Raw genomic sequence first — 57491 nt, forward strand, 5'->3', positions numbered from 1 at the left:
CGCGCTGCGGCTGATCGAGGAGCACGGCGCCGAAGCCCTGTCCGTGCGCCGCCTGGGCCGCGCCCTGGGTGCCGACCCCAGCTCCCTGTACCGCTACTTCCGGCACACCGACGACCTGATGCTCGCCATCGCCGACGAGCTGATCGGACGCACCCTTCGGACCTGGCGGCCGACCGGCGACTGGCGTGCCGACCTGCGTGACCTGGGCCTGCGGATGCACGCGGGGGCGCTCGCCCACCCCCGGGCCGCCGTGCTCAGCTCCTACCGGGTGACCGGACGGGCGCACGAGATCCAGGCCGTGGAGACCATCCTCGGCGTGCTGCGGGAAGCCGGTTTCCCCGACCCCGAGGCGGTGCGCGTCTACCACGCCTTCGTCGACCAGGCCCTCGCCTTCGGCGCCCTGGACTCGGCCGGCACGGCCCTGCCGAAGGCGGCACGGGACGCCGAGAGCGCCGTATGGGAGGCGACGTACGCCCGGCTTCCCGCCGACACCCACCCGCACATCGCGGCGACCGCCCGCCATCTCGTCGCCGACATGCGGCGCAGTTCCTATCCGGCCGCGCTGGACCTGCTGCTCGGCGCGGCGGCGGCCCGGCTCGCGGAAATCCAGCGACGTACGTGATCATCCGCTGCCACACTGGCCCGCACCGACCGACGTACCGCCAGGAGGCAGTCCCCCGATGACCCCACCGCCCGCACGTCCCGCGAAGCAGCGCAAGCTCGACACCCTGCACCGCCTGGAGCACGACGAGGACCTGTGGGTCGCCACCGCCGGGGCCGACGGGGGAGCGCCCTACCTCGTGCCGCTGTCCTTTCTCTGGGACGGTGAGACGCTGCTCCTCGCGACCCCCGCCGCCAGCCCCACCGGGAGGAACCTCAAGGCCACCGGCACGGTGCGGCTGGGCGTCGGGCCGACCCGTGACGTCGTGATGATCGAGGGCACCGTCGAGACGCTGACGGTGGCCGAACTGCGCGCTGGGGAGGGCGACCGGTTCGCCGCCAGGACCGGCTTCGACCCGCGCGAACTCACCACCGAGTACCTGTACTTCCGGGTGCGGCCGCGGCGCGTCCAGGCCTGGCGCGAGGCCGACGAGCTCGACGGGCGGGAGCTGATGCGTGACGGAGCGTGGCTGGTCGCGGACTGATTTTCGCGGGCCGGGATATCCGAACGGTGGAGGGCGGCGGGGCAGTTCGGCCCCGCCGCCCGGAACCGTACGGAGGAGACATGGCACTGGTGAAAGCGGGCGTCGTGGTGCTCGACTGTGTCGAGCCCGAGATGCTCGCCGTGTTCTACAAGGAGTTGCTGGAGGCCGAGCAGACCGACGCGACCGCCAACCGCGTGGAGATCAGGGGCGCCGACGGCATCCGGCTGGCGTTCCGTCGCGACGTCAACGCCACCCCGCCGAGCTGGCCGCGCCCGGAGAACTCCCTCCAGGTCCATCTGGACTTCGTGGTGGAGGACCTGGACGAGGCCGAGCGCAGGGTGGTCGGCCTGGGCGGGCGCCCGCTGGACACCAAGGACGCCGCGGGCCCGTTCGAGGAACGCGGCTACGCCGACCCGGCCGGCCACTCCTTCACCCTGCGCCGCACCTCGTCGACGGCACCGAAGCAGGGATAGGTCAGGAGGCCGCTTCGTCCTTCTTCCCACTGGACGGCCACACGCCCGTCTTCCGCTCCACCGCCTTCGCGCCCGTGCGGTTCACGGCGCTGCGGACCACCGCGAAGATGGCGCCCTGGAGCGCGGCGGCCAGCAGGATCTCGCCCCAGCCGCGCTCCCGGTCCAGTGGATCGGGGGCGTCGTCCTCGTGCCGGATCGCCTTCCACGTCGCCTGGAAGGCGAGGCCCGCGAGCGTGCCGCCCGCCCAGCCGATCACGAACCCGAGCGGTTTGTAGGCCAGGGGGAGTTTGAGCTTCTGCTGCTTCTTCTTGGCCACGTCTGCCTCCTAAGCGGTCAGGGCCGGAACCTCCTCGGCCGCGGGCACAGGACCGGGCGGGGTGCCGGTGCCGAAGGGCCGGCCGCCCAGCCTCTCGCGATCATGCGGGCCGCGCCAACCGGACAGGTCCGGTCCGAGGGGCACGATGCCGGTCGGATTGATGCCGGTGTGCACCTGGTGGTAGTGCCGTTTGATGTGGTCGAAGTCGACGGTGTCACCGAACCCGGGCGTCTGGAACAGATCGCGGGCGTACGCCCACAGCACCGGATTCTCCGCCAGCTTCCACAAGTTGCACTTGAAGTGACCGTGATAGACGGCGTCGAAACGCACCAACGTGGTGAACAGCCGGATGTCCGCCTCGGTGATCGTGTCCCCGACCAGATACCGCTGCCCCTCCAGCCGGCGGGCGAGCAGCTCCAGCCGCCGGAACACCCCCGCGCAGGCCGCCTCGTACTCCTCCTGGTCCACGGCGAACCCGGCCGCGTACACCCCGTTGTTGACGTCCTCGTAGACCTCCGCCATGACCGTGTCGATCTCGCCGCGCGCCTTGCGCGGATACAGGTCCGGCGCCCCGTCCCGATGCAGGGCCGTCCACTCGGTGGCGAGGTCCAGGGGGATGCGCTGGAAGTCGTTGGTGACCAGCCGGCCGCTCGGCACGTCCACGATCGCGGGCACGCTCACCCCGCCCGGGGCGTCCTTCTCACGCGCGTCGTAGGCCTCGGCGAGGAAGCGGATTCCGAGGACCGGGTCGCGGCCGTCCGCGTCGAGGGTGAAACGCCAGCTGCGGTCGTCCTGGATCGGGTCGGCGACGGCCATCGACAGGGCGCCCTCCAGGCCCAGGAGCCGCCGGGAGATCACCGCCCGGCTCGCCCACGGACAGGCACGGCTGACCACCAGCCGGTAGCGCCCCGGCTCCACCGGCCAGCCGTCCCGGCCGTCGGCGGTGATCCGGTCGGTGAAATGGCTCGGGGACCGCTTGAACGACTTGTGGCCGTACGCGGCGTTGCCGTCGTCGGGCATCACGCCCCTCCTTCCTGGCGGACACCCCCCGGGTCCCCCGATTTCGCCGGCCGGCACGGTGTGATCCGCCCCTTCCCGGGCATTCGGCGAAGGTGAGCGGCGAGGCGACAAGGGCGGACCGCAGGACGCGGGTCACCGTGGTGGTGGCGCTCGCGGCCAACCTGGTCATCGCCGTGGCCAAGACCGTCGGCGGTCTGATCGCCCAGTCACCCGCGCTGCTCTCGGAGGCCGCGCACTCGGTCGCCGACAGCGTCAACGAGCTCTTCCTGCTGGCCGCGCTGCGCCGCAGCCGCCGCCCCGCAGACCGCCGGCACCCCTTCGGCTACGGCAAGGAGCGCTTCTTCTGGTCGCTGCTCGCCGCCGTCGGGATCTTCGTCATGGGCGGCTGCTTCTCCTTCTTCCAGGGCTTCGAGGCCCTCAGGAACGGCGCCGAGCACAAGCTGGAGGGCTACGTGGCCGGCATGATCGTGCTCGGCGTCGCCCTCCTCGCCGAGGGCACCTCGCTGGCCCGGGCCCTGCACCAGGCGCACCGCCAGGGCGGCGTCGCCGAGGGCGGCCTGCGCGACCCGGCCCTGCGCACCGTTGTCGCCGAGGACGGCACGGCGGTGCTCGGCGTGAGCCTCGCCCTCGGGGGCATGGCCCTGCACATGGTCACCGGCCAGGTGGTCTACGAGGCGGCCGCCTCCCTCGCCATCGGCGCCCTGCTCGTCTACGTCGCCTACCGTCTGGGCCGCGACGCCCGCGACCGGCTGATCGGCGAGGCCGCCGACCCCGAGGCGGCGGACCGGATCCGGTCGCTGCTGCGCGAACAGCCCGAGATCGACAGCGTGGAGGCGCTGTTCACCATGAAGACGGGCCTGGAGACGGCCCTGATCGCCGCCCGCGTCGACCTCGTACCGGGTCTGGACAGCGAAGAGGTCGAGGAGGTCGCGGTACGGATCAAGCGGGCCGTCGCCGACGCCGTGCCCGAGGCGGAACAGATCTTCCTGGACATCACCGACCGCGCCGCCCAGGAGGCACGGCAAAGCCCCGCCGCGACGGGGGAACGCGGCGGGGCCTGACGCACGTGTGCCCGGCGAACGGGGGTTCATGCGTCCCGGAAACAAGAATTTTCCGCGAGGGCCGTCAGTCGCCCTCGACCGGCTCCAGCACGAACACCGGAATCTCGCGCTCGGTCTTCTCCTGGTAGTCGGCGTACGGCGGATACGCCGCCACGGCACGCTCCCACCACTCGGACTTCTCGGCGCCGGTGACCTCACGGGCCCTCATCTCCCGCTTGTCCGGGCCGTCCTGGAGCTCCACCAGGGGATCGGCCTTGACGTTGTGGTACCAAACCGGGTGCTTGGGCGCCCCGCCCAGGGAGGCGACCGCGGCGTACCGTCCCGCGTGCTCCACCCGCATCAACGGCGTCTTGCGGATCTTGCCGCTCCTGGCGCCCCGGGTGGTCAGCAGGATCACCGGCAGCCCGGTGTCCCGCAAGGTCGTGCCCTTGGTGCCGCCGGAGCTCTCGTACAACTCCACCTGCTCGCGCACCCACTGGGTCGGGCTGGGTTCGTACTCGCCCTCAAGAGGCATGGCATCCGTCCCATCGTCGTGTTCCGCGCCTGACGCCCACCTACAACGCACATGCGTGCGCGTTTCATCCACCATGGTGTGCCAACCGGCCCTGCAAACCCGGCGGCAAGAGCCACGGGCGGTCGAAGCCATCAGCGTGTCGGCGCCGGCCGGCTGAGCCCCGCCGGATCGAGGACGGTCACCTCGGCACGGCGCAGCCATCGCGGCGGCCTGACCTCAGCGGGACTCCACCAGCCGCCGGGCCGCCTCCCGGGCCTCCGCGGCCGGTCGGGCGCTCCCGGTGATGCCCGCCGTGACCATGGCGCCCTCGGCCAGCAGGAACAGCGGCCCGGTCAGGTCGGCGGGCAGCCCCGCGCCCGCCACCAGGGTGCGGAGGTAGTCGCGGAACGCCCGTTTGTGCGCCCGGACTTGCTCCGCCACCCGGTCCGAGGTGGCGCCGAGTTCGCCGTAGGAGTTGATCCAGGCGCAGCCGCGGAAGCCGTCCTCGGCGAACCACTCCTCCAGCCAGTCGAAGACGGCCGGGATCCGCCGGGCGGGGTCCGGTTCGCGGTCCACATGAGCGGCGAGGCGGCCGCGCCAGCGTTCATCGCGGCGCTCCAGATAGGCCTCTACCAGCTGTTCCTTGGCGGGGAACAGCTGGTAGAGCCGCTTGAGGGAAACCCCGGAGGCGCCGCGGAGCTCGTCCATGCCGACCGACTGGATGCCCCGGCCGTAGAACAGCTCCTCCGCGGCGTCCAGGGCCCGTTCCCGGGCGGTTGCGCTGTCCATGTCCGGCCACTCCCTGTTCCGACGGCTCCTTGACGCGAGAACGTGCGTTCTCATACCGTACGGATCGTAGCGGAGAACGAACGTTCTCCCGTAGTCAGGAGGCCGCCATGACCGACCGCCCGCCCCTGCCCCCCTTCACCCGCGAGTCCGCCGCGCGGAAGGTGCGGGCCGCCGAGGACGCCTGGAACACCCGCGACCCGCACAAGGTCGCGCTCGCCTACTCCGAGGACTCCGTCTGGCGCAACCGCGACACCTTCCTCGCCGGCCGCGCCGAGATCGTCGAGTTCCTCACCGCCAAGTGGGCCCGCGAGCGCGAGTACGCCCTGCGCAAGGACCTGTGGGCCTTCGACGGCAACCGCATCGCGGTCCGCTTCCAGTACGAGTCCCGCGACGCCGACGGCCAGTGGTGGCGGTCGTACGGCAATGAACTGTGGGAGTTCGACGAGTACGGGCTGATGACCCGGCGGGAGGCCAGCATCAACGACGTCCCGATCGAGGCGCACGAGCGCCGCATCCTCGGCCCGCGCAAGGAGGAGCCGCTGCCCGTTCAGTAGGGTGCGTGGATGAGCGAACAGGCCGGAAAACCCTTCCTCTACGTCGTCGTCTGCGCCGCCGGAATCGCCGCCGGCGTGGGCAAGCTCATCGGTGCCGCGCAGGAGCGGGGCTGGGAGGTCGGTGTCATCGCGACGCCCGTCGCGATGAACGGCTTCTTCGACACGGCCGCCGTCGAGGCGCTCACCGGCCGCCCGATCCGCTCCGCCTGGCGCACCCCCGGCGATCCGCGGCCCTTCCCGCCGCCGGACGCGGTCGTCGTCGCGCCCGCCACCTTCAACACCGTCAACAAGTGGGCGCAGGGCCTGGCCGACACCCTCGCCGTGGCCACCCTGTGCGAGGCCCCTGGCCTGGGTGTCCCGATCGCCGCCCTGCCCTGTGTGGCCGACGCGCTCGCCGCCCATCCCGCGTACCAGGAGAGCCTGGCCCGGCTGCGCGGGATGGGCGTCCGCTTCGGCGAGCCGTACTCCGGCGATCCCCAACCGGACGGCGGTCGGCCGGAGTTCGGCTGGGAACGGGCGCTGGACCTGTTGGACATGCGCTAGGGGTCACAACTGGCTGATTTGTGCCCCTTGGTAGGGGCATGCCGACGTCTGCCGTCCGATTGCAAGAACCGTCAGAAAGTTTCTTCAACTTCTTGCAGTCGAAGTCGATCACTGTTTAACTCAGGCGCTGTTGATCGCAGTTGACGGCCAGCCGGTGTGCTCACCGGCCGATCCAAGGAGTGTCGTGACGGCGCAGACTCCTGTTGCCGAGCCCGGAGTCCGAGGCGACGACGGAGGTTTCACCCTCCACGCCCCGGAGGGGACCGCGTATCGCGTGGACCTGACGAACGATGTGCTCTCCCCGTACAACCCGCTGCTCGCGCGGTACTGCGAGGGTCGTCGTGTCGTCGCCTTCGTCGGCCCGACCGTGGAGCGGCTCTACGGCCGGAGCCTGCGCGCCTATCTGGCCGCCCGGCTCGCACCGGACAGCTGGAGCGTCGTCGTGCTGGCCGGCGGTGAGGACGCCAAGACCATGGACACGGTCGAGGAGATCTGCGCCCGGGCCAAGTCGGCCGGTCTCGACCGGCGCGGTGTGATGCTGGCCGTCGGCGGCGGCGTCACCTGTGACCTCGTGGGCTTCGCGGCGGCGATCTACGCCCGGGGCGTGCGCTACATCAAGGTCAACACCACGCTGGTCGGCCAGGTCGACGTGGGTGTCGGGGTGAAGACCGGGGTCAACGCCCTCGGCACGAAGAACATGCTCGGCGCCTATCACCCCGCGCACGCGTCGATCAACGACCCAGGTTTTCTGAGGACGTTGACGCCGCGTCACATACGGTGCGGGCTCGGCGAGACAGCCAAGATGGCGATCATCAAGGACGCCCTTCTCTTCCGGGTCCTGGAGGAGTGCCCGACCGTCTTCCAGGAGCCCTGTCCGACGCCGGACTGGCTCCTCGACGCGGGACTCGGAGGGCGGGGCGTCGAGGACTACGTACTGCGCACCTCCATGGCGTCGATGATGGAGGAGCTGTGCCCCAACCTCCGCGAGCACGACCTGGCCAGGCTGGTCGACTTCGGGCACACCTTCGGGCCGGTCATCGAGACGGCCAGCGACTACCGCGTCGCGCACGGCGAGTCGGTCGCCATCGACATGGCCCTGTCCACTCAACTCGCCCGCGTCCTCGGTATCGTCGACGCCGACGACTGCGAGCGCGTCATGCGGCTGATCGCCGGGCTCGGCCTGCCCCTGCACGACCCGGGGACCTGCACCCCCGAGCTGATGGACCGCGCCCTGAAGGCGTCCTGGGAACGACGGGGCCGCCGTCTGCACCTCGTGGTGCCCGACGGCATCGGCTCGGCGGTCTTCGTCGACGACCTCGACGACATCCCGCCCGCGGCGCTGGAGGAGGCGCTCCGGGCCCTCTCCGTCCGCGCGTCCGCGCTGCCCGAACCGCTGGTCGACTCGTACTGAGCCGCTCCGGGTTCCGGCCCGATCCACTTCGAGTCCCGGCCCGAGTCACTCCCCGATCCGGGCCGATCCGCCGGTGAGCCGCGCCCAAGTCCTCCGCGTCCCGAGCCGCCGACGCCTCTTCTTCCCCTGCCCTTTGGAGCCGCGCCGACATGACCTCTGCCCAGCCGTCCGAGCCCACGCGGACCCGCATCAGCAACCTCCACGACGGGCTTCTGCGCGAGGTGACCGGCGATCACGGCGGCAATGGCACGATCCTGGCCCACCGGGCCTATCGGCGGGAGGGCGCCCGCGCCACCGTCGCCTTCATCGACCTGGTCGTCCTGCCTCCGCACACCTCCATCGGACTGCACCGCCACGCCGACGACGAGGAGACCTACGTCATCCTCTCCGGCCGGGGCCGCATGACCCTGGACGGCGAGGAGTTCACCGTCCGGACCGGGGACGTCGTACCCAACCGCCCTTACGGAGAACACGGGTTGGCCAACGACTCGGAGGACGACCTCGCCCTGCTCGTCTTCGAGATCGGCCCGCTGGAGGGCGCCCGATGACCGGCCCGCTCCAGGAGGAGCTGCTGCACCGTGAGGCGCAGCGGCTCGCGCCCGGCGCCTCCGAGGAGTCCGCCCTCGGCCGTCGTGTCTTCGGTGAGGGCCGCGGCGCGGTCCTCACCGACCTGGACGGCAACCAGTACATCGACCTCGCCGCCGGCACCCTCACCCAGTCCCTCGGCCACTGTCATCCGGAGGTCGTCGCCGCGCTGACCGAGCAGGCGGCACGGCTGTGGAACGTCCACGACTTCGCCACCGCCGACCGCGCCGCCCTGTGCGACCTGCTCGCCGAGCTGCTGCCGGAGCACCTCGACACCTACGGCTTCTTCTCCACCGGCGCCGAGGTCGTCGAGGCCGCCCTGCGCACCGTCCAGGCCGTCGCCGAGCCGGGCCGCAACCGGATCGGGGCGCTCAGGTACGGCTTCCACGGCAAGACCCAGGGGGCGCGGATGCTCGTGCACTGGGACATCGGCAACCAGGCGTTCGCGGGCAACAGCGTCCTCGGCTACTCCCCGTACTGCTACCGCGGCCACGTCCCGTTTCCGGGTTGCAGCCAGAACCCGCCAACCGGCGCCAGACTAGACGGCCAAGATGGGTCGCTGCCTGTCTTCGCACCGGCTAGTGACGGGAGCCGGGGGAGCCCGGCGTATTCGTGTCCCGCCGCATGAAGATTCCATCGACCTGAAACATCTCTCCAGATCGAGGGCTCTCCGTCACACACTCGACGCTCGCGACTCGGAAGCCGAGGTGGGTCACGTACTTGATCATGTCGAAAAACACCGGCGATCCTTCCCAGAGGGGCACCAGGGAGAGCTCAAGCTCGATCGCAAGCGCGCGACTGAGGGCGCGCGGCGCCCCTTCAAGTACCTCGCGTTCGTACCCCTCGACATCGAGCTTGAGATATAGCCGAGTGTCAGGAGCGAGTCCGGCGATCTCCTGATCGAGGGTCTCCACAGTGACTTCCTGCGTTCCGACTTGCTCCAGCACGGTGGGGGTCGTGATTGGGCGCGATGACGGTTGGAGCAGCGAGCTGGCGCGACTATCGCCGAGCACGTGGATCTCCGCAATGTGGCGACGACTTCCAAGCGCGATGTTTCGGCAATGCCATCGGGGATCGCGCGCCGCATTCCGCGCTAGCTCTTGGAAGCTCGCAAGGACCGGCTCGAAGGAAATGATGTCTCCCTGAAACCCAGCCTGGCGCAGCCCGATGGCGTATTGCCCGACGTTGGCTCCGACATCGACCACCGCATCGATGTCCATGTAAGCCAGCATTGCCGCTCGTCTGAGTGTCGGGGACAACGGATTCACTACGACCGAGAAGTCACCGATGGTTCTTGGCACTGTTGCGCTCCTTGGGCGGGCCCTTGTGGCTGAGTAGTTGCCGCTAACCGGCGGGCGCCGTGGGCGGTAGCTGCTGGATCTCAAGCACGGCGGCAGTGCAGATAAATCCTGCACCTTCGCCCAGCATCAGGACCCGGTGACCGGGGCGTATGCGGCTAGTCCGCGTGAGGTAGTCGAGCCCCGCAAGGACATCAGCACCCCCGGTGTGTCCAACCTCTCGGCCGAACTCCCAGGCAGTCTGAGAGACGTCCGCACCGAGACGCTTAAGGTGCGCGTTGTGCAGCAGGCGCGCACCGTAGAAGGGGAGGACGACGTGTTCGATGTCGGACACGCGGATACCCGCTTCGGCCGTTGCCTGTTCTACGACAGCCCGCAATTGTCGATCTTGACGCTGCCGCACATCGACCCGCGGCATTGTGCGGAGAAATTCGCGCGCACGTCGTCCTAGGAGAATGGGGCGGCGCGCACTCTCGCCGAAGACTCGGAACGGGTCATCGCCACGGTGGAGTCCTTCCAATTCTGAGTCGGTCGCGGTTGACGTGGCGAGGACCCGAGCAAAGCCCAGTCGCCGCGAGAGGACCAGTGCGGCGCCTGCGTCGCCATAGACCAAGCCGGGTTCTGATCGCCAGCGGTCGAAACCCGGCGCAGGCCAGCAGTCGGCCGCCGCAACGAGAGCGGCTGGCGCGGTAGTGCGCGCTTCCAGGTACGAACATGCCAGTTCGAGGCCAACCAAGCCGCTATTACAGCCACTCCTTATCTCCGCGACGAGGCAGTTGCCGTGAGGAATACCTAGCAGGCGCGTTACGTACGCCGCCGAGTTCCACACATCAAATCCCGTGTGCAGGATGAGCCCGTGTAGTAGCAATCCGATTTCCTCGGGCGTATGCCCGGAGCGTCCGAGTGCCTGTTTTGCAGCGGCGATCGCGAGATGAGGCGACATTGTGTCGTGCTCAGCGATTGCCACGGCGCGCTGCTTAGTCTTGGCGGCCTCAGCCGCCGGATAGCGGCCGTCCGCAACGGCAGCGGCGACTGGAACGCTTGGAGGCAGAGCGCAGCCGGTACCGGCTAGGTACACGCTGTCCCAACGCATGTTGATGCACCCCTCTACCGGAGTTAGGTGATATTGCGGAAAATGCCATTGAGCATGAGCATCTGTCCTGTGGAATGGTCGTCGCCCTGGATTCCTTCGAGAGCTACGGTTGCGAAGCCGCGATCCTCCACAAACCGTAGGATTTCGCCGATGAGCGGAGCGCCGACGTATGTCGGCACGAGGGAGAGTTCGAGTTCGAGAAAGGCGATCTGATCCAGGACCGCGCCCGCGCCTTCGAGGACTGCGAGTTCCGACCCCTCGGCATCTACCTTGAGGTAGATAGGCGCGGTGCAATGCAGGTCATTCCAGAGTGAGCCAAGCCGCCGCATTGCGACCCGCTCACGGGCGATCGTGGCGGCGTCCGGGTAGTTTCGAAGCGTGATGCCGGTGGGGGCAAATGCGGATGTGGAGCACGAATCGCGGGACACCCGTAGATCGAGGTCTGAATCGTCGGCGCCAAGGGCCAAGTTGTGGCATTGCCACATCGGGTCACCAGCGGCGGCTTTCGCGAGCCATCCGAAGGCTTCCGACGTGGGCTCGAACGACACGATCCGTTCGCTGTATCCGAGCGTCCGAATCCATTGGGCGTACTGTCCTCTGTTGGCCCCGACGTCCAGCAACACATTCACGCCGCGCAGCAGAATTGACCGCCGAGCGGCGGGCGTCATGGGAATCTCACTGCACGGCGGGAAGTCAGGCGACGTGTTCGGTACAGGTAGCGACATTTCGACCTCTCGTCAGTCGCGGGCGGATGTGGTGTGCTCGGGATAGACCCGAAGGGGTTTGACGAGTTCCTTGGAGTGGCCGCTACCGGTTTCCAGAATGAAGCCGAGCTGATCCCGCGCGTCGAGAAAATAGAAGTCGAGCGCGTCAGCGAGTCGGCCAGCGGTCAGGGTTTCCGCGCCAAGTCCGTTCAGCCGCGCGACGAGTCCGGCCGCGCCTTCACGTGTCGGCATCATGCAAGCGACGTGATGCAGGCCCTCCCCGTGAGTGTCCAACCACTCCTGATACGGGCTTTCACCAGAGAGAGGCTGAAGGAGTTCGAACGCGATAGGACCGACCTGTGTTTCCGCGCCGAGGACCGCGTAATCGGCGGGGCTTCCGTGGAACGTCAGATCTTGGTAGGCCGGGGGCTTGTGTTCGTACACCTTCCACGGTCCCCACCCAAGAACCGTATGCAGCCTTTCCATGGTCGCCTGAAGGTCGCGGACGACCAACGCGATCTGAGTGATTTTCGGGATGTCGGTCACGACGTCCCCCTTTGCGTGAGCGGTCGGCTTAGAGGTCGCTTACGGGAATGGACGGAGCAGGGCGCACAGGCTCATAGGGCGCCGTCATCACTGTTTTCATGTTCTCGGCCAACTTGTGGAAGGCGCGGACGTAATCCGCGATCACTTCCCGACGCTGGACGTGGAGCGGGTACGGGTCCGCGCCGAGCGTGATGGAGGAAGCCAACAGGCGCGAGGCCACCGGATAGCGGCCGGGATTCCAGACCTCCAACGGGGACGCGTCCATAGAGGGCGCCCAAGGGCGGCGGTCGCGACGCCGGATGACCGGATGCGCGGGAAGCGGATGCAATTGCCAGGTGTCGGCGGCAACGCCTTCCTTTTGCAGCCCGTACAGAACGCGGTCGCGGAATTCCGTCAACGAGCCTTCCCAGCCGTACGCGGCCGGGTCGAGGCGAAGGCGCCAGCGGTAATGGCTGCTTTCGCATTCCTCCGGGACGTACGGAGGATCGAAGCCGGGGATATCGGCGAGTCCCGCCGCAAGGTCGGCGGCATTCTGTCGGGCCGTCGCTAGGTACGAGTCCAGGCGCCGGAGTTGAGACCGGGCCAATGTAGCCGTGATTTCAGTCAGGCGGTATTGCTCGCCGACGTAGCCCGCCCATGAGGCCCGAGTTTCCCCCGGCTTAAGGTGGCGCGGCCTGTCCTCCCCCAGCGCGGCGAATCGGGAGACCGCCGTGAACACTTCGGGGTCATCGGTTGTGATTAGGCCGCCCTCTGCGGACTGGAATGGTTTCTGCCCGTTGAGTGAGAACGCCGTGCACGTCCCGAAGCCGCCAGCGCGGCGGCCATTCTCGGTCGCCCCAGCGGCCTGCGCTGCGTCAGGAATGACGGCAAGGTTGCGCCGGGCCGCGAGTTCGGTAATGGCGCTCGTGTCGGTGACGAGCCCGTGAAGGTAGACGGGCATTAGTGCGCGAGTGCGCGACGTAATCACCGATTCCACCGCGCCGATATCGAGGTTGTACGTACGCGGGTCGTTGTCGCAGAAGACCGGAACGCCGCGCGCGAGCATTACGGCCTGCGCGCTCGCGATGTATCCGAACGCGGGAAGGATTACCTCGTCTCCCTCTTGTATTCCGGCGGCCACCACGGCGCAGCGGAGAGCCGCAGTGCCGGTATTGACGGCGTGGCAGTGGGCTACGCCGCAGTATTCGGCCCACTCATCCTCTAATGCCGTCGCCTCGCGTCCGTGGATTGCCCAGATATCCCCGCGATCGAGCACGGCATTCACAGCGCGCCTATCCGCGTCGGTGATTTCGGGCCAGGGTGATAGGGCGGCCGGCCGCACCGTCATTTTTCCGCCCTGCATTGCGAGGGCGGATGCATTCGTGGCGGTCATGAGGCCGCCTTTCGAGCCATCTCGGATTCGGCCCATTGCTCCCGTCGGTCGAGTGCGTACCGCGCGACGTTTTGAGCGCCTGTCAGGGAGTGGTGCTCCGCCCAGCCGCATTGAACGTCGGTCGCCAATGGCACCGAATTCGCGAAGAGGATGGACGAGAGTCCGTCTTCAACGCGCTGGGCATTCGCGGCGAAATCCGGGTCGGTCGTCATGACGTAGAGGCCGGTACGACAGCCCATAGGGGCGACGAGGCGAATCGGCCCGGAGTTGGCGCGGAGTTTGTCGTTCAGGAAGTGCTCAAGCGAGTGAGTTACCGGAGACGAAAGCGAGGCAACATTGGGCGGCGCGAGTCGCAGATCCCATATTCCGAGGTACCCCGTGACTTGCATTGCGTGTACTTCCCGGAGGAAAGGCGGAGCCATCTTGCGGTGGTCTAGGTCCGGCATTGCCGGGCTCCTTCCGTAAGTCGGGCTGTGGGGACTAGCCGATTGCGCGGCCCCCGAGGCTGTGTTGGCGCCGTGCGGCCCGCGCGACCTCAGACGCGGTTATGTCGCTCGCGAACGCGACTTTCCCGCCTTGCGGTAGCGGGGCAAGTTGTCGGCCGCCGCGATGACGCGTGGTGTCGCGGAGGCCGCGCGCCAGGAGGCGTGAGTTCGCGAGCAGCGAGTCCCAAAGCGGCAATCCCAGGGAATCCGTGGTCTCCGCGATGAGTTCGTACTCGGCCTTGTCGATGTGGCCCCGGTCGAGCGCGATTCCGGCGGAAAGCATCATGTCGAGCGCGACAGCTTCGCCATGAAGCAGGGAAGGGCGACGCCGCCAGGGCAGCCACCAACGCTGTGAGCGGCACAGCGCCTCCATTTCAACGGCCGGTGACCACGTGTGGCCGAGATAGACGGAGCGGGCCATTTCGTCTTCCCGCAGATTCGGCGCGAGTTCGCCGAGCATTCCGCGAATGGACGAGTCAAGGATTTCGCGGGCGGCGCGGTCGCCGGAATCCGTGCGGCCTTGGAACGACTCGTGAAGAACTTTCCGACCGTCGGCCCGGAGTACTTCAAAGAGCGACGCATCAACGGCTATTCCGACCTTGAGAATTTCCGCTAGCCCGTCGCTCAAGCGCCGGGCGTCGAGGGTCGCTAGGAACCGGCGATCGATGGTCGCCCATTGTGCCGGGGCATACGTTCCAAGACGGTTCTTAAATGGGCCGAAATCGACGCCGGTCTTTACTCCGAGGCCCGCGTCAATCTGGCCGACAAGCGTGGTCGGGAATATGAGCCTTGGAATGCCACGCCGATAGATGCTCGCCGCAAGCCCGACGACATCGAGCACGACGCCGCCGCCAAAGACGATGATGGGTTCGCCGCGCCGATTGATCCCGAACGAGTCGAATTCGCGGCACAGACGCCGGACGGTTTTCCAGCGCTTCGAGGATTCGCCCCCCGGAATAGCGACTAGCCGGAATTCGATCCCGTGCCGCGTTAGAAATTCCTGAATGGGATCGCCGTAAAGCCGGGCGACTTCGCGGTCTGCGACGACGAGGCGCCGCATTGAGCCGCCGGGGACCCGCCCTAGGGGGTCGCGGTCGCTGCCGGGTTCAGGAAAAGGGAGCGTCTGTTGGAGCACGCCGTCAGTGACGGTCACGCCGTACTTGACGGGGTGGGTCGCCTCTACGACGTAATCGCCATCGGGCGAGCGTCTGAGTATCCCCGGCGCCGTCATCGCCACGCCTCCCGGTGGGCGGCGCGTCGGCTGCTATGCCGGGGGCATGGCGAGCGTCGTAAGGGGTGGCCTAATCGCGCGGGCATCGTCGCCTCCCTGGTGGCGCGCGGGGTGGGCGTCCGCTGGCGACGGGGGATGACGGCGCCGGGGCGCTCCGCCAGCGGACAGCCCGAACCTACGTGGCATATGCGGAAGGCGCTAGCCCCAGTTCCGCATCAGTTCCGCATATATCTACGGCGGTTATCGGAACATGGGCCACATACGCAACGCGGGCACCGGTGGCCGATAGACGGCTCGGTGCCCGCGTTAGTCGCAGACGAAACGGGGGGCTCCTGATTCCTCTTGACTTTGGCGGAGCCTCAGAAATCGAAGCGCGTGTCTTCCTTCACGCTGGTGACGAAATCGCCCCAGGCTTGACGCGGGAACGTGAGGATCGGCCCCTTCTTGTCCTTGCTATCCCGGACCCATTGCTCGTCGGGGAAGTCGGCGACTTCGACGCATTCGTTTCCGCCCGCGCTGCGGCTGCTCTTGCGCCATATGGGCTTACGGGTCGTGCTAGTCACTTCAGTCCTTTCCAAGAAGCGCGCAGGTATTCGGCGGATTCGTCCGCTGACATGGCCAGAGCGGCCGTGCGGTCCCACGCGATTTCATAGCGGCTGACGCCTTCTTCCTTTTCTACGTAGACGTCACCCATCAGTCCCTCGGCGTAGACGAGGCTGGGATATGTGGGGTCGTTGAATCCCAACCGCACGAATGATCCTTCGCTGATGCAGTCGTGGAATCCGGCATCGAACGGGACGATCCTGATTGCGACGTTGGGCCTGTCGGCGGCGTCGAGAAGGGCGCTGATCTGAGCCCGTGCGACAGAGGCGTCAGCCGCCATGCACCGACGAATGACCGCTTCGTCCAAAAGGGCGGACAGGTCCGTCAGCTCACCGCCGTCGAGAATCGTTTGACGCGCCATGCGCGCCTCAACGCGGCGGCGTACCTCTTCGTCGGAAGCGTCCGCGCGGAACTTGCGGATGACGGCATCCGCGTACGGCGGCGCCTGCAAGACGCCGGGCACTAGCCCGGCGTGATAGGTCCGCATCCACGACGCGACGGCCTCAAACGAAACGTAGCTTCCCGTGAATACGTCTGAAAAGTCGGTCCACCAGTCTTGCTGTTCGGCGTTCCGCGCGAGGTTGACGAGTCGGTCTTTTTCGTCGGCGGGTGCTTCGTAGAAGTCGCAGAGCGCCGCGACCTCTGCCCACGCGATCGGGGTCTTTCCGGCCTCCGCGCGATACACCCAGGATTCAGAGCGCCCCATGTGGATCGCTACGGCCTTCTTCGTCAGCCCGCCGCGCAGCCTTTTGCCGCGTTCGTCGCGCAGCCTCCGAAGCTCCGCGCCGAGCATGCGCCCCCGGGCGCTGGGAATGTGCGCCATGTGATCGTGTCCTCCGCATCCGCGCTGTTCAGCGCGGCCAGTCTGGTCGGGCGTGTCCCCCGATGCAACCGGCGTCGGCCGAGTGTGAGCGGGTCACGGTGACCTGCGAGGGCAGGTCACCGTGACCAGTCTCGTCCGGTCCGTGCTCGGGTGCAACCACCGCCGTTCGAAGTTGAACGGGTCACCGTGACCTGTTGCAGGATGACCCGTCCGGGGTCCATCATGGTCGCGGGAGTCATCTGACACAAGCTCAGCGCTCTTGGGCGCGTGCTCCATTGCTACCGAAGGTGGTGACCCTATGGCCGTTCCCCCCCAAGGTCATAGGTCGGTCGAGGGCCCGATGCACCGAATCAGGTTGCTGGACGGCGACGGCGACCCCCCTATGGCCGTTCTGACGATCCGGACCTACCCCGCAACCGATTCTCAGATCCCGCTGTGCCGCCACGCCGCACGGGAGACCGTAGCCGGTCACCGGACGTTTGATCCGGACACCGTGGGACTTCTGCTCACCGAGCTTGCGACCAACGCGGTGAAGCACAGCAGTTCGCCCGCATTCACGGTGGCCGTGGCTCTGACCGAGCGCGCCCGCCTGTTGGTGGCAGTTGTCGACGGCGGGCACGGCGAACCCAAGCCGCACATCCGCGACGCCGGTTTGAGTGCCACCGGGGGGCGGGGGTTGGTGCTCGTGGAGGCGTTAGCGCATCGATGGGGCGTGGATCAGGAGGGCGGCGGCATGCTGGTTTGGTTCGAGCTGGCACCAGAGGCGGAGCGAGCGAAGGAGTGCGCGAGCGTGGCGGGGGTGAGTGGGCAGTGACGACGACGGCGGAGAGGTCCGAGCGCGCGACGCGCCCCGTGATATCGCCCCGACAGATCGAGCAGCTTGGAAACGCGCTCGCGTACTTCCGCCGTCACTATCGAGGCTGGGCCGTGTGGCGGGATGCGTCCGGCGAGTGGACCGCAACGCGGGTGGTGGGGCTCGGGGAGGCACGCCACGTTGCGGCGAGCCCGGTTGCCCTTGAGTGGGCGTTGCTCAACGCATCGCCGAAGGTCACTCCTCGCCCGCCTGAGCTATGCACTCCGGTGCCGGAAGCGGCCATCGCCGTGGGCGAGGAGGCGGCCAGGGCGCCCGCCCCGGCAGGGCCGACGCCCGCAGAAGTCGGCCCGGCGAACCCGCCGAGCCGGGCGAGTGAGCCGAAGCCCCCAGCGGAGGCGGGCGGGCCTGGATCGGCGCGTGATCCAGGAACCTGAATCGAGCGAAGCAGACGCGGCACGAGTGGTTTGGGCGTGCCCCGTACCAAGAGACGCACGGCGGCGCGGACCTTCAGTTCCCGGCCGCCATCCGATCCCCCACGGGGGGCGGGTGGTCCCCGCGCCGCCGTGCTCCCAAACCCCTATGGCGACACTTCGGGTTAGGGTCGCAACGGCCGGGAGCCCCGTCTTTGATGGGTCGGACTGAGAGCAGGGAGGCATGGTGGATGGGGTGGAGCGCCGCACGGTGGCGTGGTCGGCGGGAACGTGGAAGGTCTGGCGAGCGGATGGGACCGAGCTTCTGGCCGAGCCGCCGAGCGCGGAGGAGGCCAGAGACGAGGCGCGGCGTCGGACGGAAGCGGGTGAGCGGGTCTTGTTGGAGAACCCGGAAGGCTTTGACTTCCTGTGGGACGTTGGGGAGCGAGCCTGGCGAAGCGCTGACGGACGGTGCGAGCTTCCGGCATTGCTTGCCGGGACAGAGCGAAAGCCCGAGGGGGAGTGATCCTAGTGGTGGCGTTGGTGAAGGAAGCGGAGGACCCAGCGCGCGTCTGTCCCGAGGTTGAGAAGGAGCACCCCGCATGGCGGGTATCGTGGGTCGGGGGGGAGTCGGGCGGCGAGTACAGGGCGCGGCGGGTCGATGGCCGGTACGACTGGGTCCGGTTGAATGCAAGCGACCCGGACGGGCTACGGCGAAGGATCGCCGATGCGGTGAGGTGGATGAGCTTCCCGCAACCGGCGTACTCCGTTTGGGCGACTCCGCGACCCCGGCGAGCCGCCGCGTCGCAGCAGGCCGCGAGCGGCCTACCCTGGGGGGCGCTGCCCCCCAGACCCCCCGAACGCTGAGACCGTCCGTGGTCGCGGTGGGGCCTACGGCTCATGGGGTCCGGCCGGGATTGGCGGGTGCGCGTGGGGCGGCGCAGCAGTAGGCCGCGAGCGGCCTACTCTGGGGGGCGCTGCCCCCCAGACCCCCCGAACGCCGAGACCGGCCGGGGTGGCGGTGGGCCTCCGGCTCGTGTGGTTTGGGTGGATGCCTAGGGTGCACGTGGGGCGGCGCGGGCCACCGAAAAAAGTTCGCGGCCGCTACCGCTGCCCGCTCGAACTCCACTACCCCTCCTGCGGGGTGCGCTGTGCCACGCTGGTGCGCCGCCACATCGCCGAGAAGTCCAATGTGTCCGCGCTGGTCTTCGAGCCGGTGCTGGGCGCGGCCGGGGTCATCGTGCCGCCGCCCGGCTACTGGGAGCAGATCGCCGACAGTTGCCGTGAGCACGGTGTGCTGCTCGTCGCCGACGAGGTGCTCACCGGCGGCGGCCGTACCGGCACCTTCCTGGCCAGCGAACAATTCGGCGTCGAACCGGACCTGGTGACCCTCTCCAAGGGCATGGCCTCGGGCTTTCCCTTCGCGGTGCTCGCCGGGCGCTGCGACGTGCTGCGCCATGAGCAGGCCGGCCGGGCCGGTTCCACCGCGTCCACCTACGCCGGCAACCCCCTCGGCATCGCCGCGGCCAAGGCCACCCTGGAGGTCGTACACCGGGACACCCTGATCGAGCAGGTGGACGTCCTCGGCGCCGTGGTGGACGAAGGCCTCGCCGAACTGCACGCCAAGTACGAGGTGTTGGGCGATGTACGCGGCATCGGCCTGCTGCACGGCCTGGAGTTCGTGCGGGACCGCGCCGGCCGGGAGCCAGCGCCCGAGATCGCCCGCGCGGTCTACCGGGCGGCGCTCGATCTGGGCCTGCGGACCTCGATCGGCGGTCACATCATCCGGCTCGCCCCGCCGTTCACCATCGACCGCGCCCTGCTGGAGGAAGGCCTCGCCCTGCTGGGCCGGGCGCTGGAACTGGCCACGGGGGAGCAGCGGTGATCGTCGCGGAGAACCTGGTCAAGGAGTTCCGGGTGCCGGAGCGAAAGCCCGGACTGCTCGGCAGCCTGAGCACCCTCTTCAGCCGCGAGTACCGGCTGGTGCGCGCGGTCAGCGGGGTGTCCTTCGAGATACCGGCCGGGGTGAAGGCCGCCTACATCGGCGCCAACGGCGCGGGGAAGTCCACCACCGTCAAGATGCTCACCGGCATCATGAGCCCCACCTCGGGCCGCGCCCTGGTCGCGGGCCTGGAGCCGTACCGGGAGCGGCGGCGCAACGCCGCCAACATCGGGGTGGTGTTCGGGCAGCGCAGCCAGCTGTGGTGGGACCTGCCCGTACCGGACTCCTTCCGGATCCTGCGCCGCATCCACGACATCCCCGACGCCGTCTACCGGCGCAACATGGCCCTCTTCCGGGACCTGCTGGACCTCGACGCCCTGGGCAACACCCCGGTACGCCAGTTGAGCCTCGGCCAGCGGATGCGCGCCGAGGTCGCGGCGAGCCTCGTACACGACCCGAAGGTCGTCTTCCTCGACGAGCCCACCGTCGGCCTGGACCTGATGCTCAAGGAGGCCGTGCGCCGGCTCGTCAACCACGTCAACGCCGAACTCGGCACCACGGTCCTGCTCACCAGCCACGACATGGGCGACATCACCGCGATCTGCGACCGCGTCCTGGTCGTCAACCACGGCGAGGTCGTGCACCGGGGCACCATGCACGAACTGCTGCGCACCGCCGACACCAGAGCGGTCGTCTTCGAGCAGCAGGGGGAGCGGGACCACGCGATCGACCTGATCGAGAAGGGACTTGACGGGGCGTCAGCACAGCCGCTGGACGGGGGCCGGATCAAGGTCGAGTATCCGGTCGCCCGATGGACCGCCCGCCAGGTGATGAGCTTCCTCCTCGACCACTTCGAGGTCACCGACTGCGTCGCCCCCGAACCCGACCTGGAGATGGTGCTGCGCCGCATCTACGCCGGCCAGGTGGTGACGTGAAGCGGTACACCCCGTTCGCGGCGGCCGGGCTCCAGGGCCTGCTCCAGTACCGGTCGACCTTCCTGATCAGCGCCGTCACCGCGACCACCGCGGTCGGTGTGCAGGTCTTCCTGTGGCGCGCGGTGTACGCGGGCCGCGACTCCGGCCTGCTCGGCGGCTACGACCTGCCCACGCTGACGACGTACGTCCTGCTCGCCCAGATCCTCGGCCTGGTGCAGGCCAACCGCGTCGACGAGGAGGTCTCCGGCGAGGTCCAGCGCGGGGACATCGCCGTGTCCCTGCTGCGTCCGGTGAGTTATCCGGCGGCCCGGTTCGCCGCGGGCCTGCCGGTCTCGCTGGCCAACGCCACGCTGGTCGCCGTACCCGTGCTGGCGCTGTACGCCTTCCTGCTGCCGCTCACCGCGCCCACCTGGACGGGCGTGCTGCTGTTCGCCTGCTCGGCGGCGCTGTCCCTGGTCATCGGCTTCGGGGTGAACCTGCTGGTCGGCCTCGCCGGGTTCGTCACCACCAACATCTGGGGTGTGCGCGTCGTCAAGGACAGCGTCGTCGCCTTCTTCGCCGGGCAGGTCGTCCCCCTGGCGCTGATGCCCGGGCCGCTGGCCGCCGTCGCCCACGCGCTGCCCTTCCAGGGCATGATCGACGGCCCGCTGCGGCTGCTGCTGGGCCGCTACGACGGCCTCCTCGGCGCCGCCGGGATCCTCGCCGCCCAACTCGGCTGGGCCCTGGCGCTGACCGCGCTGGCCGCCGTCGCCTGGCGGGCGGCCGTACGTCGCGTGGAGGTGCTCGGCGGATGACACCCCTCGCCACCGCGGCCCGCTACGCCCGGCTCACCTGGCATCTCAGCGCCGTCAGCGTGCACCGGCTGACCGAGTACCGGATGGATTTCCTGCTCGGCGCCGGCGGGCTGCTGCTGCGGGTGATCTGCCAGATCGCCGTGATCGACATGGTCTTCCGGCAGGTCCCGCGGATCGCGGGCTGGCACTACCACGAGGTGCTCTTCCTGCTCGGCTTCTCGCTGCTGCCGCGCGGCCTGGACCGCATGTTCACCGACCAACTGTGGATCCTGGCCCGCAAGCTGGTGCAGAACGGCGAGTTCTTCCGCTACCTCATCCGGCCGGTCCACCCGCTGTTCTCCCTGCTGTCCGAGCGGTTCCTCTACCCGGACGGCGTCGGGGAGCTCCTCACCGGCGCCGCCCTCACCTGGTACGCCGCCGAGCACCTGGATCTCTCCCTCAGCGCGGCGCAGTGGCTGCTCGCCCCGCTGCTGGTGCTGTGCGGCACGCTGATCCTCGCCGCGCTGAAGACGCTGTTCGCCTCCCTGGCGTTCTGGACCACCAGCAGCTTCCCCGCCCTGTACGCGGCCAACCAGCTCGGCGACTTCTCCGGCTACCCCCTCGACCTCTACCACCCCTCCCTGCGGTGGCTGCTGACCTGGCTGCTGCCCTACGCCTTCACCGCCTACGTCCCCGCCTCCTACCTGCTCCACGGGCACACGGCCATGCTGCCCTGGCTGTTCGTGGTGACCGCGGGCCTGGTGATGCTCGCCCTGGTCGTCTGGCACCGGGGCGTCGACCGCTACGAGATGACCGGGAGCTGACACCTTGGACACCCTGCTGCTCGGCAGCCCGCCCGACGCCACGGTCGACATGCTGCGCGCCGCCCCCTGGATGGACGACGGCGCCCGCCGCACCGGGCGGGTCGAACTCCTCGACGAAGCCCGGCTCGACGAGCTGCGGCTGCTGATCGTCGGCGCGGGCGGGGCCCGCTGGTTCGTCCCCGTCCACGCCGAGGACCCCGGCCGCGGCGCCGAGGGCACCCCCGCCTTCGACCGGCTCGTCGTGACCGCCCTGCGCGAGGGACTGCGGCTGACCACCCGGGCCGGCAACCTGATCGAGTTCCGCGGTCAACCGGACGCCTACCGGGGCCCGTTGCCCTTCGACCCCGGCTGGTGCTCCAACGCGCTCTCGCTGCTCGACCTCGGCGGCACCGCCCACGCCCACAAGACCTACCGGCGCATCGGCACCGGCACCCGCGAGCCCGAACTGCTCCGCCTGATGGCGGACAGCGGCCGCACCCAGCGCCCCGTCGGCGCGTACAGCCACGTCGACACCGGCACCGGCCGGCGCGAACCCCTCGGCGTGCTCTACCGCTACGCCGAGGGCGAGGGCCTGAACGTGCCGCTGCGCGGCGGCATCCGGGCCCTGTGGCCGCTGCTCGCCGCGGGCGCCGACGTACCGGCCGCCGTGGCCGAGTCCCAGCGCGCCCTGACCGCGCCCCTGCGCGCCACCGGCACCTTCCTGCGCGGCTTCCACCAGGAGCTCGCCGAACGCCTCGACCGGCACCCCGAGTTCCCGGTGGAGAGCTTTCTGACCGAGGCCGCCGAGAAGCTGGCCGCGCTCACCCCGCACATCCGCGCCGACCGCCGTGTCCCCGCCGAGGTGGGCGAGGCCGCCGCCGCGGGTCTGGCCCGGGAACTGGCCCGGATCGCCGAACTGCCGCCCCGGCCCTGGCCGACCGGGCCCTGCCACGGCGACCTGCACCTCTCCCACGTTCTGCGCCGCGAACTGCCGGACGGCACCTGGCAGTTGTGCGTCATAGACCTGTCCACCCCGGTCTCCGACCCGGCGGACCCGGCCACCGCCCAGTCGCCCTGGCAGGACCTCGCCGCCCTCCGGCGCGGCCTGGAGATCTTCACCGCCGACGAGTTCTCCGACCACGCCGCGGACACCCTCGGCATGGACCCCGAGGACACCGCCCGCACCGCCCTCCTCCAGGCCACCGGAGTCCGCCCCGACACCCCGGGCTGGACCCCCGCGAAACTCGCCGAACTGGACCGGCTGCGCGCCGCCGCCGGCCTCTGGGCGGCCCGTGCCGGAGACCTCCTCGCCGCCGCCCCGGAGCTGTCGGCGGACCACCCGGCCTGGCGGCTGTTCCGGCTGCGCCGCCTCATCCACGAGCTCGACTACGCCTACGCCCACGACCGCGCCTACCACGCGGCGATCAACCTGCGGCACGCCGTGGAGGCCGGGCGCCTCCCGGCCGCCGGGTGAGGACCGACACCCGTGCACATCATAGAGACCTACTTCGAGTGCGGAGGCTTCGACCACCGCTTCCTCCAGGGCGGTATCTCCGTCTACCTGTGGAATCTCTCCAAGGCCCTCGCCGACGAGGGCCACCGGGTGTCCGTCGTCACCCCCGCCCACGGCCGCCTCGACGAGCTGCGGGCCTCCTACGACGTCGAGCACCTCGACCATGAGGACACCTACGAACTGCCGATCGTCCTCGACCCGGACACCTGGGGCGAGCGCTTCCCGGCCGAGGTGCGCATCCCCCTCACCACCACCGCGCACCGGGTACGACTCGACGGCGTGGACCTGTACTTCCTCTCCAACGACCTGCTCGACCAGCTGCCCGACCGCTTCTACCCGCCCTACCACAGCAAGGGCAGCGACCTGGTCTTCTTCAAGCCCCTGGCCTACCAGGTGGACACGATCCGCTTCGTGCGCGCCCGGTTCGGCGGCGAGAAGGCCCTCGTCCACGCCCACGAGCCCTACTACCACTACCTGTTGCCCGCGGCCTTCCGCGACGACCCGGACAAGTTCGTGGTCGGGACCGTGCAGAGCAACATGCCCATCACCAAGAAGGTCCACCGGCCCAAGGTCGAACGGCTGCTGGAGTTCCTGGACGCCCCGCTCGCGCTGCCGGACGAGGACCCGCGCGAGGCGCACGTATCGGTGCTGAGCGCCTACCAGCAACGCACCCATCTGCACTACGACTACGGCCCCGGCCACCTCCGCGTCTACGACCTGGTCGCCGACCACGCGGACCTGGTCGACTTCCTCTCGCCCGGTCATCTGGAGTTCTACACGGACTTCGCCGACACGCCCTTCGAGCGGCTCTTCCAGGAGCTGCCGGTGCGGGACACCGTGCGGCGCAACGCGCACAAGAGCTTCGTCGGCGGCTGCGCCATCGGCGACCGCTGGCGCGCCGAGGACAGGCCCGCGGTCGACCGGGCGGCCGTCCTGAACGGCATCGGCCTCGACCCCGCACTGCCGACGTTCTTCCACAACGCCCGCTACGCCGTGCACCACAAGGGGCAGATCGAACTCTTCCGAGCCGTCGACCGGGTGCTCGACGAGGGCCTCGAAGCCAACTTCGTGCTGCGCTGCCTCAGCGACGGCGGCATCGACGACCCGTATGTGCGCGAGGTCGTCGAACGCCACAAGGACCGCGTGTATGTGGAGTGCGAGCGCGTCGACGAGCGGCGGGTCATGGCATACGCCGCCGCCAGCGACTACTGCCTGTTCCCGTCCAAGTTCGAGATGGACACCTTCCTGATCGCCCAGGGCGAGGCGATGGCCGTCGGCGCCGTCCCGATCGCCACCGCCCAACTCGGCATGGCCCACTTCGGACATGCCGCCGACCCGCTGAACACCCCGGACGCCACCGGCTTCGCCGTCAACCGCTCCTTCGCCGAGGACGACACCCTGCTCGTCGACGCCCTCGCCGACCGCATCCGCACAGCAGCCGCGCTGCCGCGCGAACGCCCCGAGGTCTACGAGCGGCTGCGCGCCAACGCCATCGCCAAGGCACGCGAGTTCACCTGGCAGCAGGTCGCCGCACAGCACCTGGAAGCCTTCACCGCACTCTGGAACGGACAGCGCCCCGCCCCGAGCGTCGAACTCCTCCTGAAGTACGGCTGGTTCGACCTCCTGCCCGACGAGGCCTACGACACCCACCGCGACGCCGTCGCCGAAGCCGCCGCCCGCCTCGGCGACGCCGACACCTATCGGCGCTGCCGCCCGCTGGACACCGGCCGTGACCTGTTCGAGGCCGCCTGGAAGCGTGCCGACTGGGCCCGTTGCGAGCGCACCGCCGACCCCGGGCAGCGGGCCCGCCTCGACGGCCGCTGGACCGTCACCGACGGCCGCCTCGACTACCGCCTGCCGCACGCCGACCGGGTCGAAGCCGTCGGCCTCGCCGCGCCCGACCCCGCCCGCCCCTCGCGCCGGGACGTCACGGTCCGCCCCCTGGAGCGCACCGGACCCGGCGAGTTCACCGCTCTCCTCGACGAACTCCCTGACTCAGGAGGGGAATTGCATCTGCTCCTCACGCTGTCCTCCGGCCGCTCCGCCTGGGACGTGGTGCGCCATGGCTGACGGAGTGCGCGCCGCGCTGCTCGCGGGCGGAGAGGGCCGCCGGATGGGCCGGCTCGGCCACGGCCGGCTCAAACCGCTGGTGCCGTTCGGCGGCTCCTGCCGCCTGATCGACTTCTCCCTCGCCAACGCCGAGGTCTCCGGTCTGGGGGAGGTCCTGCTGCTCTCCCAGTACGAGGAGCGGCAGTTGATGGACGACCTGCACCGCACCTGGTGGCGGCCCGGCTTCCGGGTTCACTTCGGGCCCTACGACCGGGCCTACCGCGAAGGCGCCGGGTACCGTCCGCCGGAGCAGGCTGGGCCGCCGGAGCGGGGGACCGCCGACGCCCTGATCCGCAAGGCGCCCTACCTCTTCGGGACCGGCACCTCCGAGGTGCTGGTGCTGCACGCCGACCACGTCTACCGATTCGACTACGGCCCCCTGATCGCGGCGCACCGCCGCTCCGGCGCCGCGCTGACCCTGGCGTACCAGCGGATCGAGCGGCGATACGTGCACCTCTTCGGCATGGTCGAGTTCGACCGTGACGGCCGGCTCACCGCCTTCGTGGAGAAGCCCGCGGAGCCCACCAGCGACCTGGTGTTCGCCGCGTTCTGCGTCTTCGACGCCGCCCGGCTGCACCACTACCTGGAGCTGCTGGACGGCACCGACTGGCAGCACGACATCAGCCGGGATGTCATCCCCGCCATGCTCGCCGGCGGCGAGCGCATCCTCGGCCACGAGGTTCCGGGGCACTGGGAGGACATCGGCACCGCCGACCGCTACCACCGGGCGCATCTGGCGCTGCTGGCCGAGGACGCGGCACTGACGCCCGGTCGACTCCCTTGCACGATCAGGCCCGAGGTGCGGCGTGCGGTCCTCACCGCACCGGGCATCGAGCGCAGCCTGGTCCCCGCCGACCTGGTGAACGACGGCCGCGTCGAGCACAGCGTCGCCTTCCCCGGAGTGCGGATCGGCGCCGATGCGCGGGTGCGGCGCAGTGTGCTGCTCCCCGGTGCGTGCGTGCCCGCCGGGGCCGACATCGACTCGGCGATCGTGCTGGAGGACGGCAGCGTGCAGCACATGGCCGCCGGGGTGACGGGAGGAATCCGTGTCTGAACCCGCCTTCACCGTCGTGGACCTGGGCGGCACGACCCTGCGGATCGCGCGGTACGACATCGGCACGGCCACCGTGGACGACGTACGCCGGGTGCCCACCGAAGGCCTGGCCCGTCACCCCGGCGCCCCCGTGCCCCTGCTCCAGTCCAAGGTGGCCGAGCAGTTGGCCCGGCTCGCCGAGCGGGCCGTCGCACGCCACGGCAGCCGCGCCCTCGCCGTCGCCTTCGCCGGGCCCGTCACCGCCGACGGCCACGCGCTGACCGCCCCCACCGTGTGGGGCGAGCGCGGCGCGCCACTGCCGCTGCGGCCGCTGCTGGAGGAGCGCCTCGGCGTGCCCGTGGTCGTCGTCAACGACCTGACGGCCGCCGTGTGGCGGTATGTCGATGGACCCGACCAGCCACCGTTCTGCCTGATCACGGTCAGCTCCGGGATCGGCAGCAAGGTGTACCGGGCGGGGGAGGTGCTGCTCGACGCCGAGGGACACGGCGGCGAGCTGGGCCACTGGCGTTGCGACCTCGCCCCGGACGCTCCGCCGTGCGACTGCGGCGGACGCGGTCACCTCGGCGGGATCGCCTCGGGGCGGGGTGTGCTGGCCGCCGCCCGCCGCGCCGGCCTCGCCGACCCCGGCGGCTACGCCCGCTCGGCCCTCGCCCGGGCGGCCCCCGATCCAAGGCTGCTGGACAACCCGGCGCTGGTCGCCGCCGTGCGCGCCGAGGACGCCTTCGCCACCGCCGTCCTGCGCGGCACGCTCACCCACCTCGCCTCCGCCATCACCTCGGTGTTCACCTCGATCGGGGTGCGCCGCTACGTCCTCATGGGCGGCTTCGCGCTGGCCGTCGGAGCGCGGTATGTCCAGCTGCTCACCGAGGAGTTGGAGCGCCTCGGCTGCTTCGGCCTGGACTCCTCGGAGATCCGGCGGATGGTCGAACTCGGGGCGCCCGACGACGACCACGGCCTGCTCGGCGCGGGCCGTCTGCTGGCGGCGCGGGGAGCGGTGCATCCGGCGGTGACGGCACCATGACGGTCACCCTCATCGTCGGCGGCGGATTCGTCGGACGGGCCGTGGCCGCGCATCTGGCCGCCACGGGCGGCAACCCCGTCCTCGCCTCCCGCCGTATGCCCACCGGATCCGACGCCCCCTGGGCGCGCCTGGACGCCGCCGACCCGGACGCCTGCGCCCGCGTCGTCGACGCGGTGCGGCCCGACCGACTGGTCCTGGTGCACGGCCCGTCCGACGTGACCTGGTGCGAGGCCGACCCCGAGCGCGCCAAGGCCCTGCACAGCGCGGCGGCGGCCCATCTCACCGCCGCCGCGCGGGGCCGCCGTACCGTGCTGATCTCCACGGACAACGTCTTCGACGGCACCCGCCCCGACAACGACGAGCACACCCCAACCGCCCCCGCGAACGCCTACGGCAGGGCCAAGCTCGCCGCCGAGCGGATCGTCCGAGAGGCCCCCGACACCACCGTCCTGAGGGTCAGCCTCGTCTACGGCTGGGAGCCCGCCGCCTCGCCGAAATGGCTCAACTTCTTCGCCGCCTGCGCCCACCGGCTCAGCGCCGGAGAGCAGGTGGAGGCACCGGACGACCAGTGGACCACCCCGGTCCACGTGGCCGACGTCGCCGCCGTGACCGCGGCCGCCCTCGCCCCGGACACACCCGGGCTGCTCCACCTGGGCGGCCCCGACCGGGTCTCCCGTGCCGAGTGGGCGGAGACGATCGCCCAGGGGCTCGGCGTGCCCCGCTCCCGGGTCGTGCGGGTCCCCAAGGCACACGGCCGGTACGCCAGCCGCCCCACCCACACCTGTCTGACCAGCACGGTCCTGGACGACGTCCTGCGCCGGCACGGCCTGCGGGTGCGCGGCGTCGCCGAGGGCGTCCGCGACCTGCTGGAGGCAGCCCCGTGATCCGCACCGTGCGCTCCCGCGAGGTCTACCGCAACCCGTGGATGACCGTCCGGGAGGACGACATACGACGCCCCGACGGCAGCCCGGGCCTGTACGGCGTCGTCGACAAGCCGGACTACGCCCTGGTGGTCCCACGGGACGACGACGGCCGCCTCCACCTCGTCGAGCAGTACCGCTACCCGGTGCGCGGCCGCTACTGGGAGTTCCCGCAGGGCTCCTGGCCCGCAGGCCACGCGGGCGAGGCCCCGCTGGACCTGGCCCGCGCCGAACTGCGCGAGGAGACCGGACTTCGGGCCGCCCGGATGACGTACCTCGGCCGATTGCACGTCGCCTACGGCTACGCCAGCCAGGGCTGCCACGTCTTCCTCGCCGAGCAGCTCACCGAGGGCGAGCCCGAACGGGAGGCCACCGAGGCCGACATGCGCCAGCGCTGGGCCGACCGGGCGCAGTGGCGAGCCCTCGTCGGCGCCGGCCGGATCACGGACGCCGCGACCCTCGCGGCGTACACCCTGCTGGACCTGCACCGGGGAGCGGACGGATGACCTTCACCGTCGTCGCCACCGACCTGGACGGCACCCTCCTGCGCGGCGACCTCACCGTCTCCCCGCGCAACCGCGCCGCACTGGCCCGGGCCACCGAGAGCGGCGCCCGCCACCTGGTGGTCACCGGCCGCCCCGCCGCGGGCTGCCGCGGCCTGCTGGAACCCCTCGGCTACCAGGGCCTGGCCGTCTGCGGCCAGGGCGCCCAGCTCTACGACGTCGGCGCGGACCGCCTGCTGGCCTCCGCGACCCTGGACCGCGCCACCGTACGGGCGCTGGTGGACCGTATCGCCGAGGCGGCCGGGCCGCTGGAACTCGGCGCGGTCACCGCCGGTCTCGACGGGGAGTTCCTGGTCACCGCGGGCTTCGGCGAGCGCGTCCGGCACGGCTGGCGGCTGGTCGAGGACCGCGCCGCACTGTGGAGCCACCCGGTGGAGAAGGTACTGATCCGCAGCCGCCGTCCGGACCTCGACGACGACCGGCTGGCCGCCCTCGCCCTGCGTGTGTGCGCCGGCCGGATCGCGGTCACGCACTCCGGCGAGGGCATGGTCGAGCTACTGCCCGCCGGGGTCAGCAAGGCGAGCGGACTGGCCGCGGCCGCCCGGCGCCTCGGCTTCGGCGCGGCCGGGACCATCGCCTTCGGTGACATGCCCAACGACATCCCGATGCTCGAATGGGCCGCCCACGGCGTCGCCATGGGCAACGCCCACGCCGAACTGCGCAGTCGCGCCGACGAGATCGCGCCCACCAACGAGGAGGACGGCGTCGCGGCCGTTCTGGAACGCCTGTTTCCCTGACCTGGAGAGCCGAGCCGCATCCATGCCCCCCGTCACCACGAGAACCGACACCCGCGAACTGACCGAACTGGCCCGCCTGTACGGCGTCGCCACGCACTACACCACCGACCTCGGCCATCGGGTCGACACCTCGCCCGACACCCTGCGCGCCGTGCTCGCCGCCCTCGGCGCCGACACGAGCACGCCCGGCGGCATCCGGGACGCGCTCGCGGAACGCCGGCGCCGGTTGGGTGAGCCCCTGTTGCCGCCGAGCGTGGTGCAGCGCGCCGGGCGGCCCTCGGCGCCCCTCGCCGTGCCGCCCGGCACCGAGCTGTGGGTCGAGACGGAGGACGGCCGCCACGTGCCCGGCACCGAACCCGCCGCGCTCCCGGTCGGCCGCCACACCCTGCACGCCGTGCGCGGCGCCCGCACCGGGACCGCACCGCTCCTCGTCGCCCCCGAGCGGCTCACCGGCCCGGACCGACGCCACTGGGGCTTCCTGGTCCAGCTCTACTCGGTGCTCTCCCACCGCTCCTGGGGCATGGGCGATCTCGGGGACCTGACCGAACTCGGGCGCTGGGCAGGCGGATTGGGCGCCGACTTCGTGCTGCTCAACCCCCTGCACGCGTATGTGCCCGGACCGCTGTCCGACCCCTCCCCGTACCGCCCCAGCAGCCGCCGCCACGCGGACCCGATGAACCTCAGGGTCGAGGACGTTCCCGAATTCGCGGCCCTGCCACCGCAGGACCGCACGGAGGCGGACCGACTCATCGGCCGGGCACGGGAGTTGACCCGGAAGGTGCTCGCGGGCGGGCTCATCGAGCGGTCGGCCGTACGCGTCCTGAAGCTGCGCGCCCTGGAGCTGGTGCACCGGGTCCCGCTGGACCCGGCACGGCTGGAGGCCTACCGGCGGTACACCGAGGCCGAGGGAAGCGCGCTCGACGACTACGCCCTGTGGTGCGCGCTCGCCGAGGTCCACGGTCCGCACTGGCGCACCTGGCCGTCAGGGCTGCGCAGCCCCGACGGGCCCGGCATTCCCGCCGCCCGCGTGGCGTTCGCCGCCCGGGTCGAGTACCACCGCAAGCTCGCCTGGCTGGTCGATGAACAGCTCGGCGAGGCACAGCGGGCGGCGACCGGCGCCGGCATGGCCGTCGGGCTGATGCTCGACCTCGCCGTCGGTGTCGACCCCGACGGCGCGGACGCCTGGCACTTCCAGCGGTACCTGGCCCAGGGCGTCACCGTGGGCTGCCCGCCCGACGACTTCAACCGCAGCGGCCAGGACTGGGGCCAGCCGCCCTGGCGCCCCGACACCCTCGCCGAGGCGGGCTACGCGCCGTTCGCCGAGGCCCTGCGCGGCACCCTGCGCCACTGCGGCGCGCTGCGCCTGGACCACATCATGGGCCTGTTCCGGCTGTGGTGGATCCCCGAGGGAGCGCGGGCCGGCGAGGGCACCTACGTCCGCTACGACCACGACGCACTGCTCGGCGTGCTCGCCCTGGAAGCGCACCGGGCCGGCGTCATGGTGATCGGCGAGGACCTCGGCACCGTCGAGGCGGGGGTGCGCGAGGACCTGGCCGACCGGGGGATCCTGGGCACCTCGGTGCTGCGGTTCGAGTACCAGGGCGGCTCGGAGCAGCGCTCGGGCCCGCTGCCGCCCGATCAGTGGCGCGCCGACTGCCTGGCCACCCTCACCACGCACGACCTGCCGAGCACCGCCGCCTGGCTGGACGGCGAGCAGGTACGGCTGCACGACAGCCTCGGTCTGCTCACCCAGCCCGCCGAACAGGCGGAGGCGGAGGCCGAAGCCGAAAGGGACGGCTGGCTCACCGAGTTGCGGCGGGTCGGCGCCCTCGCCGACGACAGCGCCGAGGAGGCGCCCGGCGCCGAGACCCTGGCCCTGCACCGCTTCCTGGCCCACACCCCGGCCAAGCTGCTGGGCGTGTGGCTGCCCGACACCGTCGGCGACCGCAGGCCGCAGAACCTGCCCGGCACCCTCGACGAGTACCCCAACTGGCGCCTTCCCGTGGCCGATCCGTCGGGCCGCCCGCTGCCCCTGGAGGAGCTGACCGCCCACCCCGGACCCCGCGCCGTCGCCGAGGTCTATCAGGCGCTGCCCACCAGCGAAAGCTAACTTGCCGAAATTTCCTGCAAGTTCTTGCAGTCCCTGGGGCGGGCTGTTTGACTCGCCTCCCCGAGCCGAGAGGAACGACGTAACCCCATGAGCACCGAGACCGACGTCCTGGTCCTGGGCGGCGCGGGCGTGGACACCATCGTCCACGTCCCCGAACTGCCCCTGCCCTACGCCGACAGCTACATGATCCGACCCGGCATCAAGACCCGCGCGGGACAGAGCGGGGACTTCGTCGCGCTCGGCCTGAGCGCCCTGGGCCTGCGCACCCACCACCTCGACATGGTCGGCGAGGACCCGGAGGGCGACCTGGTCCGCGCCCTCCACCGCGACCACGGCATCCCACTCACCGCCGTACCGCAGCCCGCGGGCACCAAGCGCGCGGTCAACCTGGTCGGCCCCGACGGCCGACGACTGTCCCTGTACGACGACACCCGCTCCCGGGAGGCCGACCGCTTCCCGGAGGAGACCGTGCGCACCCTGGCCGCCGCCGCCCGCCACGCGCACGTCGTCATCACCCACCCCTGCTCCCAAGCCCTGCCGCTGCTCCGGGAGTCCGGTCTCACCGTCTCGACGGACCTGCACAACTGGGACGGCGCCAACCCCTACCACGAGCCCTTCGCCCTCGCCTCGGACCTCGTCTTCCTGTCGACCACCGCCCTCGCCGACCACGAGCGCACCATGCGGGACATCGCCGCCCGCGGCCGGGCCCGCGTCGTCGTCGCCACCGCCGGAGCCGACGGCGCCCACCTGCTGGCCGACGGCACGCTCACGCACATCCCCGCCGTCACCCCGCCGGCCCCGGTCGTCGACTCCAACGGCGCGGGCGACGCCTTCGCCTCCGCCTTCCTGCTCGGCTGGCTGGGCGGCGAGGACGTCGCCCGGTGCGCCCTGTACGGCGCCGTCGCCGGGGCGTACGCCTGCACCGTGCCCTCCACCCGCACCGACGCCATCGGCCGCGCCGAACTCCTCGCCCAGGTCGCCGAGTTGGCCGGAGACCCGGTATGACGCGCGGCTTCGACATCGTCGTCCTCGGCGGGGGAGTGGCCGGATGTGTGCTGGCCTCCCGGCTGAGCGAGGACCCCGGGCGCACGGTGTGCCTGGTGGAGGCGGGACCGGACTACGGCCCCGACCACCGTGCCTGGCCGCAGGGCCTGCGCGACGCCCACGCCCTGCCGCGGGACGACATCTGGGAGCGCGGCGCCGAGGTCCACCGCATCCGGGCCCGGGTCCTGGGCGGCTCCTCCTGCGTCAACGGCTGCTGGCACACCTGGGGTTCGGCCCACGACCACCAGGAGTGGGAGAGCGCGGGCGGCCCCGCGTGGTCGGCCGCGGCCATGGCGCCGTACCGGCAGAAGGCCGTCGAGCAGATGCGGCTACGGGCGGTGCCGGACCGGGAGTTCTCCGACTGGGCCCGCGCCGCCCTGGCCGGAGCGCGCGAACTCGGCTACCGGGACGTCGACATGGGTGCCCCGGGCGGGCCCGGCTGCGGCACCCCGCTGATCAACGCGCTCGACGGACTGCGCTGGAACGCGGCCTTCGCCTACCTCGAACAGGCCCGCGGCCGGGCCAACTTGACCATCCTCGGCGGCGCCACCGCCGACCGGCTGTCCATGCGGGACGGACGGATCACCGGCGCCGAGGTCGTGGTCGACGGGCGGCGCGAGACCCTGAGGGCGGACACCTACCTCGTCGCCTGCGGCGCCTTCGGCTCGCCCGCGCTGCTGCTGCGCAGCGGCATCGGCCCCGCCGACCAGCTGCGGGCCGTCGGCATCCGCCCCGAGGTCGACCTGCCCGGCGTCGGCACCAACCTCACGGACCAGCCGGGCGTGTTCGTCCCGCTGACGCCGACTGATCACCTCAACGCGGCGCTCTCCGCCAAGGAGCGGGCCGGGGAGCTGTACGTCAGCCGGATGCTGATCCGAGCCGCCGGACCGCACTGTCCGGAGGGCTCCTGGGACCTGCACATCCTGCCCTCCGCCGGAGATCCGCTCTTCGGCTCGCTGCCGGAAGGCCAGTACGAGGCGGGCATCTCCGCCTTCCTGATGAAACCCGCCTCACGCGGCACGGTCCGGCTGCGCTCCGCCGACCCCGACACACCCCTGGACATCGACCCGGCGTTCCTCAGCGACCCCGAGGGCCGCGACCTCGCCACGCTGCGCCACGGCCTGGAGATCGTGGAGCGGCTCGCGGCGACCACGGCTCTCAAAGCCCTGGCATCCGGGCTTCCCTCGCGCGACCTCACCGATGACGAGCTGCGCGCCCGGCTCGGCACGTACTGGCACCCCGTGGGCACCTGCGCCATGGGCCACCCGGACGATCCGTCGGCCGTCGTCGACGGCGCGGGCCGGGTCCGGGGCGTCGACAACCTCCGGGTCGCCGACGCCTCCGTGCTGCCCACCGTTCCCGCGGCCAACACCCAGCTGTCGGTGCTCGCGCTCGCCGAACTGCTCGCCGACACCGTGAAGGAGGCACGATGACCCGGCTGATCCACGGATGCATGGGCCTGGGCGGCGCCTGGGACCGCACCCCCTACACCGCGAGCGACATCGACCACGCCGAGGCCGCGGTGGAAGCCGCCCTGGACGCGGGCATCACCCGCTTCGACCACGCCGACATCTACCGCTTCGGCAAGTCCGAGGCCGTCTTCGGCGAAGTGCTGGCCCGCGCCTCCGGGCTGCGCGAGCGGATCGAGATCCAGACGAAGTGCGGCATCCGTCTCGCCGAGGACGACCGGCCCGGCCTGTACGACCTGCGCGCCGACACCATCCTGGCCCGTGTACGGGAGAGCCTCGCCCGACTGCGCACCGATGTGATCGACACCCTGCTCCTGCACCGCCCCGACCCCCTCGCCGACCCCGACGAGATCGCCAAGGCCCTGCACACGCTCCACGACGAGGGACTGGTACGCCGGTTCGGCGTGTCCAACATGAGCGCCGCCCAGATCACCCGCCTCCAGGCCTGCCTCGACATACCGCTGACGGTCGATCAGCTGGAGATGAGCCTGGCCCGACGCGACTGGGTCGAGGCCGGGGTACTGGTCAACACCCCCGCGGCGGCCGGGCTCGGTTTCCCGGAGGGCACGCTCGAACACTGCGCCGCCCAGGGCATCGAACTCCAGGCCTGGGGCCCGCTGGCCCGCGGCCGCTACACCAATGGCGAGCCGTCCCCGGCGGCGGACCTCGCCCGGAAGCTCGCCCGGCGCCACGACACCACCCCGGAGACGGTCCTGCTGTGGTGGCTCCAGCGCCACCCCGCCGGGATCGTCCCGGTCGTCGGCACCAGCCGGCCCGAGCGGATCCGCGCCTGCCGGGACGCGGCCGTACGCACCACCGAACTCAGCCACGAGGAGTGGTACGAGCTGTGGATCGCCGCCCGGGGCGCCCCGCTGCCGTGACCCCGCCCGACCGCCCCCGACCCACCTACGGACGGAGAACCCACAACGTGACCGCCGGCCCCGGACTCCTGCAGTCCGCCCGCTTCTACATCACCTTCCGCTGCAACTCGCTGTGCGGCTACTGCAATGTCTGGCAGGACGACAAGTTCAAGGGCTACGAGGAGCTCACCCTGGAGCGGGCCCGGCAGATCCTCGACGAGCTGTACGAACTCGGCGTGCGCTACGTCGACTTCACCGGTGGCGAGCCGGTGCTGCACCCGCACATCGACGGCATCGTGCAGTACGCCAAGTCCCTCGGCATGACCGTGGAGATCACCAGCAACGGCATCCGGTTCGCCAAGCACATCGACGCCATCGTGCCCTACGTCGACACCATGAACGTCTCCCTGGACACGCTGCGGCCCGACCGCTACCGGCAAATCCGCGGGGTGCCCACCCTGGACCGGGCACTGGACGTGATCCAGCGCGTCATCGCCACCGGCTCCGGCAACCTCAAGCTGATCTGCGTCGTCACCCGGGAGAACGTGGACGAGGTGCCCGACCTGCTGCGCTTCGCCCACGAGAACCGGATCACCATCTACTTCTCCGGCATGTTCGAGTACTTCGACGAGCAGGACACCGTCCGCGACATGAACCGGACGGCCCGCAAGCTGAAGCTGATCGAGCAGAACGGCAAGCCGCTCGCCGACGCCCGCGCCGGGCGCCTGGAGGAGTCGGAGGCGACCGGTGGAACCATCGCCGATGAGCTGATACGGCTGCTCTACCAGCCGTTCGCCCTGATCAACCTGCACTTCCGCAAGTACATGGAGACATTGGACCCCAAGGCGCCGACCGACTGCTTCGCCAACAAGCGCATCCTCACCGTCGGCCCGGACGGGCGCCTTGTCCTGCCCTGCTACCACGCCTTCGACAACTCGGTCGAGTGGGACCGGCCGCTGCGCGAGCTGGTGCAGGACCCCGAGTTCCTGCGGGTGCGGGACGAGGAGGTCGGCCATCGCTCGGAGTGCCGCAGCTGCACCGTCTTTCCCTACATCGGGCTGTCGTTCAGCTACCGCTTCGACAGGATCTTCCTCTACCAGGCGCTGTCCGAGGAGATCGCCAAGATCAAGACCCGCTTCGCCGACCCGCTCCACCCCCACCTCGCTCTTCCCCTCGACGAACTCCACGAGCGCTACTCGGAGTTGGAGCGCCTGATCGACCGCGCGCTGCCCACCCCGCGCCCGCCGCTGAACTCCGACCACTTCTACCGCTTCGAGGACACCGGCACCGGATTCCGCACGGAGCTCCTGGCCGGAGAGATCGGCCTGGCCGAGCTGATCGGCGACCACGCGCACGGCGAGTGCTGGGGCGTCCAGCGCTCACCGCACACCTGGATGCGCCTCGTCTACCGCGACCTTGTGCCCGCACTGCGCGACCTCGTCGACGAGCCCGCGTACGAGGCCGCCGTCGCCGAGCTGTACGCGGTCCAACTCGCCTGGTGGCAAGGCTACTTGGCGCGCTACTACCAGAGCGGCGACCAGGCGGACACCGCCGGTCCGGAGAAGGTGCTGACCGGCTTCCTGGAGCGTACGGCGGCAGCGCTGCCCGACTCCCCGCGCGCCGGACGCGTCCGCGAGGTGCTGCTGCACGCCGGATGCGTCCTCGGTCTGCCGCCCGAGACCCTTGTGCCGCTCGCCGTGCGCACCCCCTTCCCCGAGGCCGCGCTGATCGCCAAGCACCTGCTGCTCATCGCCGCCGAGGCCGATCTGCCGCGGTACGCGGACCTGCTCCCCGAACAGGCCGCCGAACCGCTGCGCCGAGCCACCGGCTCCCGCCTCCCGGACACCGACGACGCCCCGCTGGACCCGGAGACCGCCGCCCTGCTCGGCCTCGCCGATCAGGCCACCGTCGACCAGGCCACGGCCGAACGCCTGGTGGCAGCGGTGGCCACGCTCGCCCCCGAACAGCGCGGCACGCTCGCCCAGCGCCTGCTCACCCATGAACTGGGCGATCCATGGACCCTGCGCCACCGGGGCCGGGCCCTGCGCGGGAGGGGCCAGACGCACTCCACCGTCGGCCCCGCCGGCATGCCCCCGGTGTAGAGCGCCTGCCGCTGCGGCACAGTGACACCGAGGCCGGCTGCCCGCCCGGGCCGTGCAGGACCCCGGCGGGCACGCACAGCGTCGGCGGACCCGCCACGGCCGGTGTCGGCGGGCAGCAATGCGCGGCGCACTCCGCGTCGTACGCTCCCCCTGGTACCGACCCCGAAGGCAGGAGCAGCAACGATGCAGTACGTGAAGCTCGGTTCGACGGGCCTGGACGTGTCGCGGATCTGTCTGGGCTGCATGACCTACGGGCTGCCCGACCGAGGCGTGCACGAGTGGACGCTCGACGAGGCGGCGTCCCGCCCGATGATCCGGCAGGCGCTCGAAGCAGGCATCAACTTCTTCGACACCGCGAACGTCTACTCCGAGGGCACCAGCGAGGAGATCGTGGGCCGGGCGCTCGCCGACTTCGCCCGGCGCGACGAGTATGTGCTGGCCACCAAGGTGAACGGCCGCATGCGGCCAGGCGCCAACGGCGCGGGCCTGTCCCGCAAGGTGATCATGACGGAGATCGACCACAGCCTCAGCCGCCTCGGCACCGACTACGTCGACCTGTACCAGATCCACCGCTTCGACCCGCACACCCCGGTCGAGGAGACCATGGAGGCGCTGCACGACCTGGTGAAGGCCGGCAAGGTGCGCTACATCGGGGCGAGTTCGATGTACGCCTGGCAGTTCTCCAAGATGCAGTACACCGCACAGCTGCACGGCTGGACCAAGTTCGTCTCCATGCAGAACCACTACAACCTCCTCTACCGCGAGGAGGAGCGCGAGATGCTGCCCCTGTGCGCGGACCAGGGCGTCGGTGTACTGCCCTGGAGCCCGCTGGCCCGCGGCCGCCTCACCCGGGACTGGGGCACCGTCACCGAACGCAGCGCGGTCGACAACTTCGGCAGCCGCCTCTACCGGGAGAGCGACCGCACGATCGTGGAGGCGGTCACCCGAGTGGCGAACGACCGAGGCGTCCCACGAGCCCAGGTGGCCCTGGCCTGGCTCCTGCACCGAGACACGGTGGCGGCCCCGGTCGTCGGCGCCGCCAAGCCGCGGCACATCGAGGATGCGGCCGCGGCGGTCGAACTGACACTGAGCGAGAAGGAGATCGAGGAACTGGAACAGCCGTACACGGCCCGCGAAATCGTCGGCCACTGAGCTAGTGCGGTCCGTGCGGGGCCTCGAACTCGGTTCCGCACGGACCCGCCCCGGCACTCTCGGGCAACGCGACCCGCTCGCCCCGCATCGACAAGGTCCGGTAGTAGCCTCCGATCCGCTCGGTCGACCGCCCGACATAGTGGCCGATGAACGACCGCCGGAATCGACCGGCGCTGCGATTGGGCTGAGAGCCGTGCACCAGGCTGCCGTTGAAGAACAGCACGTCCCCCGGTGCCATGTCGACGGGCACGGGCGCGAGTCCCGGCGGTGGCGGAACGTACTCCCGCGCGAACGACACCCCCGCGTCCGCCTCCTCGGGACAGAACAGCTCCATCCGATGCGTGCCGGGCACGACCTCGAGTCCGCCGTTCTCCCGGTCGATCACATCGCAGGCGATCCAGGCCGCCACACAGGTGCCCGGCTCGACCCGCAGATAGAAGTTGTCCTGGTGCAGCGCCTGCCCCCGAGCTCCCGGCGGCTTGAAATAGAACATGCTCTGCGCCGCGAGCACCTCCTCGCCGAGCAGCCGCTCCAGCACCGCCCGCAGCCGAGGATCGAGCAGCATCCGCAGCGACGACTCGTCGATCTCATGCGGATGCATCACTCTCGGATAGGTCCGCAACGGGTCGTCGTCCGACGCCCGCGGCTCGAAGTGCCCCGGCACCGGCCCGCCCGCGTGCAGCGCCGCGAACCGCTCGCACAACCGGTCGATCTCGTCGTACCCGAACAGCCCCCGCGCGACCATGAACCCGTCCTCGCGGAACTGCCGGAGCCCGGCGTCGATATCCATGGCTGTCATGCGTGGGCTCCTTCGGTCAGGGGGTGTCCGTACGACACGCTAGGCCGATGCCCGTCCGAGGAGGATGCCCATGGGTGCTGACGGATTGCCCGAGACTGCCGACCCCGCCCCGCCGCCCGGCCTGGTGGTCGTCGGCCGCTTCGACCAGCCGCCCGGCTACAGCGTCAACCGCCCCTCCGGCACGGACAGTTGGCTGTTCACCTGGACCACCGGCGGCCATGGCCACCTGAGCCAGGGCACGGCCGAGACGCGGGCCTCCACCGGCGATCTCGTGGTCCTCGCGCCCGGCACCCGGCACCGCTACGGCACCCGACCGGGCGCCTCGCACTGGCAGTTCTGGTGGGCGCACTGCCAGGCCCGGCCGACGTGGCAGTCCTGGCTGCGTCCGTACGACACGGGGGACGGGCTGTACGCCGTCTCACCGACCCCGGACGCCCTGCACGACCGTGTCGGCGCGGCGTTCCGGCGCATGCTCGCCGACGCCCGCTGGACCGGCACCGGCGCGCCGCCCGGCACCCGTGGCGAGGCCGACCGGGTGGCCGTGGCCCACGGCTCGGCGGCCCGCGAACTCGCCCTGTGCGCCCTGGAGGAGGCCGTCCTGCTCACCGCCGCCACCGCGTGCACGCCCTCACCCCCACCCGGAGTCGACCCCCGGGTGCGCCGGGCGGAGGCGCTGATCGCCGCCGACCCCGGCGCCCCGCACACCGTGCGCTCGCTCGCCGGGCAGGTCGCCCTGTCGCCCTCCCGGTTCGCCCACCTGTTCACCCAGCAACTCGGCGTCTCCCCGATGCGCGCGCTGCGCGAGGCGCGACTGCGCCACGCCGCACGCCTGCTGGAGGGCACCGACCTCTCCGTGGAACGGATCGCGGCGGCTTCGGGATTCGTCAGTCCTTTTCACTTCAACCGGGTGTTCCGGGAACGCTACGGCACCCCGCCCGGCGCCTACCGGGCGAACGCTCCAATGGTTGGCGGCGCGGACCAGAGGGGCGGCGAAGCATGATTTCCGGCCGCACGACCAGCCGGACGGGCAGCTTCAATGGTTGTCGAGGTGGCCGTCCTGGCTTAATGAATACGGTTGTCCCGCCCGACTGCGATACTGCCCGCCGCTTTACTGACACAGGTTCAATCACGGGCGGCGCGCGCACAATGCACAAAACGGCGAGAAGCCTTGTTCCCTGTTGCTGACCTGTGCAAAGGTGTGCCTCGCTCCCTTACGCCTCACGCTTCAAAAGAGCCGCGCCCGGAGCATACCCATTGGTATGGACCATTTAATGCCGCATGCCCTCCGGAGGAATGCCGCGTGCATGACGCAGGCTTGCCGAATTCCCCAGGAAACGCCCACCTCCTGGAATTGACGGACGCGCAACTGAGCGCCGAACTCAAGAAGTGGACGGGAGCGTCACCCGCACTCCAGCCCGTGGGTGAACTCCTCGACCGGCACTGGGCGGCGGGCTTCGCCTACGCGCGGCTGTGCACCAGTACCGCCCGTGCCGCCGGCATGCTCACCACCGCGGCGTTCACCAGGCTCTTCGGACAGACCCTGCGACAGACCGGACCGACCTCAGCGTGGCGCCCCCAACTCCTGGTCACCGTACGGCGTGTCGCGGGGGAGTGGGACACTGACCAGCGGCGTGAGCTGCTCCATCCGGAGCTCCGGTCCGAGGCCGCAGGAGGCGGGCGCGCCGCCGCCCGCCTGCTGCCACCGGCCCACCGTCGTCTGCTCTCCGGCGCCTTCCAGCGGCTGCCCCAGTCGGCCCGCTGTCTGCTGTGGCACACCGAGGTCGAGGCCGAACCGCTGCAGACGCCCGCCGGGCTGCTGGGCCTGGACGAGGAGGGCGCCCGCGTCGAACTCGGCCGCGCCCGCGACCGGTTGCGTGAGGAGTGCCTCCAGCTCCATCGCGAACTCGCTCCCGACCAGGAGTGCCGCCAGTATCTGCGGATGCTCGACGTCACCTATCGGCGTGTCGGCGTCGACGTCGACCCCGACCTGCGCGCGCACTTGGACGGGTGCAAGCACTGCCTGGACACCGCCGATCAGTTGGACCGCTTCAACCACGGACTCGGCCTCGCTCTGGCGGAGGCGGTGCTCGGGTGGGGTGCGCCGGCGTATGTGGAGTCCCGGGCGCGCAGCGCGGACGACGAGAGCGTGCCGGTGGCCGAGGCGGCGGCCGTGGTGGGCGAGGACTTCGGCGCCGGGCAGGCGCCTGCGGCGCCCCCGATCGCGGCCCCGCCGTCCCGGTGCAGCCGCTCGGCCCGCAAGGCAGCCCGCCGTGCCGTGCGGCGGCGCAATCTCACCGTGGCGGTCGTGACCGTCAGCGCGCTGGCCGTGGTCCCGCTGGTGCTGTGGTCCGTCCTGGGCTCGGAGGACGGCCCCGGCCCCACCGACTCCGGACGGGCCACCGAGGCCGCCGGCTCCAAGAGCCGGGCGCCGAGCGCCGACCCCTCGTGGGCCGGGGCCAAGGAGGCGGCCCAGGGCACGCTGACCGGGCGGCTGCACAACATCGCCTCCGGGCTGTGCGTCGGCATCGTCGGCGGCAAGGCGGTCAAGGGCGCCGAGACCGAGCTCGCGGAGTGCTCCGCGCAGGCCGGCCAGCAGTGGGTGTACGAGACCGACGGCCGCCTGCGCAGCGCCGCCGACCCCGGGTTGTGCCTGGACTCAAGCCTCGGCTACTCGGTACGGCTCGCGCCCTGCACGGACACCAGAAAGGTCCGCTACGACTTCACGCTCCAGGGCGCCCTGGTTCCGCGCTGGGACCAGGAGCTGGCGCTGACGCCCGCCGCCACCGACGGTTCCGGTGCGCTGGTCCTCAAGACCCGCAAGGACGACTCCGCCCAGCGCTGGGTGATCGACACCTCCAAGCCGGAACTCCATCTGGAGGCGGTCAACTGGGCCGAACCCGCGACCCCGGTACCGCCCCCCGCTCCGACGCCGAAGCCCACCCCCACGCCGTCGAAGACCCCCAAGGCCACCGCGACCCCATCGCCCGCCCCGACGCCCACCGACAACTGCTACACGGACCCGTACTCCTGCTCGTGGGACGACAACGGCAACGGTTGGGGCGGCGGCTGGGGCGGTGGTGGCTACGGCGGCGGACGCCGCTGACCGTCAGGGCCGTCAGGGCCCCGAGCCCGGGGCGAACACCGTCAACGACACCGAGGACGCGTTCCCGGACACGGGCACCGCACCCGCCGTCCAGGGCACCTCGATCGGCTCCCGCTCGTCCGGCGGGGTCACCAGCAGCGCCGCCGGGCGAGCCGTGCGGGCCCCGCTGATCTCCGGGCTGGAGTACGACAGCCCCGCCCAGGCGCTGTCGCCCGGCGCCAGCGTCACGCGTGCCGGTGAACCCGGGGCGCGCTCGGGGTCCGGGCCGAGCTGCTTGCCGGACGCGTCGACGAAGGCGGCGCCCGGATAGCCGTACACCGTGCAGGTGCGCGCGGAGACGTTGGTCAGGACGATCGGGAAGTTCCGCTGCCCTGCACCGGGATCCATGCGGCCGACCTCGGCGCGCAGTTCCGCGGTGTGGCAGCGGCTCGATTTCTTCGTGCCCCCTGCCGGCGAGGGGGAGGACGCCGGTTCAGTGGTGGTGGCTTGTTCGCTCGGGGAGCTGCTGGTGGCCGTGCGCTCGTTCGTCGTGGTCGGCTGCTGGGGCGCGGTCGTCGTGCCGTCCGCGCCGCCGCAGGCGGTCAGTGCGCCGAGCGTCGCGATCGCGCCGGCGAGCAGGGCGGCCCGGCGCACGGACGAGGAGGTGTTCGGCATGTTCTCCACGCTCCTGAGGATTCGTCATGTTCCCGGGTGTCCGCCGTACGCAAGGAGAAACGCGGAAAGCGTACGCCCGGTCAGTCCAGGTCGAGGAGGGCGAGTTCCGCCCAGATCGTCTTGCCCTGCTCGGTGTGCCGGCTCCCCCAGCGCTGGGTGAGCTGGGCGACCAGCAGCAGCCCCCGGCCGCCCTCGTCCCAGGCCTTGGCGCGGCGCAGATGCGGGGCCGTGTGGCTGGCGTCGGACACCTCGCAGATCAGGGTGGCCGCGTCATGGATCAGCCGCAGCCGGATCGGCTGCGAGCCGTACCGTATGGCATTGGTGACCAGTTCGCTCACCACCAGCTCGGCCGTGAACGACGCCGCGCTCAGCTCCCAGGTGTCGAGCTGCTCGACGACCTGCTTGCGGATCGGCGCGACCAGCGCCGGGTCGGCCGGGATGTCCCAGGTGGAGACCTGGGAGGCGGGCAGGCCCCGGGTGCGGGCCAGCAGCAGGGCCACGTCGTCGGGGACGCCGCCGGGCGGGAGCAGCGCGTGCAGGACCCGGTCGCAGGTCTCCTCCAGCGAGTCGCTGGAGATCGCCAGGGCGTCGAGCAGCAGCGCGTGACTGGCGTCGACGTCGCGTTCGCGGTTCTCGATCAGACCGTCGGTGAAGAACCCCAGCACACTGCCCTCGGGCACATCCAGCTCGGCCGACTCGAAGGGCAGTCCGCCAAGACCCAGCGGCGGCCCGGCGGGCAGCTCGATCGGCCGGGCCGCACCGGTCGGCGGGACCAGCACGGGCGGCGGATGCCCGGCCCTGGCCAGGGTGCAGCGCCGGGACACCGGGTCGTACACGGCGTACAGGCAGGTGGTACCGACCTCTCCGGGGCTGCTGTCGCCGCCGGTCCCCTCGGAGAGCCGTACGACCAGATCGTCGAGGTGGGTGAGCAACTCGTCCGGGGCCAGGTCGATGTCGGCGAGGGTGCGCACGGCGGTGCGCAGCCGGCCCATGGTCGCCGAGGCCTCGATGCCATGGCCGACGACGTCCCCGACGCACAGCGCGACCCGCATCCCGGACAGCGGGATCACATCGAACCAGTCGCCGCCCACGCCGGAGCGGGCGGCCGGAAGGTAGCGGGAGGCCGCGTCGACGGCGCGCGTGCGCGGCAGGCCCCGGGGGAGCAGGCTGCGCTGGAGGGCGAGCGCGGTCTCGCGTTCGCGGGAGTAGCGGCGGGCGTTGTCGACGCAGACGGCCGCGCGGGCCGTGATCTCCTCGGCCAGCAGCACATCGTCGGGGGTGAACGGGTCGGGGCGGCGGAACCGGGTGAGCACCGCGACGCCGAGGGTCAGGCCGCGGGCCCGGATCGGCACGGACATCGTGGAGTGGATGCCGTACTCCCTGTCCCGTGCGCTGCGCCTGTGGTCCCGGCTCAGCCACGCGTCGAGGTCGCCCGAGGGCACCGAGGCGACGACGGTGCGGCCCGCCGTCAGGGAGGCGGCCTGCGGGGACGTGGCCGGGTAGAGCTCCAGGTGCCCCGGCTCGACCAAGGCCTCCGGGGTGCCCGGGGTGATCGACCGGTGCGCGGCGCGGCGCAGCCCGACCGGGGCGTTGATCGGCGCCGGCGGGGCCGCGCCCTCATCGTCGGCGTCGAGGAGGTCGACGCTGACGAAGTCGCCGAGCGCGGGCACGCACACATCGGCGAGTTCCTGTGCCGTCCGCGTGACGTCGAGGGTGGTGCCGATGCGCACGCCGGCCTCGTTGACCAGCTGAAGCCGCTCCCAGGAGAGGTAGTTCTCGGTGAAGTCATGGGCGGCAAGGCACACGCCCCGCACCCGGCCCTCGGCGTCGGTGACGGGCGCGATCCGGGCCAGCCAGGCGTGTGCCCGGGCGTCGCCGCCGGTGCGCAAGTACGTCTGCACATCCCGGGCCCGGCCGGTGGCCAGCACGTCGGCCATGTGCGCCTCAAGCTCCTCGCTCTGCGCCTTGCCGCCGATCTCGGAGAGCCTGAGGCCCTGGATGTGCTCCTCGGGCAGGCCGATCACCTCGGCCATGGCGTCGTTGATCCGGTTCAGCCGCAGCCGCTCGTCGTAGACGGCGACGGCGCACGGAGACTGGGTGAGCGCGGCCGTGGCCAGGGGGTCGTCGGGGGAGCCGGGGCCGGCCGCCTCCAGCGGGGTGACCACGAGCCAGTGGGCCGGGCGGTCCTCGCGCGGCGGCCGGTGGTGGGCCAGCAGCCACACCCGGACCCGGTGGCCGTCCTGGTGGCGCAGGGGGAGCGTGCCGTCCCAGCGGGGGCCCGCCGGGACGGGCACCGAGCCGTCGGCCAGCAGCTCGGCGGCGGGGCGGCCCACGACGTCGGCGGCCGGCCAGCCCAGCAGCCGCCGGGCGCCGGCGTTCCACTCCACGAGGGTGCCGTGTTCGTCGATGACAGCCCGAGCCGTCGCGGCGTCGTCGATCGTGTCGTGCGGGGTCATCGGCGCCACTCCAACGCGGACACTCACAGTGACCGGTGGTCACTTCGGTTCCAGCGTAGTGCGTCGGGGCTCGGGACGGACGGGGAACCCGTGTGCGGGTGATCGAACAGTCAAGGTCGAAATCCGGCCGTTGTGACCCTGATGGGCAAGCGCTTTCTCCTGGCCCTTGACGATGTTGCGTGGCCACCCGTCAGAATCTGCGTGTTCACGATCAGTTGTGAGTACTTCTGGGCCCTGATGAGGGAGAGCCGCCATGACGGTCACTCGCAGATCGGTTCTGATCGCCTCCACGGCCGCACCGGCCGCCGGGGCGCTGCTGGGCGCGTCCGCGCAGGCCGCCGAGGCCGAAGGGGGTCGTTCGAGCCGCCGTACCGTCCCCTTGCGTGACGGCTGGCGGTTCGCCCTGGTCAACCCGGGCGGGATCACCGACCCGACCGGCGCGTACACCGACGCCGCCGACCCCGCGCACGACGACTCGGCGTGGCGGGAGGTCGCCGTCCCGCACGACTGGAGCATCGAGCTCGCCCCGACCACCGAGCACGGCACCACCAGCGGCACCGGCTTCTTCCCCGGCGGCCTCGGCTGGTACCGCCTGGCCTTCATCCTGCCGCCCGCCCTCGCCGGGAAGCGGATCTCGGTGGAGTTCGACGGCGTCTACATGGACTGCGTGGTGCACTGCAACGGCCGGGAGGTCGGCCGCCACCCCTATGGCTACACCGGCTTCGCCTTCGACCTGACCGAGCTGCTGCACACCGACGGCACCACCGAGAACGTCCTCGCTGTCATGGTCCGCAACCAGCTCCCGAGCAGCCGCTGGTACTCCGGCAGCGGCATCTACCGCGAGGCCCGGCTCGTCGTCACCGAGCCGGTGCACGTGGCGCGCTGGGGCACGTACGTGACGACACCCGAGGTCACGGCGGAACGCGCCCTGGCGCGGGTGCGGACCTCCGTGGTCAATGACTCGGGCAGCGGGGCGGATGTCGAGGTCGTCTCCCGGATCACCGGCCCGGGCGGCCGGACCGTGGCCCGTACGTCCTCCACCGTCGCCGTCACCGACCAGGCCACCGAGACCCACGAACTCACCGTCCCCGACCCGAAGTTGTGGGATTTCGAGGCCCCGCACCGCTACACCCTCCACACCGAACTCCGCGTCGGCGGACGGACCGTGGACACCCACCGCACCCCCTTCGGTATCCGGACCTTCCGCTTCGACCCGGACGAGGGCTTCTTCCTCAACGGCAGGTACACCAAGATCCGGGGCGTCGACCTCCACCACGACCTGGGCGCGCTCGGCGCCGCCGTGCACATCGACGCCGTGCGCAGACAAATGACGATCATGAAGTCGATGGGCGTCAACGCCCTGCGCACCTCGCACAACCCGCCCGCACCTGAAGTGATCCAGGTCTGCGAGGAGATGGGGATCGTGATGATGGTGGAGGCGTTCGACTGCTGGCGCACCGGCAAGAACCGCTACGACTACGGGCGGTTCTTCGACGAGTGGGGCGCGAAGGACGCCACCGAGATGGTGCTCGCGGCCCGCAACTCCCCGGCCGTGGTGCTGTGGTCCATCGGCAACGAGGTCCCCGACTCCACCTCCACCGCCGGGCTCGCCATGGCCGACCGCGTCATCGACGCCATCCGCGCCGCCGACGCCACCCGCCCGCTGGTCATCGGCTCCGACAAATACCGCCGGCTTCCGGCCAAGGGCTCGGCGGCCGACCGGATGCTGGCCAAGCTGGACGGCCTCGGCCTCAACTACAACACCGCCAAGTCGGTGGACGCCCTCCACGCGACCTACCCGCACCTGTTCCTCTTCGAGTCCGAGTCCTCCTCCGAGACCTCCACCCGCGGCACCTACCAGGAGCCGGAGCGCCTGAACACCGGCGAGAACCACACCCCGGGCAGGCGGGCGACCTCGTCGTACGACAACAACCTCGCCTCCTGGACCATGAGCGGCGAGTACGGGCACAAGAAGGACCGGGACCGGAAGTGGTTCACGGGAGAGTTCCTGTGGTCCGGCATCGACTACATCGGCGAACCCACGCCGTACGACGTCTTCCCCGTCAAGGCGTCCTTCTTCGGCGCCGTCGACACGGCCGGATTCCCCAAGGACATGTACTACCTGTTCCAGAGCCAGTGGACGAGCGAGCCCATGGTCCATCTGCTGCCGATGACCTGGAACCACGACAGGGGCGACACGGTCGAGGTGTGGGCGTACTCCAACGTCGACACCGTCGAGCTCTTCCTCGACGGACGCTCCCTCGGCACCCGGACCTTCGACACCAAGAAGACCACCGACGGCCGGGTCTACCTGGAGACCACCGAGGCGACCGGCGACGACAAGACCTACTCGGGCGGCCCCTATCCCGGCAGCTACACGAGCCCGAACGGCAGCGCGGGCAAGCTCCATCTGACCTGGAAAGTGGCCTACGAGCCGGGCGAGTTGAAGGCGGTCGCGCGCAGTGACGGCAAGGTCGTGGCGACGGATGTGTTGCGCACAGCGGGCAAGCCGCATGCCGTACGGCTCACCGCCGACCGTGACTCCCTTGCCGCCGACGGCCGTTCGCTGGTGTTCGTGACCGCCGAGATCGTCGACGCCCGGGGTGTGGTGGTCCCGGACGCCGAGGACCTGATCGCCTTCGATGTGGCCGGCGGTTCGCTCGCCGGGCTCGACAACGGCCGTCAGGAGAGCGTCGAGCGCTACCAGGCGAGCACCCGGACCGCCTTCCACGGCAAGGCACTTGCCATCGTGCGCTCAGGCACGAAGGCGGGCGCGCTGAAGGTGACCGCACGGGCGGAGGGACTGCGGACCGACACGCTGACCGTACGCACGACCCGGGCGGACTCGGTGGCGCTCACCCCGGCCCCGACCTTCGAGCCGGATCTTCCGGCTCCGGTGAACCACCCCTACGCGGACGCCGGTTACTCCGGCCGCCCGGACACCCTCCCGGCCGCGATGTTCGACGGCGACCCGGCCACCGGCTGGTCCAACGGCTTCCACAAGGCGGCCACCGCCCTGCTGCCCGCCTTCGACGGTGCCCGCGCCGAGGACTGGGTCAGCGTCGACTTCGGGCGGACCCGTACCCTCGACCGGGCCGAGGTCTCCTTCACCGTCGACGCGACACACACCCTGCCCGTCGGCGTCGAGGTCGAGGTCTGGGACGGCCGCCGATATCTGCCGGTCGAGGGGGGCGGCCGTGGAGTGGGCCACCGCTTCGGGCGCGCCGTCCGTCGTCACCTTCGACCCGGTACGCGGCTCCCGTCTGCGACTGACCCTGACCAGCGCCCACCCGGGGGAGGCACGCGGCGCGATACGGATCAGCAGGCTGGAGGTGCCCGCGACCTGAGTCCCGTCACGGTCCGGGCAGTTCGTCCTGTCCGGACCGTTGACGGGGTGTCACACCTGCCACAAGCATGTCCTGCGTCCGCATCTGGGAGCGCTCCCATGGGAGCGTCACCCGTACCTCCCGCCGAGGAGCCCAGACGTGAAACGACGCAGAACCGCCGTGCTGTCCCTGACGACCCTGCTCGGAGCGGCCCTGGTCGCCCTGCCCGCCCCCGTGGCCGGTGCCGACGAGGTCGAACAGGTCAGGAACGGCACCTTCGACACCACCACCGAGCCATGGTGGACGACGAGCAATGTCACCGCGGGCCTGTCCGACGGACAGCTCTGCGCGGACGTGCCCGGCGGCACCACCGACCGCTGGGACGCGGCCGTCGGCCAGAACGACATCACCCTGGTCAAGGGGGAGTCGTACCGCTTCTCCTTCACCGCCTCCGGGGTGCCCGACGGACACGTCGTGCGCGCGATCGTCGGCCTCCAAGTGGCGCCGTACGACACCTACTTCGAGGTGTCACCGCAGCTCAGCGTCTCCGGGAACCGCTACTCGTACACCTTCACCGCACCCGTCGACACCGCCCAGGGCCAGGTCGGCCTCCAGCTGGGCGGCAGCGCGGACGTCTGGCGGTTCTGCATGGACGACGTCTCGCTGGTGGGCGGGGTGGAGCCGGAGCCGTACGAGCCCGACACCGGTCCCCGGGTGCGCGTGAACCAGGTCGCCTATCTGCCCGCGGGGCCCAAGAACGCCACCCTCGTCACCGACGCGACCGAGCGACTGCCGTGGCAGCTTCGCCGCACCGACGGAGCCGTGGTCGCCCGAGGCTGGACCGTGCCGCGCGGCACCGACGGCTCTTCCGGGCAGAACGTCCACTCCATCGACTTCGGCTCCTACCGCACCCGCGGCCAGGGCCTCACCCTGGTCGCCGACGGCGAGACCAGCCGCCCCTTCGACATCGACGCGAGCGTCTACGAGCGGCTGCGCCTGGACGCGGTGAAGTACTACTACACGCAACGCAGCGGCATCGCGATACGCGATGATCTGCGGCCCGGTTACGCCCGTCCCGCGGGCCATGTCGACGTCGCGCCGAACCAGGGCGAGGCGCCGTGCCCTGCCGGCCCGGCGTGTGCGACTACACCCTCGACGTCACGGGCGGCTGGTACGACGCCGGCGACCACGGCAAGTACGTCGTCAACGGCGGCATTTCGGTGTGGGAACTGCTCAGCACCTACGAGCGCTCGCTGCACGCCCGCACCGGCGACCCGGCGAAACTGGGCGACCGCACCCTCGCCATTCCCGAGAGCAGCAACAAGGTGCCGGACCTGCTCGACGAGGTGCGCTGGGAGCTGGAGTTCCTGCTGAAGATGCAGGTGCCCGAGGGGCAGCCGCTGGCCGGCATGGCCCACCACAAGATCCATGACGAGCAGTGGACGGGCCTGCCCCTGCTGCCGAGCGACGACCCGCAGAAGCGCGAACTGCACCCGCCGTCCACCGCTGCCACCTTGAACCTGGCGGCGACGGCCGCGCAGGCCGCGCGCCTGTACAGGCCGTACGACCGGGAGTTCGCCGCGAAGGCGCTGGCCGCCGCGCGCAAGGCCTGGTCGGCGGCGCTCGCCCATCCCGACCTGTACGCCTCCGAGAGCGACGGCATCGGCGGCGGCACCTACGCCGACAGCAACGTCACCGACGAGTTCTACTGGGCGGCCGCGGAGCTGTATCTCTCTACCGGAGAGAAGCGGTTCGAGGACCGAGTCCTGGGCTCCCCGGTCCACACGGCCGACATCTTCGGCGCCCTCGGCTACGACTGGGCCAGGACGGCCGCGGCGGCCCGCCTCGACCTCGCGACCGTACCGAGCGAACTGCCCGGCCGGGACAAGGTCCGCCAGTCCGTGATCAAGGGCGGGGACCGCTACCTGGCCACGCTCAAGTCACATCCGTACGGCATGCCGTACGCCCCCGAGGGCAACCAGTACGACTGGGGATCCAACCACCAGATCCTGCACAACGCCGTGGTCATCGCCACCGCGTACGACATCTCGGGCGCCTCGAAGTACCGGGACGGCGCGCTGCAGAGCATGGACTACCTGTTCGGCCGCAACGCGCTGAACATCTCGTACGTGACCGGCTACGGCGAGGTCAACTCCAAGAACCAGCACGCCCGTTGGTACGCCCACCAGCTGGACCCGAACCAGCCGAACCCGCCGGTCGGCACGCTCGCCGGAGGGCCGAACTCCAGCATCCAGGACCCCTTCGCACAGAGCAAACTCCAGGGCTGCGTCGGTCAGTTCTGCTACATCGACGACATCCAGTCCTGGTCGACCAACGAGCACACCATCAACTGGAACTCGGCGCTGACCCGGATGGCCTCCTTCGTGGCGGACCAAGGGTGACCCGCTGAGGCCGCTCGGGCGGCACACTGGGCGAATGAACTCACCGGTCCCGCAAGCCGATCCCCGTCGGACGACCGTCGTCGTGGTGGGCGTCGACGCCTACCGGGCGGGGGCGCACTGGGCACTCGACGGCCCCGTGTCCGACGCGCTGCGGTTCGCGGACTGGTTCCTCGCCCGGGGTGTGCCGCCCGAGCGGATCACCGCGCTGCTGTCCGCGCCGCCCGAGCGGACGGCCGCCGCGCGGAAGGTGCCGTACACCGTCCTCGGCGCGGACCGGGCCACCGTGCACACCACGCTCCTGCGCACCGTCGCGGCGGAGCAGAGCGAGCTGCTGTGGGTGGTGTGGGGCGGGCACGGCGTGGTGGACGGGGAGGGCAGGAGGCGGCTCTTCTACGCGGACGCCACCGCGCACGACCCGATCAACCTGGACTTCGACGCGCTCCTGACGTACTACCGCGCAACGCCCCGCCACCCGCGCCAGATCTGGCTGGTCGACGCCTGCCAGCTCCTGCACAACTCCTGGCGGGCCCGACGCAGACTGCCGCGCGAGGACTACGGCACACCGATGGCGCGCACCGCCCGCGACCAGGCGGTGCTCTTCGCGGCCCGCCCGGGCGAGGCCGCGACGAACCTTTCGGGTGCGGGGACGGGCCTGTTCAGCCGGGAGGCACTGGCGGTCCTCACCGACGACGAGACGATCGGCACGGGCTGGCCACCGGACCCGGGCGCGGTGATGGACCGCCTGCGGGACCGCTTCACCCGCCTGCGGGCCGAAGGCCACGCCTCCCAGACCCCCACCTACCTGTGGTCCCGCACCTGGGACGGCGACGAGGCCCAACTCCTCTCCCGCGGCGGCCCCGACCCTGCGAGCCCTTCGGGGGCCGACCTCACCCCCGACCGGCTCCGCGCCTTGACGGACGCTCTACTGTCGGTGGAGGAGTTCGTGGAACCACAGGGCCGGGAGGAGATCCTCGGCCTGCTGAGAATCGGCGTACGGGCCGCCATCGCCCGGCACAGCCGCCCCCGCATGGACACCATCAGCATCCTGCGCACCTGCGCCCGCCGACCGGGCGCGCTCAGGGAGTTGGCGGAGGCGGTGCTGCTGTGCGCGGGGGGCAGTCCGCAGTCGGAGCACGCGCACCGGTTGATCGTCGAGGCGTCTGCGTAAGCCGACCCGCGTCCCTATACCATCGGGCCCCATGTACGAGTCCCGTGATGCGGCGGAGTCCGCGAGCGTCGAGTCCTGGCTGCCCCGTCTGTCCCACCTCTCGCTGGACGAGCTTCCCCAGGTCGGCCACGCCGCGCTGCGGCCCGCGGTGGACATGCTGCTCACGAGTGTGGACCGGCCGTTCAGCACCAGGGGTGGCAGCGAGCCCAGTTGACCGAGATCCGACTCACCTTCCGCCGCGCCGGGTAGTGTGCGCTGCACGTGGGCCTGATCGGTCCGAGGCCGTGGAGACCGTGGGTGAGGAAGCGTTCGTGGGCACGTCATGTGAAGCCGCCGAGGAATCCGACAGCTCCGCGCAGCCTCTGCGGTCTCACCGTCTCGACGATGTCTCGTTCGGGATGCTCTGCTCCACCGGCGAACGGCTCGGGGCGACTCGAACGCTGCTGGACGCCGAGTACAGCAGGCGCCTGTTGCTGCTGCGCGTGCTGGTGGACGAGGTCTCCTCGCGGCCGTCGGCCATCGGCCCGCTCGCTCCGGCGCACGACGCGTGGGACCTGCTCGCGCGGGCCCAGCGGCAGCGCCCGGAGGCGGTGCACCGGCTGCTGATGGACCCGCAGACCGGACTGTGGGCGGCCCATGTGCTGCGCCGACTGCGCGGATCGGAGGACGGCGACGCGCCCCTCTGGTCCGACGTGGGCCAGCTGCACGCCCTGGCCGCCGCCGGTGCCGTCCTCGCCGGTGTCGACTTCCGGATCCTGGTGCCCGCCCGCGACGGTGCCGTACTCCTCCCGTGCCTCGGCCGGGCGCAGTCGGCCGCCACCGAGCCATGGGGCGTGGCCGAAGTGAGCGCGCACGACGGGACGGCGCGCGTCCGCACACAGCACGACGGACCGGCAGTGGACGTGCCGAGGGACGCCACGCAGGACGCGCCCGGCTGGTCCGGCATGCGCCGGCTGTCCGTCAGTCACGCGGGGCTGACCCTCAACCTCACCGTCGACGACCTGGCCCGCTACCCCGTCATCGCCGGTACCGCCGGGCCCGACCGACTGGACGAGGCGGGACTACGACACTGGCGGCGCGGGCTCGACCGGGCGTGGGCGCTGCTGGTCGAGGACCACCGCGAGAGCGCCGCGGCCCTCGCGGCCGGGCTGTTCTCACTCGTCCCGCTGCCGTCGGCGGAGCGCTTCCGGCCGCGCAGTGCCTCCGCCTCGGAGGCATTCGGATGCGTGATGATCTCCGCACCGGACGCCCAAGTAGCCGACGACGAGGCCGCCGTGGAGCTCGCGGTCACCCTGGTCCACGAGTTCCGCCACACGCTGCTCAACGGCCTGATGCACCTCACACCGCTGGCCGACGACTGCCCCGACCTCTTCCACGCGCCCTGGCGCGACGACCCCAGGCCGCTGAGCGGTGTCCTGCACGGAGCCTTCGCGTTCTCCGGCGTCGCCCGCTTCTGGCGGGACCGCAGCGCCCGCGACAGCGGCAGCGCCCGCGAACGCGCCCGCTTCGAGTTCGCCCTGTGGCGGCGTGAGTCCCGCGCCACCCTGGAGACCCTCCACACCCACCCCGCGCTGACCGCGACCGGCCGCAGGCTGGTGCGCGCCCTGCTCGCGGACATCCGCTCCTGGGACGGCGAACCGGTGCCCGAGACGTCCCTCCTTCTGGCCGAGCGGGCCGCCGCCCATCAGCGTTCCGCCTGGCGCGCCCATCACATGGCGCCCGACGAGGCGACGGTGCGGGCGGCCGCGGACTCCTGGCTGCGCGGCACGCGGCCGCCGCTCGCGGTGACCGAAGAGAGTGGTGGGGACGTCGTCACGGATCCCGCGGGCTGCCGTCTCGACGCCTACGCGCACCTGGTCCGCCTGAGGATCACCGACCCGCACGCCTTCGCCGAGGCCCGCGACGGTGGACCCCGGCCGAAGGACGTCACCCCGGCGGACCTGGCGTACGTGGCGGGCGACTCGGACACGGCCGCCGCGCTGTACGCCGAGGAGACGTCACGGCCCGCCGCCTGGGGCGGACTCGGGCTGCTCCTCGGTCACCGCGGTGTGGCGCAGCGCCCGGAACTCCTGCGTGCCGTCTCCCGGGCGATCACCCGCAGTTCGGGGCAGACCCCGCCCCCGGCCGAGCTGGCCGACTGGCTGGCCCGCGCCTGGGACGGCGACGGTGCTCACAGCGGCAGCGGATCGATGTCGCAGTCCGCGCGGTGCTCCCAGTCCACGGCCTGACGTACGGCGGGGTGGTCAGGTCCGAGCGCGCGGTTGAGGCGCTCCGCCGTCGCGCTGTGCAGGCGCTCGGCCTCCTCGCGCCTGCCCAGCGCGTTGAGGTCCAGTGGGAGGTTGGCTGCGCAGGCCAGGGTGGAGGGGTGGTCCGCGCCGAGCACCTCGGTGGAGAGCGCCAGGGTCTGTTCGTCCAGCTCCCGGGCGGCCTCGTACTCGCCGAGCGCGTAGAGGTCGCTGGCCAGGTTCGTCGCACAGACGAGTGACGAGGGGTGGCTCTCCCCCAGGACACGGCGCAGGTCCGCGAGCCCCCGTTCGTCGATGGCTTTCGAGGCCTCCGCGTCGCCGAGGAGCCGGTGCGTGATGGCGAGATCGATCTCGGCCGACAGAGTGTGCGGATGTTTCGGGCCGTACAGGTCGGCGTACTGCCGATGGACGCGTACGCCGAGGTTCCGCGCGGTGGTGAGGTCGCCCGCGTGCCTCAGGTCGATCGACAGCTCCAACGTCGACGCCATGGAGCCCGGGTTGTTCTCGCCGTACCGGGCGACCAGAGCGCTCTGGGACTGCTCGGCCATGGCCTGCGCCTCCTCGTGCTGGCCGGCCTTGCGCAACGCCACCGCCAGATGCCGGTCGTTGGACAGCGTGAACGGGTTGTTGGGCCCGAGCAGCCGGGTCGCACGCTCGGTCAGCTCGCGCTGGTAGGTCAGGGCGGTGTGGTAGTCGCCGAGTTCACGGATGTCGAGGATCAGGCTGAGCCAGGTCACCAGGCTCACCACGTGATCCTGGCCGTAGAGCTGCTGCTTGCTGTGCCAGGTCCGCGCGTCCAGCTCCCGCGCCCGCGCGAACTGTCCCGCGAGCCGGAGGCTGACGCCCAGGTTGTGGGCCGCGCGCAGGGTCTCGGGGTCCTCCTCGCCCAGCAGCCGCAGATAGCGCCCGTGCACCGACTCGGCCAGCTCCAGCGCGGCCGCGAAGTCACCCTTGACGCGATGGTCGATGGCCACGTTGCCGAGGGCGTCCAGGGTGTCCTCGTGGTCCTCGCCGACGGTGCGCCGATAAGCCTCCAGCACACGGTCGTTGACGGCCGCGCACTCGCCGTAACGGCCTTCGCAGAACAGCACAGCCCCCATCCACTTGGACAGCTCCAGGGTCTTACTGTCGTCCTCTCCACCGTCCTGTCGCCAGGACTCGTAGGCGGACCGGGCCAGTTGCAGGGCGGCTTCGTAATTGCCCCAGCGCAACAGGTAGAGGACCTCGTTGATAATCAGCCGGCGCACATACGGGTCGGTGGACCGGACGGCCTCGGAGACGATCAGGTGCGCGTACAGCTCGCCGTAGCGCGGCCAATGCGCCGCGTTGTGCGGGTCGTTGGGGTCGTTGGCCGACAGCAGCAGATGGATGCCCTGCCGCATGCGCTGCTGTTCGGCCTCCGTCATACGGGAGATCAGGGCCGTTTGGACGAGCCGGTGTATCTGGAGGGTGTTGGCGCGGATGTCGAACCGGGCCAGTGAGTACCGGCCGATCTCCCGGATGGCCTGGCCGAGACGGATCGGGTCGCGCAGGACCGCGTCGAGTTCGGGGGTGATCGAGGCGCCCGCGCGCCCCGCGAAGAGGTTGCGCGAGATCGACTCGGGGGCGCAGAAGGCGCACAGCTGCAACAACTGCATGGCCGCGGGGTTCTTCGCCTCCAACTGGTCCAGCGAGACGTTCCAGGCCGCGATGACGGGTAGTTGGTAGTCGAGGGGTGCGGCAAGGCCCAGGAGGTCGACCTGCTTCTCGTCCAGCAGCCGCAGATACTCGTCCACGGGCATCCCGGTCTCGGCCCGCCAGGCGGCGGCCTGTTCGATGGCCAGCGGCAGATCGCCCAGCGCCTCCGCGAGCCGGTCCGCCTCGTCGTCGCTGATGTCCGGGCCGCGCCGGCGCAGCAGATCCACGCTCTCCTCCCGCCGGAACACATTCACCTCCAGCGGCTTGGCGACGCTCGCCCACTGCGGATTGCGCGAGGTGACCAGGATGTTGCCCGGCCCGCCGGACGGGAAGTAGGGCCGCACTGCCTCGGGGCTGTCGGCGTTGTCGAAGACCAGCAGCCAGTTGTCGTACGGCTCACCGCGGCGCAGCGCCTCCAGCACGGCCGTCACCGACCAGGTCGCCTCGCTGCCCGCCTCCAGACCGAGCCGTGGGGCCAGCTCCACCAGGGACAGCGCGATCTGGGCGGTGCGTTCGGCGGAGATCCACCAGACGAGGTCGTAGTCCCCGAGATGCCGGTAGAGGTACTCCACGGCGAGCAGCGTCTTGCCGACCCCGCCCATCCCGTGCAGCGCGTTGGGCAGCACCGCCGTCGCCTTCTCCTTGCGCAGCCTGCGGTGCAGGGCGTCCAACAGCTCCACGCGGCCGGTGAAGTTGGGATTGCGCGGCGGTACGTTGCCCCACACGGCCGGGGTGCCGCGGCCGGCGCGGCGGTCGGCCGGACCCGGGAGCGTGCCCGGCGGGA

Annotated in this window: 50 protein-coding genes and 3 pseudogenes (2 of these 53 running past the window's edge); 35 read left to right on the plus strand and 18 right to left on the minus strand. The window is 71.0% G+C overall.

Annotation, left to right across the window (positions count from 1 at the left end):
* The 3 genes from H4N64_RS12315 to H4N64_RS12325 form a co-directional block, all read left to right on the plus strand.
* Positions 1 to 622, plus strand: the 3' portion of a protein-coding gene (locus H4N64_RS12315) for a TetR/AcrR family transcriptional regulator (protein ID WP_186282292.1). The gene continues 92 nt to the left of window position 1, outside the view; the window shows 622 of its 714 coding nt (coding positions 93–714); the start codon falls outside the window, past its left edge; it ends in the stop codon at positions 620 to 622.
* Positions 623 to 680: 58 nt separating this feature from the next.
* Positions 681 to 1145: a pyridoxamine 5'-phosphate oxidase family protein gene (locus tag H4N64_RS12320; protein WP_186282293.1), complete on the plus strand. Its 465-nt coding sequence runs from the start codon at positions 681 to 683 to the stop codon at positions 1143 to 1145.
* A gap of 80 nt (positions 1146 to 1225) precedes the next feature.
* Positions 1226 to 1618, plus strand: a complete 393-nt coding sequence (locus tag H4N64_RS12325) for a VOC family protein (protein ID WP_186282294.1) — start codon at positions 1226 to 1228, stop codon at positions 1616 to 1618.
* A 1-nt stretch (position 1619) separates the two neighbouring features.
* Here H4N64_RS12325 and H4N64_RS12330 read toward each other — a convergent pair whose 3' ends face one another.
* Together H4N64_RS12330 and H4N64_RS12335 are read right to left on the minus strand one after the other, a co-directional pair.
* A complete protein-coding gene (locus tag H4N64_RS12330) occupies positions 1620 to 1934 on the minus strand; it encodes a DUF4235 domain-containing protein (protein WP_186282295.1) in 315 nt (104 codons plus the stop codon).
* Between the two features lie 9 nt (positions 1935 to 1943).
* A complete protein-coding gene (locus H4N64_RS12335) occupies positions 1944 to 2954 on the minus strand; it encodes a glutathione S-transferase family protein (protein ID WP_186282296.1) in 1011 nt (336 codons plus the stop codon).
* A gap of 92 nt (positions 2955 to 3046) precedes the next feature.
* On the opposite strand from H4N64_RS12335, the gene H4N64_RS12340 reads away from it, so the two are divergent.
* Positions 3047 to 4015, plus strand: a complete 969-nt coding sequence (locus tag H4N64_RS12340) for a cation diffusion facilitator family transporter (RefSeq protein ID WP_186282297.1) — start codon at positions 3047 to 3049, stop codon at positions 4013 to 4015.
* 64 nt (positions 4016 to 4079) lie between these two features.
* On the opposite strand, the gene H4N64_RS12345 is transcribed toward H4N64_RS12340, so the two are convergent.
* Together H4N64_RS12345 and H4N64_RS12350 are read right to left on the minus strand one after the other, a co-directional pair.
* Positions 4080 to 4529, minus strand: a complete 450-nt coding sequence (locus tag H4N64_RS12345) for a nitroreductase family deazaflavin-dependent oxidoreductase (protein ID WP_186282298.1) — start codon at positions 4527 to 4529, stop codon at positions 4080 to 4082.
* Between the two features lie 216 nt (positions 4530 to 4745).
* Positions 4746 to 5297: a TetR/AcrR family transcriptional regulator gene (locus tag H4N64_RS12350; RefSeq protein ID WP_186282299.1), complete on the minus strand. Its 552-nt coding sequence runs from the start codon at positions 5295 to 5297 to the stop codon at positions 4746 to 4748.
* A 107-nt stretch (positions 5298 to 5404) separates the two neighbouring features.
* Between H4N64_RS12350 and H4N64_RS12355 the strand changes: the two genes are divergently transcribed.
* From H4N64_RS12355 to H4N64_RS12375, 5 genes are all read left to right on the plus strand, one after another.
* Positions 5405 to 5851 (plus strand): nuclear transport factor 2 family protein, encoded by a 447-nt coding sequence (locus tag H4N64_RS12355; protein WP_186282300.1) that lies wholly within the window; start codon positions 5405 to 5407, stop codon positions 5849 to 5851.
* A 9-nt stretch (positions 5852 to 5860) separates the two neighbouring features.
* Positions 5861 to 6394 (plus strand): flavoprotein, encoded by a 534-nt coding sequence (locus H4N64_RS12360; RefSeq protein ID WP_186282301.1) that lies wholly within the window; start codon positions 5861 to 5863, stop codon positions 6392 to 6394.
* 184 nt (positions 6395 to 6578) lie between these two features.
* Positions 6579 to 7805: a 3-dehydroquinate synthase family protein gene (locus tag H4N64_RS12365; protein WP_186282302.1), complete on the plus strand. Its 1227-nt coding sequence runs from the start codon at positions 6579 to 6581 to the stop codon at positions 7803 to 7805.
* A gap of 149 nt (positions 7806 to 7954) precedes the next feature.
* Complete coding sequence (locus H4N64_RS12370) at positions 7955 to 8353, plus strand: cupin domain-containing protein (RefSeq protein ID WP_186282303.1); 399 nt, start codon at positions 7955 to 7957, stop codon at positions 8351 to 8353.
* Positions 8350 to 9018, plus strand: a complete 669-nt coding sequence (locus tag H4N64_RS12375) for an aminotransferase class III-fold pyridoxal phosphate-dependent enzyme (RefSeq protein WP_260859681.1) — start codon at positions 8350 to 8352, stop codon at positions 9016 to 9018. Before H4N64_RS12370 ends, H4N64_RS12375 begins: the two co-directional genes overlap by 4 nt.
* Here the strand turns inward: H4N64_RS12375 and H4N64_RS12380 are convergent.
* A complete protein-coding gene (locus tag H4N64_RS12380) occupies positions 8969 to 9610 on the minus strand; it encodes an FkbM family methyltransferase (protein ID WP_186282304.1) in 642 nt (213 codons plus the stop codon). The genes H4N64_RS12375 and H4N64_RS12380 overlap by 50 nt on opposite strands.
* 124 nt (positions 9611 to 9734) lie before the next feature.
* A complete protein-coding gene (locus H4N64_RS46725) occupies positions 9735 to 10022 on the minus strand; it encodes a 3-oxoacyl-[acyl-carrier-protein] synthase III C-terminal domain-containing protein (RefSeq protein ID WP_418896260.1) in 288 nt (95 codons plus the stop codon).
* On the opposite strand from H4N64_RS46725, the gene H4N64_RS44985 reads away from it, so the two are divergent.
* Positions 9969 to 10139 carry a hypothetical protein gene (locus tag H4N64_RS44985; RefSeq protein ID WP_260859682.1) on the plus strand — a complete coding sequence of 57 codons (171 nt, stop codon included), beginning with the start codon at positions 9969 to 9971 and terminating at the stop codon, positions 10137 to 10139. The two genes, H4N64_RS46725 and H4N64_RS44985, sit on opposite strands and share 54 nt — an antisense overlap.
* An 87-nt stretch (positions 10140 to 10226) precedes the next feature.
* On the opposite strand, the pseudogene H4N64_RS46730 reads toward H4N64_RS44985, so the two are convergent.
* The 8 genes and pseudogenes from H4N64_RS46730 to H4N64_RS12420 all read right to left on the minus strand — a co-directional run.
* A pseudogene (locus H4N64_RS46730) lies at positions 10227 to 10781 on the minus strand (beta-ketoacyl-[acyl-carrier-protein] synthase family protein); the annotation flags it as partial.
* A 23-nt stretch (positions 10782 to 10804) separates the two neighbouring features.
* On the minus strand, positions 10805 to 11449 hold the full coding sequence (locus H4N64_RS12390; protein WP_186282306.1) for an FkbM family methyltransferase: 645 nt from the start codon (positions 11447 to 11449) through the stop codon (positions 10805 to 10807).
* 69 nt (positions 11450 to 11518) lie between these two features.
* Positions 11519 to 12031: a VOC family protein gene (locus tag H4N64_RS12395; protein ID WP_186282307.1), complete on the minus strand. Its 513-nt coding sequence runs from the start codon at positions 12029 to 12031 to the stop codon at positions 11519 to 11521.
* A 28-nt stretch (positions 12032 to 12059) separates the two neighbouring features.
* Entirely contained in the window at positions 12060 to 13403 is a 1344-nt protein-coding gene (locus tag H4N64_RS12400; protein ID WP_186282308.1) for a DegT/DnrJ/EryC1/StrS family aminotransferase, read from the minus strand.
* Positions 13400 to 13849: an S-ribosylhomocysteine lyase gene (locus H4N64_RS12405; RefSeq protein ID WP_186282309.1), complete on the minus strand. Its 450-nt coding sequence runs from the start codon at positions 13847 to 13849 to the stop codon at positions 13400 to 13402. The genes H4N64_RS12400 and H4N64_RS12405 overlap by 4 nt, the downstream gene beginning before the upstream one ends.
* A 34-nt stretch (positions 13850 to 13883) precedes the next feature.
* On the minus strand, positions 13884 to 15119 hold the full coding sequence (locus H4N64_RS12410; RefSeq protein WP_260859693.1) for a 3-dehydroquinate synthase family protein: 1236 nt from the start codon (positions 15117 to 15119) through the stop codon (positions 13884 to 13886).
* 359 nt (positions 15120 to 15478) lie between these two features.
* A complete protein-coding gene (locus H4N64_RS12415; protein ID WP_336246694.1) occupies positions 15479 to 15682 on the minus strand; it encodes a DUF397 domain-containing protein in 204 nt (67 codons plus the stop codon).
* Positions 15679 to 16545, minus strand: coding sequence for a helix-turn-helix domain-containing protein (locus H4N64_RS12420; RefSeq protein WP_186282311.1), 867 nt, complete (start codon positions 16543 to 16545; stop codon positions 15679 to 15681). Before H4N64_RS12420 ends, H4N64_RS12415 begins: the two co-directional genes overlap by 4 nt.
* 382 nt (positions 16546 to 16927) lie before the next feature.
* Here H4N64_RS12420 and H4N64_RS12425 point away from each other — a divergent pair, with 382 nt between their 5' ends.
* From H4N64_RS12425 to H4N64_RS12510, 18 genes are all read left to right on the plus strand, one after another.
* Entirely contained in the window at positions 16928 to 17359 is a 432-nt protein-coding gene (locus tag H4N64_RS12425; protein ID WP_260859683.1) for an ATP-binding protein, read from the plus strand.
* Positions 17360 to 18820: 1461 nt separating this feature from the next.
* Entirely contained in the window at positions 18821 to 19654 is an 834-nt protein-coding gene (locus H4N64_RS12430; protein WP_186282313.1) for an aminotransferase class III-fold pyridoxal phosphate-dependent enzyme, read from the plus strand.
* On the plus strand, positions 19651 to 20646 hold the full coding sequence (locus H4N64_RS12435) for an ATP-binding cassette domain-containing protein (RefSeq protein ID WP_186282314.1): 996 nt from the start codon (positions 19651 to 19653) through the stop codon (positions 20644 to 20646). The genes H4N64_RS12430 and H4N64_RS12435 overlap by 4 nt, the downstream gene beginning before the upstream one ends.
* Positions 20643 to 21440 (plus strand): ABC-2 family transporter protein, encoded by a 798-nt coding sequence (locus tag H4N64_RS12440; protein ID WP_186282351.1) that lies wholly within the window; start codon positions 20643 to 20645, stop codon positions 21438 to 21440. Before H4N64_RS12435 ends, H4N64_RS12440 begins: the two co-directional genes overlap by 4 nt.
* Positions 21437 to 22243 carry an ABC transporter permease gene (locus H4N64_RS12445; protein WP_186282315.1) on the plus strand — a complete coding sequence of 269 codons (807 nt, stop codon included), beginning with the start codon at positions 21437 to 21439 and terminating at the stop codon, positions 22241 to 22243. The genes H4N64_RS12440 and H4N64_RS12445 overlap by 4 nt, the downstream gene beginning before the upstream one ends.
* 4 nt (positions 22244 to 22247) lie before the next feature.
* Positions 22248 to 23696: a phosphotransferase gene (locus H4N64_RS12450; protein ID WP_186282316.1), complete on the plus strand. Its 1449-nt coding sequence runs from the start codon at positions 22248 to 22250 to the stop codon at positions 23694 to 23696.
* 12 nt (positions 23697 to 23708) lie between these two features.
* Positions 23709 to 25805: a glycogen/starch synthase gene (locus H4N64_RS12455; RefSeq protein WP_186282317.1), complete on the plus strand. Its 2097-nt coding sequence runs from the start codon at positions 23709 to 23711 to the stop codon at positions 25803 to 25805.
* The gene (locus tag H4N64_RS12460; RefSeq protein ID WP_186282318.1) at positions 25798 to 26898 is read left to right on the plus strand and encodes a sugar phosphate nucleotidyltransferase; all 1101 of its coding nucleotides are present in this window, start codon (positions 25798 to 25800) and stop codon (positions 26896 to 26898) included. Before H4N64_RS12455 ends, H4N64_RS12460 begins: the two co-directional genes overlap by 8 nt.
* Positions 26891 to 27919 carry an ROK family protein gene (locus tag H4N64_RS12465; protein ID WP_186282319.1) on the plus strand — a complete coding sequence of 343 codons (1029 nt, stop codon included), beginning with the start codon at positions 26891 to 26893 and terminating at the stop codon, positions 27917 to 27919. Before H4N64_RS12460 ends, H4N64_RS12465 begins: the two co-directional genes overlap by 8 nt.
* Complete coding sequence (locus H4N64_RS12470) at positions 27916 to 28803, plus strand: SDR family oxidoreductase (RefSeq protein ID WP_186282320.1); 888 nt, start codon at positions 27916 to 27918, stop codon at positions 28801 to 28803. Before H4N64_RS12465 ends, H4N64_RS12470 begins: the two co-directional genes overlap by 4 nt.
* Positions 28800 to 29345, plus strand: coding sequence for an NUDIX hydrolase (locus H4N64_RS12475; protein WP_336246695.1), 546 nt, complete (start codon positions 28800 to 28802; stop codon positions 29343 to 29345). The genes H4N64_RS12470 and H4N64_RS12475 overlap by 4 nt, the downstream gene beginning before the upstream one ends.
* Positions 29342 to 30139 (plus strand): HAD family hydrolase, encoded by a 798-nt coding sequence (locus H4N64_RS12480; protein ID WP_186282321.1) that lies wholly within the window; start codon positions 29342 to 29344, stop codon positions 30137 to 30139. The genes H4N64_RS12475 and H4N64_RS12480 overlap by 4 nt, the downstream gene beginning before the upstream one ends.
* A gap of 22 nt (positions 30140 to 30161) precedes the next feature.
* Positions 30162 to 32249: a 4-alpha-glucanotransferase gene (malQ, locus tag H4N64_RS12485; protein ID WP_186282322.1), complete on the plus strand. Its 2088-nt coding sequence runs from the start codon at positions 30162 to 30164 to the stop codon at positions 32247 to 32249.
* 87 nt (positions 32250 to 32336) lie between these two features.
* Positions 32337 to 33254 carry an adenosine kinase gene (locus tag H4N64_RS12490; protein WP_186282323.1) on the plus strand — a complete coding sequence of 306 codons (918 nt, stop codon included), beginning with the start codon at positions 32337 to 32339 and terminating at the stop codon, positions 33252 to 33254.
* The gene (locus tag H4N64_RS12495; RefSeq protein ID WP_186282324.1) at positions 33251 to 34726 is read left to right on the plus strand and encodes a GMC family oxidoreductase; all 1476 of its coding nucleotides are present in this window, start codon (positions 33251 to 33253) and stop codon (positions 34724 to 34726) included. The genes H4N64_RS12490 and H4N64_RS12495 overlap by 4 nt, the downstream gene beginning before the upstream one ends.
* Positions 34723 to 35643, plus strand: a complete 921-nt coding sequence (locus tag H4N64_RS12500; protein WP_260859684.1) for an aldo/keto reductase — start codon at positions 34723 to 34725, stop codon at positions 35641 to 35643. Before H4N64_RS12495 ends, H4N64_RS12500 begins: the two co-directional genes overlap by 4 nt.
* Positions 35644 to 35690: 47 nt before the next feature.
* Positions 35691 to 37724 (plus strand): radical SAM protein, encoded by a 2034-nt coding sequence (locus H4N64_RS12505; RefSeq protein ID WP_186282325.1) that lies wholly within the window; start codon positions 35691 to 35693, stop codon positions 37722 to 37724.
* Between the two features lie 183 nt (positions 37725 to 37907).
* Complete coding sequence (locus H4N64_RS12510; protein WP_186282326.1) at positions 37908 to 38876, plus strand: aldo/keto reductase; 969 nt, start codon at positions 37908 to 37910, stop codon at positions 38874 to 38876.
* A 1-nt stretch (position 38877) separates the two neighbouring features.
* Here H4N64_RS12510 and H4N64_RS12515 read toward each other — a convergent pair whose 3' ends face one another.
* The gene (locus tag H4N64_RS12515) at positions 38878 to 39675 is read right to left on the minus strand and encodes a phytanoyl-CoA dioxygenase family protein (RefSeq protein WP_186282327.1); all 798 of its coding nucleotides are present in this window, start codon (positions 39673 to 39675) and stop codon (positions 38878 to 38880) included.
* A 70-nt stretch (positions 39676 to 39745) separates the two neighbouring features.
* Between H4N64_RS12515 and H4N64_RS12520 the strand changes: the two genes are divergently transcribed.
* On the plus strand, positions 39746 to 40675 hold the full coding sequence (locus H4N64_RS12520; protein WP_186282328.1) for a helix-turn-helix domain-containing protein: 930 nt from the start codon (positions 39746 to 39748) through the stop codon (positions 40673 to 40675).
* Between the two features lie 300 nt (positions 40676 to 40975).
* The gene (locus H4N64_RS12525) at positions 40976 to 42778 is read left to right on the plus strand and encodes a ricin-type beta-trefoil lectin domain protein (protein WP_186282329.1); all 1803 of its coding nucleotides are present in this window, start codon (positions 40976 to 40978) and stop codon (positions 42776 to 42778) included.
* Positions 42779 to 42790: 12 nt separating this feature from the next.
* Here H4N64_RS12525 and H4N64_RS12530 read toward each other — a convergent pair whose 3' ends face one another.
* Both H4N64_RS12530 and H4N64_RS12535 read right to left on the minus strand, forming a co-directional pair.
* The gene (locus H4N64_RS12530; protein WP_186282330.1) at positions 42791 to 43432 is read right to left on the minus strand and encodes a DUF4232 domain-containing protein; all 642 of its coding nucleotides are present in this window, start codon (positions 43430 to 43432) and stop codon (positions 42791 to 42793) included.
* Positions 43433 to 43512: 80 nt separating this feature from the next.
* Complete coding sequence (locus tag H4N64_RS12535; RefSeq protein ID WP_186282331.1) at positions 43513 to 45888, minus strand: SpoIIE family protein phosphatase; 2376 nt, start codon at positions 45886 to 45888, stop codon at positions 43513 to 43515.
* A gap of 253 nt (positions 45889 to 46141) precedes the next feature.
* On the opposite strand from H4N64_RS12535, the pseudogene H4N64_RS12540 reads away from it, so the two are divergent.
* The 5 genes and pseudogenes from H4N64_RS12540 to H4N64_RS12560 all read left to right on the plus strand — a co-directional run bounded on the left by H4N64_RS12540 (position 46142) and on the right by H4N64_RS12560 (position 55012).
* A pseudogene (locus H4N64_RS12540) lies at positions 46142 to 49235 on the plus strand (glycoside hydrolase family 2 TIM barrel-domain containing protein).
* 138 nt (positions 49236 to 49373) lie between these two features.
* Positions 49374 to 51616 (plus strand): annotated as a pseudogene (locus H4N64_RS12545) (glycoside hydrolase family 9 protein).
* Positions 51617 to 51650: 34 nt separating this feature from the next.
* Positions 51651 to 52784, plus strand: coding sequence for an effector-associated domain 2-containing protein (locus H4N64_RS12550; protein WP_186282332.1), 1134 nt, complete (start codon positions 51651 to 51653; stop codon positions 52782 to 52784).
* 31 nt (positions 52785 to 52815) lie between these two features.
* Positions 52816 to 52998, plus strand: a complete 183-nt coding sequence (locus H4N64_RS12555; RefSeq protein WP_186282333.1) for a hypothetical protein — start codon at positions 52816 to 52818, stop codon at positions 52996 to 52998.
* A gap of 97 nt (positions 52999 to 53095) precedes the next feature.
* The gene (locus H4N64_RS12560; protein WP_186282334.1) at positions 53096 to 55012 is read left to right on the plus strand and encodes an aKG-HExxH-type peptide beta-hydroxylase; all 1917 of its coding nucleotides are present in this window, start codon (positions 53096 to 53098) and stop codon (positions 55010 to 55012) included.
* Here the strand turns inward: H4N64_RS12560 and fxsT are convergent.
* Positions 54955 to 57491, minus strand: the 3' portion of a protein-coding gene (fxsT, locus tag H4N64_RS12565) for an FxSxx-COOH system tetratricopeptide repeat protein (protein WP_260859685.1). It continues 1276 nt past the right edge of the window; the window shows 2537 of its 3813 coding nt (coding positions 1277–3813); its start codon lies off the right edge, out of view; its stop codon occupies positions 54955 to 54957. The genes H4N64_RS12560 and fxsT overlap by 58 nt on opposite strands.

This window comes from Streptomyces cupreus (assembly GCF_014257025.1).
Lineage (GTDB): Bacteria > Actinomycetota > Actinomycetes > Streptomycetales > Streptomycetaceae > Streptomyces > Streptomyces cupreus.

What these genes read in the sequence shown, in the direction of transcription:
- H4N64_RS12530 (WP_186282330.1), bottom strand. Translation starts at nt 43,432, where the DNA reads ATGCCGAACACCTCCTCGTCCGTGCGCCGGGCCGCCCTGCTCGCCGGC.
- H4N64_RS12370 (WP_186282303.1), top strand. Translation starts at nt 7,955, where the DNA reads ATGACCTCTGCCCAGCCGTCCGAGCCCACGCGGACCCGCATCAGCAAC.
- H4N64_RS12360 (WP_186282301.1), top strand. Translation starts at nt 5,861, where the DNA reads ATGAGCGAACAGGCCGGAAAACCCTTCCTCTACGTCGTCGTCTGCGCC.
- H4N64_RS12420 (WP_186282311.1), bottom strand. Translation starts at nt 16,545, where the DNA reads ATGGCGCACATTCCCAGCGCCCGGGGGCGCATGCTCGGCGCGGAGCTT.
- H4N64_RS12495 (WP_186282324.1), top strand. Translation starts at nt 33,251, where the DNA reads ATGACGCGCGGCTTCGACATCGTCGTCCTCGGCGGGGGAGTGGCCGGA.
- H4N64_RS12535 (WP_186282331.1), bottom strand. Translation starts at nt 45,888, where the DNA reads ATGACCCCGCACGACACGATCGACGACGCCGCGACGGCTCGGGCTGTC.
- H4N64_RS12400 (WP_186282308.1), bottom strand. Translation starts at nt 13,403, where the DNA reads ATGACCGCCACGAATGCATCCGCCCTCGCAATGCAGGGCGGAAAAATG.
- H4N64_RS12515 (WP_186282327.1), bottom strand. Translation starts at nt 39,675, where the DNA reads ATGACAGCCATGGATATCGACGCCGGGCTCCGGCAGTTCCGCGAGGAC.
- H4N64_RS12425 (WP_260859683.1), top strand. Translation starts at nt 16,928, where the DNA reads ATGGCCGTTCTGACGATCCGGACCTACCCCGCAACCGATTCTCAGATC.
- H4N64_RS12510 (WP_186282326.1), top strand. Translation starts at nt 37,908, where the DNA reads ATGCAGTACGTGAAGCTCGGTTCGACGGGCCTGGACGTGTCGCGGATC.
- H4N64_RS12390 (WP_186282306.1), bottom strand. Translation starts at nt 11,449, where the DNA reads ATGACGCCCGCCGCTCGGCGGTCAATTCTGCTGCGCGGCGTGAATGTG.
- H4N64_RS12445 (WP_186282315.1), top strand. Translation starts at nt 21,437, where the DNA reads ATGACACCCCTCGCCACCGCGGCCCGCTACGCCCGGCTCACCTGGCAT.
- H4N64_RS12335 (WP_186282296.1), bottom strand. Translation starts at nt 2,954, where the DNA reads ATGCCCGACGACGGCAACGCCGCGTACGGCCACAAGTCGTTCAAGCGG.
- malQ (WP_186282322.1), top strand. Translation starts at nt 30,162, where the DNA reads ATGCCCCCCGTCACCACGAGAACCGACACCCGCGAACTGACCGAACTG.
- H4N64_RS12355 (WP_186282300.1), top strand. Translation starts at nt 5,405, where the DNA reads ATGACCGACCGCCCGCCCCTGCCCCCCTTCACCCGCGAGTCCGCCGCG.
- H4N64_RS12430 (WP_186282313.1), top strand. Translation starts at nt 18,821, where the DNA reads ATGCCTAGGGTGCACGTGGGGCGGCGCGGGCCACCGAAAAAAGTTCGC.
- H4N64_RS12405 (WP_186282309.1), bottom strand. Translation starts at nt 13,849, where the DNA reads ATGCCGGACCTAGACCACCGCAAGATGGCTCCGCCTTTCCTCCGGGAA.
- H4N64_RS12550 (WP_186282332.1), top strand. Translation starts at nt 51,651, where the DNA reads ATGAACTCACCGGTCCCGCAAGCCGATCCCCGTCGGACGACCGTCGTC.
- H4N64_RS12320 (WP_186282293.1), top strand. Translation starts at nt 681, where the DNA reads ATGACCCCACCGCCCGCACGTCCCGCGAAGCAGCGCAAGCTCGACACC.
- H4N64_RS12520 (WP_186282328.1), top strand. Translation starts at nt 39,746, where the DNA reads ATGGGTGCTGACGGATTGCCCGAGACTGCCGACCCCGCCCCGCCGCCC.
- H4N64_RS12350 (WP_186282299.1), bottom strand. Translation starts at nt 5,297, where the DNA reads ATGGACAGCGCAACCGCCCGGGAACGGGCCCTGGACGCCGCGGAGGAG.
- H4N64_RS12410 (WP_260859693.1), bottom strand. Translation starts at nt 15,119, where the DNA reads ATGACGGCGCCGGGGATACTCAGACGCTCGCCCGATGGCGATTACGTC.
- H4N64_RS12345 (WP_186282298.1), bottom strand. Translation starts at nt 4,529, where the DNA reads ATGCCTCTTGAGGGCGAGTACGAACCCAGCCCGACCCAGTGGGTGCGC.
- H4N64_RS12380 (WP_186282304.1), bottom strand. Translation starts at nt 9,610, where the DNA reads ATGGACATCGATGCGGTGGTCGATGTCGGAGCCAACGTCGGGCAATAC.
- H4N64_RS12375 (WP_260859681.1), top strand. Translation starts at nt 8,350, where the DNA reads ATGACCGGCCCGCTCCAGGAGGAGCTGCTGCACCGTGAGGCGCAGCGG.
- H4N64_RS12500 (WP_260859684.1), top strand. Translation starts at nt 34,723, where the DNA reads ATGACCCGGCTGATCCACGGATGCATGGGCCTGGGCGGCGCCTGGGAC.
- H4N64_RS12490 (WP_186282323.1), top strand. Translation starts at nt 32,337, where the DNA reads ATGAGCACCGAGACCGACGTCCTGGTCCTGGGCGGCGCGGGCGTGGAC.
- H4N64_RS12555 (WP_186282333.1), top strand. Translation starts at nt 52,816, where the DNA reads ATGTACGAGTCCCGTGATGCGGCGGAGTCCGCGAGCGTCGAGTCCTGG.
- H4N64_RS12325 (WP_186282294.1), top strand. Translation starts at nt 1,226, where the DNA reads ATGGCACTGGTGAAAGCGGGCGTCGTGGTGCTCGACTGTGTCGAGCCC.
- H4N64_RS12470 (WP_186282320.1), top strand. Translation starts at nt 27,916, where the DNA reads ATGACGGTCACCCTCATCGTCGGCGGCGGATTCGTCGGACGGGCCGTG.
- H4N64_RS12480 (WP_186282321.1), top strand. Translation starts at nt 29,342, where the DNA reads ATGACCTTCACCGTCGTCGCCACCGACCTGGACGGCACCCTCCTGCGC.
- H4N64_RS12460 (WP_186282318.1), top strand. Translation starts at nt 25,798, where the DNA reads ATGGCTGACGGAGTGCGCGCCGCGCTGCTCGCGGGCGGAGAGGGCCGC.